We start from the raw sequence: 57,671 nt of genomic DNA on the forward strand, positions 1-57,671 counted from the left end.
TCTGGTAGTTAGAAATTATTTGGGATGCATTAATCACACCTTACTTTCTATTATGGCGCTTCAACAGAAAAAAATAAAAGTGGAATACCTGATTTTCAACGGACTTTTTCCTCCTGATACAGAACGGGTGATTTCCGGATTCATTCAAAAGGAAACAAGGATCATCAGGATTCCTGAAATCAATCAGCCTACAAAAGACAGCATTAAAGCTATTGCAGAACAATTAACAAAAACAAATTTATGATAATGGATAAAAAAACTGAAATCAGAAACAACTGGACCAAAAAAGAAATAGAAGATATCTACCATCTGCCTTTATTGGAACTTATCTACAAAGCGGCAACCGTACACAGGGAATGGCACAACCCTGCGGAAGTACAGGTTTCAACCTTATTATCGATTAAAACTGGGGGATGCCCGGAAGACTGCTCTTATTGCGGACAGGCAGCCCGCTATCACACCAATATCAAAGTACAGGCACTATTGCCGACTGAAACTGTAATCGCCCACGCTCAGAAAGCAAAAGACAGCGGATCTTCCCGTTTCTGCATGGCAGCAGCATGGCGTGAAGTACGAAATAATAGGGATTTCGACAGGGTTATAGATATGGTAAAAGGAGTGAATGAGCTCGGAATGGAGGTGTGCTGTACGCTGGGTATGCTTACTGAGGAACAGGCCATACGTCTTCAGGAAGCGGGATTATATGCCTATAATCATAATCTTGATACTTCAGAACAGTATTATGAAGAGATTATTTCCACCAGAACTTTTGATAACAGGATCAATACCATCAATAATGTAAGAAAAGCAGGTATTACTGTGTGTTCAGGAGGAATTATCGGACTGGGAGAAACCCACGGAGACAGAATCTCAATGCTGCTTACTTTAGCCACAATGCCTAAGCATCCGGAATCTGTTCCCATCAATGCACTGGCTAGGGTAGAAGGGACGCCTCTTGAAAATAATCAAAAAGTGGATTCCTGGGAAATGGTAAGAATGATTGCCACCGCAAGAATTGTAATGCCTTCTTCCATGGTAAGATTAAGTGCCGGAAGAATTGAAATGACCGAAACCGAGCAGGCATGGTGCTTTATGGCCGGTGCTAATTCTATTTTTACCGGGGAAAGAGAAACCCTTTTGGTAACTCCTAATCCGGGGGTGTCGGAAGATATGCAGATGCTGGAAACACTTGGGCTAAAGCCCATGAAATCTAATAAAAAGCCGGAAACCTGCTGCTAAACGAGTAAAAATATAAGCTATGAATTTCTGGATCCTGATTATAATTCTGCTGGCATTGGTTGTAAAATTACTATCTGCTATACTGTGATATACATCAACCAGCAGTACCGGATACAGAATAAAAGAGCAGCCGAAACTATTTATAGTACACAGTCTGCTTTCGTTAAAAAAATTATAAATATACATTTGAAATGAATACATCAATACAAAATCTCGGGGAAAGAGACCAAGCTGTCAACTGGCATCCGTATACCCAGATGAAAACGGCCGGGGAGGCCATTCCTATTGTGAGCGGAAAAGGAGTTTATCTCTATGATGAGGAAGGGAAGCAATATATTGATGCTGTTTCATCATGGTGGGTCACTTTACATGGCCATGCCCATCCTTATATTGCTGAACGGGTATTTCAGCAGCTCAATACACTGGAGCAGGTTATTTTTGCAGGTTTTACCCATGAGCCGGCAGTCAGGCTTTCTGAAAATCTGTTGCAACTGCTTCCTGATAATCAGAAAAAGATCTTCTATTCTGACAATGGTTCTACAGCGGTGGAAGCAGCCCTCAAGATGTGTGTTCAGTATGCTTATAATAACGGACAGGAAAAGACAAAAATTCTGGCATTTAGAAATGCATATCATGGCGATACTTTCGGAGCGATGTCTGTGAGTGGAAGAAGTGTGTGGACAAAACCTTTCGGGAGCATGCTTTTTGAAGTGATCTTTATTGATACCCCCACCCGGGAAAACCTGGAGGACCTGAAAATCCAGATTAAAGATAGGGCTTCTGAAACGGCCTGCTTCATCTACGAACCTTTGGTACAGGGAGCTGCAGGAATGTTAATGTATAATGCTGAAGATCTTAGCGAACTGATGAAATGTTGCAGAGAATCAGGGGTTTTAATGATTCAGGATGAAGTATTTACAGGTTTCGGAAGAACAGGAAAGCTTTTTGCAGCAGACCATTTATCAGAAATGCCGGATATTATGTGCTTTTCAAAGGGATTAACGGGTGGAACCATGCCTATGGGAATCACTTCATGCTCTCAGGATATTTTCAATGCATTTTTGTCTGATGATAAATACAAAACCCTGTTTCACGGGCATTCTTTTACGGCTAATCCTTTAGCTTGTACCGCGGCATTAGCGAGTATGGAACTTCTTCTGAACGAAGAGACGCAGGCTGCCATCAACCGTATTGGAGAACAGCATTCAGAGTTTGGTGCAATTCTTTCAAAACACTGCAACGTTGAAAATGTACGTCAGACCGGAACCATTTTCGCTTTTGAGTTGAAAACCAATGAAAATACTTCTTATTTTAATGAAATAGGGAGAATCCTGTATGACAAATTCCTGCAGCGAGGGATTATTATGAGACCATTAGGAAATAGTATGTATTTAGTTCCCCCATACTGCATTACTTCGGAAGAACTGAGGTTGATTTATCAGAACATTCTTGATGTTTTAGAAGAGGTTAATGCAGATCATTTCTCTACCTGTTAAAAAATACTGACTTTGAAAGCTGTCCCGTAAATTGATTATTAATTCTGGAGAATAATCGAAGGAATCCGTCTGCGGAATGCCTGGATTATTCTCCAGTTTTTTATCATTCAAAAAAATAAGCGAAGAGGAGTAAGAGCTGTAAGAAAACGATAGGGTATATTTTACTTTAAAACAATGGTTTTCAGGTATTTTCATTCAATCTCATGCCATTTTGTAAAAATATAACTACGAATTGTAAATTCTGACTGATTTCTTACTTTACAATCATTATTTTTACCGTGCTAAAAAATGTAAAAATGATAAGCATTGCGATCATAGAAGATGAGCCGGCAGTACGTAAAGAAATAAGTTTCCTGATTCAGCAGGAAGCCGATACGGAACTTATCGGATGGAGTGACAGTGTACAAACCGCTGTACAACTGATTCAGGAAAAGCAGCCCGATGTCATCCTTATGGATATTCAGCTTCGGGACGGGACGGCTTTTGACCTTCTGAAATTACTTAATCCAATCCCTCAGAATATTATATTTATTACAGCCTATAACCATTTTGCGATCAAAGCTATAAAATATGGAGCGCTGGATTATCTTCTGAAACCTGTTGATCAGAGTGAACTGAGAGAGAGTTTGGGAAGGTACCGCCGGAGAAGTGAAAACAACCCACAGTGGATGCAGCAGTTAATGTTGACCCAAGAGTCTATGACAGCTTCAGATCTTCCTGAAAGCATTGCCCTTAATACCGTTCACAGTACTCATATTATTAAAGTTCAGGATATTGTTTATTGTAAAGGGGATGGACCTTATACTTTTTTCTTTCTGAATAATGGAACTAAAGAACTGATCTCCAAACCGCTTAAATATTACGAAGAATTATTACCCGCACCGCATTTTCTGCGCACTCATCAGTCCTATCTGGTCAACCGTCAGTATATATCAGGGCTTAACCGTTCAGAATATATTGTTCTTAAAAATAAGGAAGAGATTCCTATTTCCCTGAGACGCAAAAATGCTATATTAACTCAGCTTTTGAATAAATAAATGAAACATATACTTCGGATCATCTACTTTGGAACAGCAGTTTTGCTGGCTTCAGGATGTAGTAAAAAACAGACTTCTGCTACGAAGGAGAATGCTCTCCTAAAACAGATCAATACATTAGAAAATGCACCTGTAAATCCTAAAAATGCGGATTCTATGGTCGTTGTCTGGCGTAAATATGAAAAAAATCCATTGGTGATAAAAGACACTACGATGTCTGCAATTGTTAAATATCAAATGGCCCGTATGTATGGGATGCGCGGTCAGGATTCTGCCCGTTATTATATAGAACAGGCTCTGGAGCTTATAGAACCAACTTCAGGCAATCTTTTGTATAAGACATTGATATACAATGGAATTGGAAACATTCGGAGCATGGAGGCCAAACAACGGGAAGCAGGCTATTATTACAATAAGGCTGCAGCTATTGTTTCAGATACTGCTGTACATCTTTCTGATGAAGCGCGTTCAGCAATTCTTCTTTCAGCTGCACAAAGCAATCTGAATGCTTATCAGTACAATCTTGCTGAAAAAATGAACCGGGCTGCTCTGCCCTGGACTGTTCCCCTGCCTGAGGGGCATATCAATAAACAACGGGTACTGGTACAGATGATATTCACTCTTAGTACCCTCAATAAGCCTGCAGACAGTATAAAACCCTATCTCCATAAGCTGGAAGTTCTTCATGCACGAAATCCTGATCAATATGACATAGGTTATCTATATGATGCCAAAATGAAATATTTTGATTCCCAGGACCAGCGGGACTCCCTGCTTCATTATCAGCTCCTGAAAGCAAAGAATGACGAAAGTATAAACAATAAACAAACAGCTGCAGTTGAGATCAATAATCTTTTTGTTGATTACACTGATATTGCAGGAACTTATGTCGTACTTAAACAAGTGGAGAAAGCTCAGGAATTTATTCAAAAAACTGAAGCCCTGAAGAAAAGTCATCCCAAGCTGATCTATAGCTACAACGAGGCCACATATCTGAACAACCTTGCCGGTTTATACCAATTAAAGGGAAAGCCTAATGAAGCTATTGAGCTTATGAAACAGGCCGCAAAACTTCAAAAAGAAGTATACGAAACGGAAAATACCCAGGCCGTTGCAGAAATGAATGCTCTTTATCAGCTTCAGGCTAAAGACCGTTCCATCCGGACTTTGAATGAAAACATCAAGATTAACCAGTTGGAGCTGGAACAGAACCACTTATGGCTTGTTATCTCTGTCCTGGGATCTGTTCTTTTGGGGATTGTACTATTGTTTTTATATTATAGTTTCCGCCAGCGCCGTACAAGACAGGAAAAAGAAAAGTTGTTGCTTCAGCAGCAATTACTCCGGACACAGATGGAACCTCATTTTATCTTTAATACATTATCTGCGGTACAGAGCTTTGTGAGATTGGATAAAAAGGAAAGTGCTATTAAATATCTTAACCGTTTCAGCCGTCTTCTCCGAAGCAGTCTCGAGCTGAGCAGGGAAAATCTGGTTCCATTGAATGAAGAGATTGAAACACTGGAAAACTATCTCTGTCTTCAGCAGATGCGCTATGAAAATGCTTTTACCTATCACATCTCCCAGCCGGATGAACAGGATTTAGGAGCGGCATTACTTCCTCCGATGCTGATACAGCCTTATGTGGAAAATGCAATCCTGCACGGCATTAATCTGGATTCTCATACCGGAAATATTGAGGTATGTTTTAAACTGGATGACGATGTTTTACAGGTTACCGTTACCGATACCGGACGAAGCCAGGCACATCAGGCAGATACTTCACACCGTTCATTATCCGGAACAATCAGCAGGGAAAGAATGCAGCTGCTAGGCAAAAAAGCAAGTGTAAATATTTCCAAAAATGCAGGCAGTGGCACTGTGGTAACCCTATTAATCCCAGTGGTAAACCCTTAGTTTCAAAGAATGTAATTCAGGTCTGTTCCTCATCAATACTTTTTTCCCGGAAATGTAAAATTCCGGAAATAACGATAAAGAAGTATTGATGAGGAACAAATGATCTGATTAAGATAAAATTACAGTCAATCACAAAATATATTTTTATTCTTTTACTGTGGCGAATCTTCCGCGGCAGGGGAAAGCCAATAAAACCCCTCATTATTCCAATATTTCAGCAAGTCATTACTTTGGTAGAATAAACTCAATAAATGCTTTATATTATCATTGAAAAAGAACTTTAAACATATCGTTAATCGGATCTTTGAATCGCTGGCAGCTGTTATCATGGCAGCAATGATTCTGGCCTTTATATTTATAGTCAACAGTTATCATTATTTTATTTATGCGCTAATTATTTCTGCTCTTGTTTTTATATTGAGAAAGACTCAAAGGAAAGTCTGGAAGAAGAAAGGAGAATATTTTTTGATGCTGCTTGGATTTATTTATGTTTTTATGCTGATTCTTTTTTCTGTCTCTCCGTTTTTGAGATTTAAAGAATTTCAGGTAACTCATTTACGTTGGAATACGGCAGAATCTAAAGTAGTATTTTATCAGTCAGGCTGGGATAAACCTTACAGAAAATCCAGTGGGTATGCTTATTCAGATATTACCTACACCTATAAAATAGGACAGCGTAGTTTCACCCGTACAGAACATAAGGCAGAAAAATTATATTACCCGGTATGGGAAAGCAAAAACCGGATTCATAAACTGAAATCTGAAATTCTGCAAAGAACAGAACAGCAGATAGCTGAAAGGAAATTTATTCTTTTGTATAATCCCGGCAACCTGTCAGAAAGTAAATTATTTATTTCTACACAGCCTTTATATCTGCAAGGTTCAGGTTTGTATGCATTCGCTGTTATGATTGGGATAATTCTGCTTTTAGCCACTTTTTGTATAATTTTCACCCAGAAAAAATGACATTCATGATATTACCTATTATTTTAAATCATATATAGGTGAAAAATGTAGCGAATTGTAAACCACTTCCGGCGAATTGTAAACGAATCTTTTACTTCAGAAATATACTTTCTACCTTTGAACTCAACAGCCAGACCAAGCAAAAGAGTATAAAATGTGCTGCACAAATGACGAATACAAACTATATAAGCCATTTTATAAGACAGCTTCGCTTAAGAAAAAGAATCCTGATTCTTTTGCTGGTTTTGGCGGTTTTTATAATACCCTTTATATTTCTTGTTGTAGCCTATAAAGAAACCAATGACCTGGGAAAAGATCTGTTAGGAAAAACAAGATATAATGAAAGGATAGAAGATGCTGTAAAATATACTTTAGCAATGATGGGGCTTCTTACTGTAATGATAGTACCGCTGGCTTTTCTGCTCAACAGGTTTTTTGAAAGCTATGTTCCGGTGCTGAAATCATTGGAAGATGATGATATTAAGAAACTGAAAAAGTACAACGAAAGCCAGGCTCTGATACATAAATATCATGTTTCATTTATTTTCCAGAAAGATACACTGCATATTTTCAAACTGGGAAGGGTAAACAGCATCAAAGGAAACAGTATTATCAGTTATAATCTTGAAAAGACATACGGCCGGGGAGGTCATTACCGTCTCAGGATAAAGACTGCTGACAAAGATTATTTTTATATAATCAATAATAACGACAGACAGGCACTGATGCTGGAACAGGATCTGGCCGTCATTATGAACCAGACAAACAACTATAAAGAATCCGGAATACATTTTCTCCAGAAGAATTTAATACCCTCCGGAAAAAAGATATAGGAACATATTATTCAGGGAAAATAATAACCGATCAGAGAGACGACGATGGAAAAAAAACTTGCTTGTATACGTATTGTCAAGCATTATTTCGGAAAAAAAAATGCCACTGTTTCTCTGATCTTTGTTTCTATTCTTTCTCTTACAGGAATAGTCTCTGTTTTTGCCAACTGGAAAAGCGGACTTTGTGCAGCAGGTGTTGTAGCATTCATTTATTTCTTTCAAAAAATATTCGGATACAAGTATCTTTTACTGGGTATTGCTTCTATACTGGCTGCAATATATTGGCTAGGGCAGGTATTGAACGTAGAGTTTGTATTTTTTGCTCTTACATTAGTATTTCTTCCTTTTATTTTCTTTATAAAACCGTGTTATGACGAATATAAAAAGTCATCTTATTTTGAGGTTTTTTATTTGGATAAAAGAAAGATCAAATGCATGGTAACAATGGAGAACTCCGATTATAAAGGGTATATGCTTGATCCGAAAAGCTATGTGAAAGAATTTCCTTCAGCAAAGATCAAAGCCTTTTCTTTTGCTGAAAAAAGCATGATGATTGCGGTAGGTGACCTTTTGATCCGGCCGAAAGAGCTTTCTCATGAAGATCTTTATCTCATTCAGGAGTATGTATATCAATATTTTCCTGACCTTTTACAGAATGAGGAGGTAATCCGCGAAAATAGCGGAAAAGAAAACCTGTTTTATCTCCACAAACTCATGATCTTTTCTCCTATACTTATTTTGGGAATTGGTATTTATTTTTTAGCAGATAACGGAAAAGACCAGCTGTTAACCTGTATTTTTCTAATATTAATGGTGGTTTTACCTGTAATAATCTATAGTATTTTAAGAAAATTTAAAAAGTAACGGTTACTATATGTACATTTGAATAACCTATGAAAATCATTAAACATCTTCTGATAAGACTGCTGATCACCGCTGTTCCTCTGATCGGGCTGTATTTCTGGGCAGAAATGGCATTCAAAGCAAACAAACAAAAAGAACATCCTACCGATGTAGGAATGGGAGTTGCGTTGATGCTGATCTTTATATTAAGTGCTTTATTCTTTGGATTTATAACAGATTTGATTATCAGGCTGATAAAAAAAGATTACAAAGCAGCACTTACAGATATTCCGTTTCTTCTGGCTTTTATTGTCCCGATTCTTTACTTAAGCTGTTTATGGTCGGGTGGAGACGGTTTTTGTGAATGGCTAACCAATACTATTAACAAAATATGATATTAATTGCGGCAATAGTAATTTGTATAGTAATAGGTGGGCTTACTTACTTTAAACGTTCACCTAAAGCAATACTCATCACCATACTCCTGCTGTTGGGGGCAATGATCTGCTTTTTTTATTGGGCAGCTTCCAAAGAGAAAAAATATGGGATCTGCATTCCTGCTTATTTTAACAATGAAAAAAAAGACAGCCTTGTAATGTCTGATGGCGGAGAAAAACCTTCTGATGCAGAACGCGTTGTCCAGTGGAAAACAAAAGTATCTGTACAATCAGAAAGTTATGACTGGATACAAAAAGAAGAGACCTGGCAGATGTCACTGTGAATGTGAATACCCGTTTTGTGTTTTTTCAGTTCATCTGGTCTGTTTGAGATGCTCAGATGAAGAAGGAGAACCAGTTCTTTCATAACGACTATTATAAAACCCGTTCAGGAAAAATGAAAAAAATAGTATTGTTTGCCATAATTACCGCAGGAATATTCATTTCGAAGGCACAAACATTGACGCCATCCGGCATCTGGTATGATGTAATTCCGGCAAAGATGAATACAGATAGTCTTTTAACAAAAAAAGGATTTACATTGAAATATGGAGGTCCTAAAAAGCAGGGCGGAACTTTATATTGTTATGTCAACAAAAAAGCGGATGAATGGCTGTTTATCCATACCGATAAGAAGGAAGCCACCAGCCAGGTATCTTATCTGCTGCCTTCGTTAAAGAAATACCGGAAAAATCTGACCAGTAAAAAGCTGTTACTGCCAGGAGAAGAAGTAAGCGGAATGGGAAAAACTTTTCAGGAAAACAAAATATACTATCATCTTATCTATACTTTTCAAAAACCAGAAATACCTATTACAAGAGAATAAAACATGAAAATATTTAAATTGATATTGATTTTTGTTATGGTGGCCTTTGTACTTCTGTGCACAGGCACTTATTTCTATCCTGTACAATATGACAGCAATTGTCGTGACGGAAATATATACCGGTACAAAGCGGGAATTTACCAAATGATTACAGGAGTTTCTGGCAAAAAAGAATATAAAAAAATAGGCGGATTATCTATGTTTTTTGGAATTAAACCTATCATCTGTCCTGAAGAAATTGAAAAACAGCATTTTGAAGCAGTTGTAAAATCCATTGATAGCACCAATCAGATTTTAGACTGGAAACTTCAGAATAACGGACTGTGGATCAGTAAAAAAGGGGATTGGGCTATAAAGGAAATTATAGCGATAGGGCCGGAAGGAATGAAGCAGGCTGATCATTATATTAGTCAGATGGGATTTAATGATAATGAACCTCTGAAGGAGATCATTGATTCTGCTACTTTTCAAAAATTAAATACCAGCTTTTATAAAGATAAAAATCATGTTTACAGGTACTATGGAATGGTTTATGGAGGAAGTTTTTCTATTTTTCCGGAAGCGGATCCTGCTACATTTGAAGTATTAAACGAATGCTATGCGAAGGACAAAAGCCACATTTATGAATCACGCCAGGGAATACTGGACAATGTAGATTATAAAACGTTTAGAACTAAAAATACCCTGACAGGTTGTTTCGCAAAAGACCACAACGGATATTTGCAATGGGGAGACCGAATCTCTGAAGAAAATATGAAAGAGGAATATGTACAGAAAGCCATTAAAGAATTGAAATAATTTATTCCTGCAATTTCTAAGTCATGAAAAGAACACTATTTTCAGTTTTATTGTTTACGTTCAGCCAGATGAATGCCCAGACTGTTTATACAGGATCTATCGGCGATTATCCCATTGAAATGGTTATTTATGCAGGAGATGCTGTTTATTCTTATACTGATTTTGATGAACCGATTTCGCTGAATAATGGAACGATCAGCAATGGGAAACTTACTTTTTATGAAAAAGAAACAACTGGGAAAAAGCAGACCAGAGCAATTCTTACATTGGATCGTTTTTCTGAAGGGCAAAATACATTATCAGGGATCTGGAAAAATATCAAAACAAAAAATGAGCTGAAAATTAATTTAACGAAAAAATATGCTATTGAAAACGGTGAAAATATTCAGTGGAAAGGCAGAGAATTGTTACAGCCCGTTTCGGCAGGTAATACCTATTTCAAAGTGGTTGCTACCAAAGAAAAGGACCATTATTATCCCATGATTACATCCGTAAAGATATTTGAAAAGCGCACAGACAAGCTGCTGCAGGAGCTTGATGTTAGCTGTCAGCTCTGGGGATTAAATAATATAAGCATTGATGATTTTAACTTTGACGGGATTGATGATTTTTCTGTCTTTGAATCCAGTTATGCAGGCCCCAATACCTCCAGTATTTACTTTCTGTATAACAAAAAAACTCAGAAATATTACGAAAGCAGCTTCAGTGGAATTTCTTTGGAGTTTGATCCCGTTAAGAAAAGAGTTTATGAAAGAAATCAATGCTGTGCCGGAACTGTAGTCACAACGGTTGAGTATAAAGTTGCCAATAATAGTTTAATTCCGCTTGCTCAACACTGCTACCGCTGGAATGATAAAAAACAGAAGCTTGTGGAAAAGCCAATGAAAGAATGTCAGTAATTATTTTTCAATGAAAACGATTGAAAATCATCGGAATTTAATTCTTTTTTAATCATCAAAAGGCATACCCGGTCCAGCCCAGACTCATTCAGTACATAACAGAATAACTTAATCACTGAAAGTAGAATATAGTAAGAAAAAATAATAAGATTCACTTCTTAAGGAATTTTGAGGTACCTTTTATCCATTCATATAAGGCTTTTTTTGCGAATTGTAAACGGCATCAAGCGGATTGTAAATGAAAGAGGGAAGGGATGAAAATATTATCTACTTTTGAAATAAGAAACAACAGAAGTTCATCAGGAACCGGAATTATTTCTCGGTAACCGTTTAATGAAACACCTGTTTTTGACTGGTTTAAAAAACCAATGATTAAGTTCTTTGAAATAAATATAAAACGGAAAAAACAAAAAATGCTATTGCCCTATGAAGGCCATTGAAGTTTTACGGAACATTCTGATTGTATTTTGGATTTTGTTGCTGGCAGTGAATATTCTGCTGGTACTTCCAGAATACTGTGCATGCAGAAATATTTCTGAAAACGGAAAAGGAAAAACCATCTGGGGATATACAATAGACTGTATTGGGGATAATGAAGAATTTTCTCTGATTTTCTTTCAATGGATTGGCTGTTGGCTGATCGGAATAATGACCATAATCATTATACTGCATATAATTTATAAAAGGAAGAAAGGACATCTGAAGTTGGAAGAATAATAACCATGAAAACTTTTAGTTTTAAACAGAGCAATAAAGAAAGCGGTACTGTCAATTGCCGCAGTAAACCTGATGTAACAGGCGTGCCGCTTTTTACTTCCCGAAACCCTGATACATTATAAAAAATTAAAAACTATAACCATGAAAACTCATCATTAACAGCCCAATAAAAAAGCTGTTCTGAGTGAATTACCATTTATAAAAAAGAAGAAAGGAATAGACAAGCCTAAAGAATTAGTAACCATGACAACTTTTGTTTTAAACAGCACAAAAACTGCTCTGCCTTTTTACAACAGGACACCTGTTCGTAATTTCCTGCTGTTTTTCTTCTATTTTTATAACTGTTGACGGTAGGGCAGAAAAAACAAACAGCATCGGTACAAAGGGGAAATGCCGGTGTTGTTTTTACTACAGTTAATCTGTTTACAGTATTATATTGTAAACAATAGATAAAGGAAGTGTAGAGTTAAAAACTAATAACCATGAAAACTCTAAATTTTAACAAATTCATAAAAAGAGCAGCATGGCGCTGAATGTAATATGCTGCTTTTACTTCCTTCTATACTCCCTTTAATTAAAACAATAGGAAAAATACTGTATCTGAAACAATGAGACAGTTTTTCATAGATTACAAGTATTTAATAATGCTTATAATCCCTTTTTATATGATTTTTCTCTCGCAGACCCAGCAGATTGCACTGATGGTTGTGGTTTGTCAGAAATCTGCTCGTCTGTGGGAGAAAGATTAAGAAGTAAAGATCTTTTATGTTAATATTTTTTATTCTTCACGCAGATTTGGCAAAAAAGCGAATATGGTTGTGGTTTCATCAGTAATATGCCGGTCTGCGGAAGAATAAATTTAATCCGATTTTAAATCAAACTATGATACTGCTAATTTTAAATGTTTTCATAGAGAGTCTTAGATTCTTTATGATATAATTTTGTATTCTTTCCGCAGGTCAGACACCCTGTTGTATTATCTGCTGCCCTGCGGAAGAATCTAGCATTATTTCCTGTATTTATATGATCATTTCAAATATTTTCAAAGACTTTACTTATTTACTCCAGAAAATTTCATTCTTTAAAGATATCACACATTTTAATGGATCAGGTCCAAAACGTGGGGTAATTATTTCTCCCTACTTTTCAGACCAATCCACTTTAATCCTCAACATATTTATGTCTTGCAGCCTTCATTCCAAAATAAAACATGAGAACAACTGCAAAGCTTAAAAAATAGAAAGAACTTTTCCACGAAACATCCCAGTCATGTAGTTTTCCGAAAACCGGAGGTCCAAATGCAGCAATCAGGTAGCCTACAGACTGAGCCATTCCGGATATTTTCACCGCATTGGCGCTGCTTTTTGTTCTTGTTGAAAAAAACAGGATAGACAAACTGAAAGATAAACCATTAGAAATGCCGATAATTACCGCATTCACATAGATCCATTGTGATTGAAGCCATGCAAACATCATTGTGCTGATCAGCATCAGAACACAGATTAATACAATCAATATTCTCTGATCTTTCATCTTATTGGCAATGATAGGACTGCAGAACGTAATAGGAATCATGGTGATCTGGATTACAAAAAGTACCCAGCCTGTACTGTCTCCCTGCATATGATAATCGCTAAGGAATGAAGGAAGCCACGCCACCATACAATAATAAAATAATGACTGTAATCCCATGAATATACTGATATTCCATGCCTGAGCAGATTTGAACATATTAAAATCTGAATTGCTTAATGCTGCTTTTGTCTGATCCGGATTTTTTTTATTAAAAATAAGCTCCAGGATAAGTACAAATAGTCCCAAACCGGCAATAACCAGCCATATTCCCAGAGAACCACGCCATCCGAATCCCGTCCATTCACCAATTTTCACACTGAACCCTGAAGCCAGGGCCGCCGTAAGATTCATTGCTACAGCAAAAATACCGGTCATTAAACCAATTTGCTTTGGAAAATTATTCTTAACATACCCCGGTGTTACCACATTTCCGATACAAATTCCCAGTCCGATAAACACAGAGCCCAGAAATAACATCCAGACAGATCCTGTAATGCGCAGAAACAGCCCGAAACTCAAAATAATCAGTGAATACATCAAAAAACGGCTGATACTGAATTGGTGCGAAAAACGGCTCACCAATACAGAACACGTAGCAAACATAAATAAGGGAATAGAAGTAAGAAGGCTTACCTGGAAATTATCCAGCTTCATTGCATCCCGTATATCACCCAGTACCGGAGCTACCGAAATGATAGGAGACCTGAGGTTGCTGGAAACCAATATGACAACAAGTACATTAATGATCAGCAGGGCGTAAGACGCATTCTTTCTTGTTTCACTTTTCATGATGGAAATATTTAATGCAAAATTACTTCAGTATTTTTGTTTAATTTTGCCAAAGTTTTAACCTGAAACGACATGAATTCTCATAACAGTATAGACATTGATGAATTGAAAAAAACGTATTTTGTGTGGTTTGAAGAAGACTGGAAACATGATGATATTCTTCATTCTCATCAGAAAGGGCAGCTCGTCTATGTAGAAAGCGGTTTCCAATATATTACGATTGAAGGGAAAATATATTTGCTTCCACAGAATCACGCGGTATGGATTCCTCCCGGTGCTGTTCACAAGACCAATTCGCATTCTGAGAAAATAAAACTGATGATTATGTTTGCCAATGCTGAACCGGGAAGAACTTTTGATCAGGAAATCAATGTTTTCTCCGTTCCTCCGGTTTTAAAGGGAATGATTAAGTATGCTGAAAAATGGTCAAAAAATCAATCAATTGATCCTAATGAACAGATTTTTCTCAAAGCACTTTTCAATGAACTTCCTCATTTTGTAGAACATGCTATAAAGCTTCATATTGGCCTTCCGCAGGATAAGCGTCTCACAAAAGCCATCAATTATCTCCACAGCCATTACCGGGAAGATATAAGAATAGAAGATCTTAGTGAGATTTCCCTGTTTTCTCTGCGTACTCTGGAACGCATCTTTAAAAAAGAAACAGGCAGTACTCTGAACAAATACCAACAAATCCTCCGGATTATTAAAAGTATGGAGCTGTTGAGCTCAGGAAGCCTTACCATTTCTGAAATTGCTTACGAAACAGGATATAAAAGCGTACAGTCTTTTACAAGAAGCTTTTTGTCTGTAATGCAGTTCCGGCCTTCTGATTTTATAAAAAATATGAAATAAGACCTTTTTTAAAACAAAAAAAAATCTCCGGAGATTTTCGGAGATTTTATAATTATAATTAATTTTTTTAGAACTTAAATAAGCATTCACAAACGCTCATTTTTCCTTCAACTACAGTGCTCCAGGCGCCTGTCCAGGTTCCGCCGTAGGAAGCACATATCGCAGGACAAACTTCTTTAGCATCTTCATTGCTCCAGATAGGTCCTGCAAGAACATTCATTTTATACTCAGTGCTTCCGGATGGCTCTGTATCGTATTCAACTTCGATAACACTCATCGCACCTTCAACAATAGTGCTCCATTGTCCGGTAAATTTTCCTAAATGAGCCGCAGCAATACGGCCTCCTAGTTTCTGGGCTTCGTCGTTGCTCCAAAGCGGACCTGCAACGATGTTGATTTTAAATTTTGACATGATGTAAAGTTTTTGGGTTATTTAACATTACAAAGTTGTCACTTTAAAGAGAGATATACTACCGTAGAAAACACCAAATAATAGACTAGGTATTTTCACCTAAAGGAGAAAAAATAAGAAATCAGCTCCGAAAATAGAATTTCAGAATCCTAAAAAGGCATTTTCATTTAAATATTGAATAAATGATTATAGTTAAATAAACAAAAAAGGTCCCCGTAAAAGGGAGACCTTAAAAAAACACAAATGATGAAAAAAAATTATTTCGATCCACAAATATAAGCAAAAATTACATTATGCAAAACATTGTTTTGATATAATATTTTAAAAAATATTCATTCTAGATAAAAATAATGATTCACTAATCAATTCCTGTTATCATTTGCTTATTTACAAAATATTGGTGCCAGCAGAAAATCCTAAAGAAATAACCAAATTATGCAGATAGCTGAACAGAAAATGAAGGTATTGTGATTCTGCTCATAAAAAGCTACCCTTTATTTTCGTTAATTTATTCTGCCAAACCACAAAAATATGAAACCAAAATTAATTAAAGGAGTCCCGCAACAACATTCAGGTGGATTTCATGATACAGAAAGCCGGAAGCAGTATGAAGAAGCTCTTCTACCATTAAAGTTTGAAATGCTGAAAAAGAGATTTTTTTCAGTAAACAGATGGAAAAGCTATTGCGGTGAAGGCTTTGCTGATTTTAGGCTCCATGAATCGTCAGGAAAAGAAGTTGACCGAGATCCACAGAAAGGAGATTATATGAGGATTAACATTCCAGGACCTGGAGAAAGGGAGGCCAAAGGGTATGATTGGGTAGAAGTTACAGAGATCTGCTATTACCAGGATAATACATCAGAAAGAATACAGATAACCTGCCGGCCCTCCGGAGATCCCCAAATAAAAAATAAAGGCCACATTGCTCATTTTTACAGTGCCGGAGCGACCTCTACATTTATGATATCCAGAACTCCAGGCCATTTGAAAGCTGCAGTATATGGAAGAAATGAAACCCCTAATTTTAAAGCTAAGTTTATCGATGTGATCCGCAATCTAATGGTCGCAGCAGGAGGTATAATGGGAGTTTCAAAAATCCAGTGGAAACAGCTTGCTGATGGCTTTTTGGATTTTGACTGATATCGGAATATCTTTTTTTGACTTAAATCAAAGTTCCGGAACCGCCTTCTGCTTATTTTCGCCGCTTAAAAAATAAGCTATGGCAGAACTAGAAAAAATTATATGGATATCCATTATCTTAATCGTCATTATTTCGGTAAAAAACAGAATTAAACTGACGCTTCCTGTTCTGCTTGTATTGGCAGGACTTATACTCAGTCTTACAGGGCTGGTTCCCTCCATTGAAATGAGCCCGGAAATGATCTTTTATGTGGTATTGCCCCCAATTCTGTTTGATGCGGCCTGGAATACCTCAGTTCCGGATTTTAAAAAAGAATTTTCAAAAATATCTGTTCTGGCTGTAGGATTGGTATTTCTTACCACCACAATAATTGCTTTTGCCGTGCACAGCATGATTCCGGGATTTAGCTGGCCGCTCGCATTTATTCTCGGTGCTGTTGTTTCTCCTCCTGATGCAGTTGCCGCTACCAGTATCACAAAAAATCTTCCCATCCCTCAGAAACTGGTCACCATCCTTGAAGGAGAAAGCCTGCTGAATGATGCTTCAGCACTTATTGCCTATAAATGTGCCGTTGCAGCGGTTACCAGTGGAGTTTTCTCTTTCTGGGATGCAGGAACTCAGTTTATAACAGCAAGTCTGGGAGGGATCATAGCCGGACTGCTTCCCGGTTTCCTCTTTCTGAAACTTCACAGATATTTTAACGACCAGAGTAATGCGGAAACATTTGCTGTTCTGCTGTTGCCTTTTGCCGTATATAGCATGGCAGAACATTTACACTGCTCAGGAGTGCTGGCTGTTGTCACCCTTGGAATGTTTCTTTCTTGGAATTCATTTTTCATCTTCAGTGCAGGCAGCAGGATACAGATGGGGAATTTCTGGGAGGTGATCATTTTTGTATTGAATGGGCTGGTATTTCTTATCCTTGGAATGCAGCTGCCTGAGATAATAGCAGATATTCCGGTTTCCGGGCTGCCGGTTCTCATAGTATATGGATTTCTGATATTCATTATCCTCGTCGTCATCAGACTCTTTATTCTAGCTGTATTTCCCGTTTTTTCCGATAAGATTCCGGAAAATCGACACCGTTTTATGAACCAGACCAAAAAAGAATATCTTATTTTATCATGGTCGGGAATGAGGGGCGTGGTTTCGTTGGCAGCTGCATTAGCCCTGCCTTTTCATCATAGCATCACAATTGAACAGAGAAGTACACTCCTGTTCATCACTTTTGTTGTGATTCTTTTTACACTTTTGATACAGGGGCTTACCCTTCCGAAGCTCATCAGAATGATAAAACCTGTAGCACAGAACGTACAGAATGAAGAAATACTGAACAGACAGCTTCTCGAAAAATCAATCTTATTTCTGAGGAATTTTAAAAGCGAAAGTGCTGCTACACAGCATGCCCTGACAAAAATGACAGAAAAGCTGGAAAAAGAAGAAAAAGACATCCTTAACACTGAAAAAGATTCGGCCTCTACCGGAGATCAGGCTTTCCTTAAAAAAGTGTATTATGATCTGGAACTTCAGCTTGTCGGCCACCAGAGAAAAGAATTGATCAAAAGCTATCATACCGGCGAATTTTCCCTTGAAGTGATCCGTAAAAAAGAATGGGAACTGGATTTCTGGACGGCTACAATCCACCATGAAATGGAAACTCTGAGCAATAGTAGCATTTCTTCCGTTCAATGATTTTTTCTTTTTTGACTTAAGTCAAAGTTTTGCATTACCGCTTACAAGACATTTGCATCCGAATATTTTTATATACAAATTTATGAGTACAACATTAGAAAAAGGACAGACCCTCAGCTTCTATCAGGCCGCCGCACCCATCATTATATCGGTGTTCGGGGTTTACCTTACCATTGGAACAGCATTAGGTGTGCTGCCGGAGTTTGTTCAGAAGAATCTGGGCTTTGACAGTATTATGATAGGTCTTGTTATCGGGCTGCAGTCATTGTCAACTCTTTTAACACGGGCTTATTCCGGAAAGATCACAGATACAAAAGGAGCCAAGAACAGCAAAATGACAGGGGTAATCCTGGCTGTTATCGCTGGAATCGCTTATGTGCTGGCTGTATCATTTCAGAAAAATCCGGCATTGGCACTTTCGTTTCTGCTGCTGGCAAGAATTATTCATGGGGTAGGTGAAAGCTTTCTGGTTACTGGCGCTTTAACTTGGGGAATAGGTTTGGCAGGACCCTCCAATTCAGGAAAAGTAATGACATGGAACGGAATTGCCATGTACGCCGGGATTGCTATCGGGGCTCCGTTGGGTATCTGGATCAGTAAAGGATATGGCGATTTCCCAGCATTTATGCTTATTATTCTGCTACCTTTTGTAAGCTGGATCGCGACCATGAAATTACCTTCAATCCCAGTGGATAAAGATCACGTGAGAACCCCTTTCTATAAAGTTATCGGAGCTATTTCCGGGCAGGGGATCAGTCTGGCGTTTTCTTCCATGGCATTTGGATGTATCGCTTCTTTTATTGCTTTATTCTTCACAGAAAGGAACTGGGGTGATGCTTCTCTGGTTTTCATGACTTTTGGAGCCTGTTATGTTCTTACCCGGATCTTTTTTGCTTCTTTTCCAGATAAATACGGGGGCTTTAGAATTGCATTCATTTCTCTTATCATCGAGGTAATCGGACAGCTTCTGATCTGGACATCCGCTTCCAGAACAGGTGCAGTTATCGGATGTGGATTAACGGGAGTAGGATTTTCACTGGTTTTTCCGGCATTGGGAGTATTGGCCATTCAAAAAGTAAAACCACAGATGAGAGGAACAGCTTTGGGTGCTTATGTAGCTTTTGTAGATCTTTCACTGGGGCTTGCCGGTCCCGTTGCAGGGATTGTTGCCACTGGATTTAGTTATCAGACCGTGTATTTGTTTGGGGGAGTCAGCTGTGTTCTTTCTTTAATCATCCTCATGTTGAATAAAAAATAAAACAGATATGACCCCAAATTCTATAAAAACAGAAAAAATACGTTCTAAGTTTACTGTTAAAGGTAAAAAATTCCTGACCCCTCATTTTATCCGCGTGGCTTTTGAAATTGATGATCAGCAGGAAGAATTGCTGACTTATGTAAAATCGGGCTCCAATAATAAACTTTTTATTCCCGCAAAATCATTAATATCATCAGACGAAAAGCGAATCAAAGCTGATTGGGAGTTTATCACAAGAACTTATACCAATCGTAAAATTGATCTGGAAAACAGAGAGCTGTTGATTGATTTTGTCGCTCACGGAGACAACGGACCGGCCTCAGCATGGGCTTTAACAGCTGTTCCCGGTGAAACACTTGAAGTAGGAATGAAGCAAAGTTCCAGGCCGTTGGTTCCAGATGCCGATTTCTATCTGTTCATAGGTGATGCAACAGCCCTTCCGGTGATCTGTGCCATTGTAGAAGAACTTCCGTCTTACGTTACGGCAAAAGTACTGTTGGAAGTATACGGAAAAGAAGATGAAATGATCCTGTGTTCTGCCGCGGATGTATCTGTACACTGGCTGCATAATGCAGAACCTGAAAAAGGGAGCATACTTGCAGATACAGCCAGAAATATTGACCTTCCCGGAGGAATACTGAAAAAATACATCTACGCCGCCGCAGAATATTCCACAATAAAAGCGATTAAAGACTATTTCAAAACAGAATTGAACTGGGATCCTTATGGATTATACACCTGTTCATATTGGAAATCCGGACAGTCTGAAGAGGAAGGGAAACCTTAAGAAAACGAGGAAATACAGCCATTTATTGCTACATTTGCTGATAACTGATTCACATCAATGGAAGAACTGTTAAGCTCATATATTAAAAACAAAATATCGGTGACGGATGAAGAAATGAATACCATTCTTTCTTATTTTAAACCTATCAGACTGAAAAAGAATGAACTTCTTCTTACCAACGGGCAGACCAGCCAGCGGACTTTTTTCGTAGTAAAAGGCTGTCTCAGGATATTTTTCATCAATGAAGAAGGGCAGGACTCTACCCGGTATTTTGCTTTTGAAAATCAGTTTGCCACTGCGCTCGTCAGTTTTATTACTTCAGAACCTTCGGAGGAGTTTATTCAGGCCGTAGAAGAGTCGGAAGTGTATTACATAACTCACCAGAGTTTTTATCATTTACTTGATATTATTCCGCAATGGGAGAAATTCTACAGGATCTATCTTGAAATTGCCTATGTTACCAATACCAGACGACTGATGTCTTTTCTGGTTCAGGATGCGCTTGAAAAATACCGCCAGCTGCTGGATGAGAATCCGGTTATTGTACGCAGGTTATCCAATAAAATGGTGGCTTCCTATCTCAATATTTCCCAGGAGACCTTAAGCAGGCTGAAATCCAAGCTTTAAGTTTCTTTTGGCCAGAATCCATGTTTTAGAACAACACGGTTTTCCGATTTTGTAATTCTTAAATATTCAGATCATGAACAAATTAGATATTTTCATGGGAATTGTCCTGCTGAAAACTAAAATTGCAGCCCATACCTATCATTTAAAAATACAAAGTTCAGACTTTTTACAGCAGGGAAATACGGCTGAATTTTTCTTTTCCAATCCTTATTATGATCCGCAAAGTAAAGTTCATCAATATCCTTTCTGGAATTACGAACCCGTTTACCACACCGCTGATTTTGCTGTCCACACCTTCTCAGAAGAAACCTCCCAATGGATAAAAGCCGTTCAGGAAGGAGATACTGTATTTTTCAGACAAATATCAGACGCATCTGAAGCTGACGAAACAGGGGAACATTATTTCCTGATTGGCGATGTGACTTCATTATCCCGGTTATATGAGATCAACAGGACGTTATCCGTAAGTAAAACGGTCAGCAGCCTGATCTATGCGGAACAGGATGAAGAGCTCTTCCCCGACCTGGATCACAGTTTTCCCTTGAATTTTTTCATTTCAAAGCCTGTTAAACCAGAAAAGGTTATTGAGCATATCCGGTATCATTTCCCGGAAAATGCAAAAAATACCATCGCTTATATTTTAGGGAATGCATCAGTTACAGAAGTTGTTTCCAGGTACATCAGAAAAGATCCCTCGTTCAGAATTTTGAAAATATATTGATTACGGTTCAGGATAATAACTTTAGATATAGACAGGTTTTGAAATTAGAAAATAGAAGTTAGGAATCTGTTTGAATTCACTGTTGTTGGGTTTGCGCAAGGACGCTATTTTTTACCAGCTTTATGAGTATAAAAGGCGCAAAGATTTTATCTCCGATAAAATTTAATACTGCACGACTTGCCGAAAATCTTGGATTTTCTTTCGCCTTAAAAACGTTAGCATAATCAAAAACTTTGCACCCTTGCGTTTTCCAACCCAGAGACTGCCATCCTTTCAGCTTTCTTAGTCCGAACCTAATTTATTCTGGACTGAATCATAAAGAGAAAATTCTCAAAAAATTAATGTTAGACATTCTTTCCGGAAAAATTTAAGCCTTATATTTGCAGAACAATGTTAAAATGGTTTTCCATAGTATGCTCAATGATGTATGTGTTTGCTACCACTAATGCGGCGGAAGTACTCAAAGTACCTGTCTTCGTAGAGCACCTTATGGAATATGAAGGAAATTTTGCTGAATTTGTCATGGAGCACTATGACAATCACAAAAAAGATTCCGACTGGGATACAGACCAGAAACTGCCATTTATTAACCCTCCGGTTGTATTAATGGTACAAGCCCAGCTTCCGGAACTCAACTTTCAGATCGAAAAACCTAAGGAAATCATTATTTCCCAGAAAAAAACATCTTATCAGGAAAAAGACTTTCCCAGTCTTTATCTTTCCAGAATTTTCCAGCCTCCGCGGCAGTCTTAATGGTCCTTTATATTAAAAATTAATGCTTAAGCTTTAAGCAGTCAATTCTTATTATCCATTAATTAATCCGTTGTACATAAAAGTACTTTTTCCGCTTTAAACACTGAAAATGGTGTGGAATAACTTGTCCTTGTAAAGGAATATTACATACCATGTTTGTTCTTCAAAACTAAAGCATTTACAATTTTAGCTGAAACAAAAGTCTGAAAAGGGCTTTATAAAGTACACCGGATAATCAATCCAAATTTTTCATGTTAAATAAAATTATTGAGTTTTCTGTAAAGAATAAACTCATCATTGCTCTTTTTACCATCGGGCTTATCCTTTTTGGGGTTTATGAAACTACGAAGCTTCCTATCGATGCTCAGCCGGATATCACCAACAACCAGGTACAGGTCATTACCACAGCCCCGTCTTACGGAGCTGCAGATATTGAAAGGCTGGTAACATTTCCTATCGAACAGGCTACAAGCAATATCAGCGGAATTACCGAGCTGCGAAGTTTTTCACGTTTCGGACTGTCTCTGGTAACTGTAGTTTTTGATGATAATACAGATGTTTACTGGGCACGCCAGCAGGTACAGGAACGTCTTCAGCTTGTTCAGGAAAATATTCCGGAAGGGATTGGAAAACCGGAACTGGGACCTATCTCAACAGGTCTTGGTGAAATTTTCCAGTATGTTGTACGGGCTAAAAAAGGTTACGAACATGTATATGATGAAACAGAGCTCAGAACCATCCAGGACTGGGTAATCAGACGTCAGCTTTTAGGAACAAAAGGAGTGGCAGATGTCAGCAGCTTTGGAGGAAAACTGAAACAGTATGAGATTGCTATCAATCCTAATAAACTTCAGGCCTTCAATATTAATATTAATGATGTATTTGCAGCGCTGGAAAAGAATAACCAGAATACGGGTGGCGCTTATATTGAGAAAAAAGAAACTGTACTTTTTATCCGTAGTGAAGGACTTTTAGGGAGTACGGAAGATATCGGAAATATTCAGGTGGCAGATACGAAAGAAGGAATTCCGGTACACATTAAAGACGTAGCATCCGTAAAAATCGGATTTGCAACCCGTTATGGTGCGATGACCTACAATGACACAGGAGAAGTTTCCGGAGCAATTGTCCTGATGCTGAAAGGTGAAAATGCCAATGAAGTGATCGGGAATATTAAGCAGAGGCTTGAAAAGATTCAGGAGTCACTTCCCGAAGGAGTAGTAATAGAACCTTTCCTTGACCGTGCAAAAATGGTAAACAATACCATCAGTACTGTAAAAACAAACTTAATGGAAGGGGCCTTGATCGTTGTTTTCATTCTCGTTCTGTTTTTAGGAAACTTCAGGGCAGGACTGTTGGTAGCGTCGGTGATCCCTTTATCCATGCTTTTTGCCATTATTATGATGAATATTTTCGGAGTAGGAGGCAACCTGATGAGCCTCGGTGCTCTTGACTTCGGACTCATCGTGGACGGGGCCGTCATCATTGTGGAATCTGTACTTCACCAGCTCGCGCATAAAAAACATTTCGGAAAAGATAATATTCTCAGCAAAAAAGAAATGGATGCCCAGGTTTCCGGTTCTGCTGCGAAAATGGTGAACAGTGCTGTTTTCGGACAGATTATCATCCTGATTGTATATCTTCCGATCTTTACATTACAGGGAATTGAAGGCAAAATGTTCAAACCTATGGCACAGACTGTTGCATTTGCCCTGGTTGGTGCGTTTCTTCTTTCATTAACGTATATTCCGATGATGAGCTCCTTGGTACTGAGCAGAAAGAAAAAAGTAAAAGATAATATTTCAGATAAGGTAATGGCCAAAGCAGAGGCTGGTCATCAGAAACTCCTGATCAAAGCCCTTAAATATAAAAAATCAATCATTTTTGGGGTATTGGTTCTTTTTGCGGGTGCTGTTGTTACACTTTCCAGGATGGGAGGAGAATTTATTCCGTCATTAGAAGAAGGTGATTTTGCCGTTGAAATGAGGATTCTTCAGGGCAGTAATATCAATGAAACCAAAAAAATAACTACGCAGGCCGCCGGAATTTTATTAAAGGAATTTCCCGAAATAGAAAAAGTAGTTACCAAGATCGGAAGTGCCGAGATTCCTACAGAACCAATGCCAATGGACGCCGGAGATATGATCATTGTTTTAAAGCCTAAAAAAGACTGGACCTCTGCAAAATCTTTCCCAGAGCTTTCTGAAAAAATGAGTAAATCCCTTCAGGTTATTCCGGGGCTTACTACAGGATTTCAATTCCCCGTACAGATGCGTTTTAATGAGCTGATGACCGGAGCACGCCAGGATGTGGTATGCAAAATCTACGGTGAAGACCTGGACAGTCTTGCGGTTTATGCGAAAAAGCTGGGAAGTATTATCAATACGGTAAAAGGAGCTCAGGATCTTTATCTGGAACCTGTTGTAGGAGCCCCACAGGTCGTTATTGATTATAACCGGGCAGAACTTTCCCGTTACAATATTTCTGTGGCAGAAATCAACAGGGTGATCAATATGGCTTTTGCAGGGCAGACAGCCGGAGCCTTGTATGAAGGAGAAAGGAAGTTTGATATCGTCGTGCGTATGGATAATGAGCATAAGAAAGATATTTCAAGCATTCAGAATCTTTTGGTTCCTACGCCTTCCGGTGAACAGATTCCTTTGTCTCAACTGGCCAGAGTGGAACTGAAAAACAGCCCTAATCAGATCCAGAGAGAAGATACCAAGAGAAGAATTGTGGTAGGATTCAATGTACGCGGAAGAGATGTTCAGAGCATTGTGGAAGAGCTTCAGCAGAAAGCAGATAAAAGTCTTAAACTCTCATCAGGATACACGATCTCTTATGGTGGTGCTTTTGAAAATCTGAATGAGGCCAAAGCAAGACTGGGAATTGCTGTTCCGATTTCCCTGGTTATGATTTTCCTGCTGCTGTTCTTTGCGTTCGGTTCGGTAAAACACAGTCTTCTGATTTATACAGCTATTCCATTATCGGCGATTGGCGGAGTTTATTTTCTTGCTTTAAGAGGAATGCCGTTCAGCATCAGTGCCGGAGTTGGATTTATCGCACTTTTCGGGGTTGCTGTACTTAACGGAATCGTTTTAATATCAGAATTCAACCGCTTAAAAAACAATGGAATACAGAATACAAGCAGAATTGTACTGATGGGAACGAGAATTAGGTTGCGTCCGGTTCTGATGACCGCTTTTGTAGCTTCCCTGGGGTTTCTTCCGATGGCATTAAGCAATGGGGCAGGTGCAGAAGTACAACGGCCATTGGCAACCGTAGTGATCGGTGGTCTTATGCTGGCGACACTCCTTACCTTATTTGTCCTGCCTATTCTTTACGTCCTGTTTGAACATATTAATAAAAGTAAAATGAAATTTTCAAAAAAAGTAAACTATAAAAAGCTGTCTGTATTCGCCTTACTTCTTTCATTTGGGGGAGTCAGTGCTCAGGAGACCATTACTTTTGAGCAGGCTCTGGAAAAGGCCTATCAGCAGAACGGAACTTTAAAGAGTTCAAAATTAATATCTGATTATCAGGAAAAGCTGAAAGCCAGTTACCTTGATATTCCACAGCTTGAACTTTCCGGAGCTGTAGGACAGATTCAGGGGCAGGAAACTGATAACTCGTTTACCATATCACAGAGGTTCAGCTTTCCGACCGTGTATTCAAAAAGAAAACAGCTTTTGAATGCGGAATGGAATGCCAGTATAATTAATCAGAAACTTACAAAAAATCAGCTTACAAAAGAAGTTTCTGATGTATTTTACAGGATTTTAACTCTTCAGGAAAAAAAGAAAGTCCTGGAATACATCAGCGGTCTGTATAATCAATTTTCAGAAAAAGCAAGTCTGAGACTGAAGAAGGGAGAAGCCAATATCCTGGAAGAATCAACAGCTGTCTTACAGAAAGAACAGGCCGGAATACAGCTGAATTCCCTTGAAAACGATCTGAATATCGCCAAACTACAGCTTCAGTTACTCCTTCAGTCCGAAATACCTTATCAGCCGGTAGCAGATAAAGTGCTGATGGGTGTAAATCTTCAGCTTTCCGATGACCAGGTAAAGCAGCATCCTGAACTGCAATATCTTCAACAACAGATTAAAGCCGGTGAAGCTGAAGTTCAGCTGGAAAAGAGCAGACTTTTGCCCGAACTTATGATTGGATATACCAACCAAAGCATGAAAAACATCAATAACAGCCGTTTTAATTCTGTTCAGGTGGGTGTGGGAATTCCTGTATTTACTAAAGGTCAGCGGGCCCTGACTAAGGCTGCCGAAGCTAAAATCGTTGTTACCGAAAATCAGTATCAGCGTAAAGAAATTGAGCTTAAAAACAGGCTTTCACAGCAGATCAGTAATTATATGAACCTGGAAAAGATCATTGAAAACTATGAACAGAAACAGCTTCCTAAATCCGAAACGATTCTGAATGCTGCGCGGAAGCAGATGGAGGTCGGGGAAATCGATTATCTGGATTGGGTAATTTTAGTCAACCAGGCTGTTAAAATCAAAGCAGATTATATCGACCAGCTGGAAAAGCTGAACCAAACCGGAGCGGAACTTAATTTCTTAATTTCAAAATAACAACGGAATGCATTTCAAAAAAATATCAATATATAGTCTTTGTCTAACCTTAGTTTTATCTTCATGCTCCGGGAAAAAGGAAGAAGAAAAAACTGTTTACGAGAACAAAAAATTTGCCCAAGGCAATGAAAATACGGTTCATCTTTCGGAAAAACAGCTTCAGTCCGTAGGATTGACTACCACTTCCATCCATAACAGAAATATGGAAAAATTGGTAAGGCTGAATGGAAAGGCAGAAATTGCTCCGTCACATATCAGCTCGGTTTCCAGCATTATGGGCGGACATATCAAATCGATTAATGTGATCAGTGGAAGCCGTTTCAGTAAAGGACAGGTTCTTGCGGTAGTGGAAGACCCTCAGTTTATACAGCTTCAACAGGACTATCTGGTCACCAGAGCCCAGCTGGAATCGGCAAGACTGAATTTAAATCGCCAGAAGGATCTTAATACAAGCAAAGCCAGCAGCGATAAAACCTTACAGACGGCTCAGGCAGATTATTCCACGCTTAATGCAACCTTAAAAGGGCTGGAGGAAAAGCTTAGAATTATCGGGATCAGTGCCAAAGGACTGAATTCCGGAAATATCAGAAGCAGAATTAATGTGTATGCCCCTTTCAGTGGTTTTGTAAGCAAAATCCTGGTGAATAACGGACAATATGTAAATCCTTCCGATACTTTATTTGAACTGATTAATCCAGCGGGACTATTACTGGAATTAAAGGTATTTGAAAATGATGTGAATGATATCAAAACAGGGCAGGAGATCCTGGTATACAGCAACCAGAATCCTGAATTGAAATCCAATGCCAAAATCATAAGCGTTGTTCCGAATATCGAAAACGGAGGCTCTGCTACGGCTATAGCTCAATTATCGACCGCCAATTCCGAGTTTGTAAAAGGAATGTACATTAATGCTGAAGTGGTGATCAGCAGCCGTTATACGGAAGGATTACCCAATGAATCTGTGGTGTCTTTTGAGAATAAAAACTATGTTTTCGAAGACCTTGGTAAGTCACAGTATAAAATGATTCCTGTAACTGTCGGAATTTCAGATGATCAGTTTACAGAAATCTTAAAAGCGGAACATCTGAAGAATAAAAAAATAGTACAGAAAGGAGCCTACGGCCTGCTGATGATGCTTAAAAACAAAGCAGAGTAAAGGTACTTCATCTATTTCTTATACTTATAAAGCAAAAGAGAAACAGTTTCAGGCTGTCTTTTTTGCTTTTTTTGTTTATACTTTTATGATGCTCATTTATTTCTTGTTATCATTTTTTTACTGATGCTCCTTTTAAAAGAAATTCCAGTACTTTTTCTGTATAGTCAAACCTTTTTTGAAGATAAAAGATATTGTTGTCTTTGTTCTGGACTGTACTCAGCCCATTCTTTTCAGCAACTATGGTGATCGCGTTATGGATCTGGTCTTCAAAGGGAATGATCAGGTTTTTTCTGAGGGTCGTAATTTCTCCGTTAGATCCAAACCTTAAGCTGGTTGTATTTTTAATGCTTTTTTCAAGTTCCTCTATTTCTTTTTCTCTTATCTTCAGCTGATTACCGACCAATAAAACCTTTTCGCTATCAAAGTTTGATTTTTTTATTTCGTACTCAGACTGTAAACGCTGAAGCTCCAGCTCCCATGTCTTAATCTGAGCATTTAATCTTGCTTCTGCTTCTTTATATTGAGGCATTTTCTCCAAAATGTACTGAATATCTACATAACCGGTTTTTTGTGCACTGCTGAAACTAAAAAATAAGAATACTAAAAATGTGAGGAGTGTTTTCAGGTTTTTCATGGTATAATGAGTATTAAAGGTTATTAATGATCTAAAGAACGACAGATGGGGTTAATTATTATCTCATTATGTCCTTTGTTCCTTATAGCCCATAGGATTGAAAACCAGCAAATCTGCTAACTTCTCGACTTTCATATGAGAAATAAAGAGTGTTCCCGATACATTTATCCGGGATCCGTTGGCAAAACAATGATATTTCGCAGGTTTTTAATTTTAAAAATAGTATTCTATGCATAACTCATGTTAAAGCATTATATTTAAGGAGTGAATTAGTTTAAAAAGGATTTTAGTGTATTATTAATGAAGAACTTTTATTAAAAAATATGACAAAAAAACCTTTACACAATTTCCATATTCCGGTAATGGGGCTTGCCTATACGATAGACAGCCCGATTCGTGTTGCGCAATATGGAATTTCTTCCGTGATCTCTATTATTGATGATGAGATCCTGGAAAAAATGAAAGATTTTTATAACAAAAAATTTAATCTCAATTATCTGGGAATCTCCACGAAAATGGAAGATTACAGAGCCAAGAGAATTACGGACTATCTGGATATGGTAGATGATATCGTGAATGAAAAATTTGAATCATTCAAACAGGAAATCAGCAGAAATAGAGAAGCATTAAAAAACTTCATCTCAATTCTTCCCAATAGTTCAGATTTGAAAGCCGGGCTTCAGAATCTTATCAGCCAGAAAGATCATTTTGGTTGTGGGATCAGAAATTTTATTGAAACCAATTTAATGCCCGGAAGTATAGATGTCAATATCATGACGAAAGTGGATAAGGACAATTATAAAAATGGCGAACAGCTTCCGGTGATCTACAATGACGCCCATGCTTCATTGCGGGGATTTGCCAACAGTAAGCTGTCTTCTTCCGTAGTTTTATCTGCCGGGATGAATCCTCGCCTTTACAGTTATCTTGAAGAATTTGAAGACTTCTTTCCTGATCAGAACGGAGTGATAAAAAAGAAAATAATCCTTAAAGTCAGTGATTTCCGTTCAGCCATGATTCAGGGTAATTTTCTGGCCAAAAAAGGGCTCTGGGTTTCAGAGTACAGAATAGAGTCGGGGCTGAATTGCGGAGGACACGCATTTGCCACGGATGGACTTCTGCTTGGACCTATTATGGAAGAATTTAAGCAGAAAAAGAACGACCTGATCCAGTCTGCTCATTCTTTAATGACTGCGGCACTGGAACAGAAAGGAAAATATGCCGTTTCTCAGCCGTTAGAAATGAAAATTACCGTTCAGGGCGGAGTGGGTACCTCAGAAGAACATGACTTTCTTCTTGAAAACTATCATGTGGACAGCGTAGGATGGGGCTCACCATTCCTACTGGTTCCGGAAGCAACTTCTGTAGATCCTGAAACCAGAAAACTTCTTTTAGAAGCTAAAGAACAGGATTATTACACGAGCAATATGTCTCCTTTAGGAGTTCCTTTCAATACCATACGGGGAACATCCAATGAAGCAGTAAAACATCAGAAAGAAAAAGCTGGAAGATACGGAAGCTCATGTCCCAAAAAGCTGCTGGCATTAAGCAAAGAGTTCTCATCAGAAGGGATCTGTACTGCTTCAAAAAAGTATCAGGATATCAAATTACAAGAACTACAGACTGAACAGGAAACACTATCTGCTGAAGATTTTAACAAAAGAAAAGCACAGATTACCGATAAAGCCTGCCTGTGTGTAGGGCTGGTAAATTCAGCTTATATGGAACAGAATATCCGGATAAAAGGAGAAAAACAGGGTGTGGTAATATGCCCCGGACCGAACCTTGCTTTCTTTGATAAGGAAGTTTCCCTGTCAGAAATGGTACAGCATATCTATGGAAATGCCAATATCCTTCCTGATAAACAACGTCCCAATATGTTTATCAACGAACTTAAAATGTATGTGGCCTATTTAAAGAAAGAAATCGAAAATTCTTCTGTAACGATGACCAATGCACAGACTAAAAAATGGAATGCATTCAAAAAGAATATGCTGGAGGGGATAGAGTATTATAGCGATCTTTTTAAAAAAACGTCTTTCTTTAAAAACACATTGGATACTATAAATCTGCAATTGCAGCAACATAAACTGGAACTTACAGCCATTGAGATTCCTCAGGTTGAAAAGTAACAGGTCTTTTTAATTGATAGATAAAAACAGCTTTCGGAAGAAGGCTGTTTTTCATTAGAACTATGAATATTGTAATCTGCAAAATCTGAGATTTTTTTTATGCTCACAGATTTTTGTTGGAGTTACGCAAAGTCGCTATTTTTTAATCAGCTTCATGGTATAAGACGCAAGGATTTTATCTCCGATAAAACAATCTATAACTTACTGAAAATCTTCGATGTTCCAGCACTTTAAAGCAGCGTAATGGTTAAAACCCTTGTGTCATTGCATTTTCCAACTAATCAGAATATTCTTTCAAAAGCTGTCTGTAGCTCATCAGGATAGACGATTTTGAAATAAACCCTATAAATCCGTTGTCTTCACTTACCACGGGAAGATTCCACATCCCTGTATCATCAAATATTTGAAGGATTTCCAGAGGCTTATCCTCTCGATGCAGTACGGCTGGCGGAGTTTTCATGATCTGGGCTACGGTCAGAGAATGGTCTGCTTCAAAGTTAAAAAGATACGGCCGGATATCATCAAGGGTAAGAATGCCCTTTAGTTTTCCTTCCTGATCTACCGCTGCAAAGATATTTTTATTCCCGTTTTTCACCCGTTCAAAGAGTTCGGAAACAGAAGCTGTTTCCTGGATGGTTTCGGGATATTTATCGATAAAATCTTCTGTTCTTAGTGCAAAAAGTATATTTTTATCATGTTTATTGGTGAAAATTTTCCCTTGGTCAGCTAGTGATTTCAATTCCGGAGAAATAGGAGAGAACCATTTTGCAATCAGGTAAGACATCACCGAAACAATCATCAGCGGGATAAAGAGATCATATCCGAAACTGGATTCTGCAATCAGGAAAATAGCGGTAAGAGGAGCATAAAGGACTCCGCTCATGGCACCAGCCATCCCCACAAGAACAAGATTTGTAACCGGGACTTCCGTGAAACCGAGATGCTGGCATATCAATGCAAATAAATAACCAACTGTTCCTCCGGCAAAAAGAGAAGGTGCAAAATTACCTCCGTTTCCTCCGCTGAATATAGTAAAAGAAGTAGCAAAAGCCTTTAATAGGCATACCAGAACAAGAAAAATAATCACAGTCCAGTCTCCGATTTCAAAATATCTGAAAAAACTGTTTCTAATTACAGCCTGAATTTCACCTCCTGTAAAAGCTTTTACAGTTTCATATCCCTCTCCGAATAATGGAGGAAAAAGAACACAAAGAAGGGAGAGTACGGCCCCTCCAAACATAGCCTTACGTATTCTTGAAAGCTTAAGCCTGCTGATAAAATGCTCTACTTTTTGAGAAATAAAAACAAAATAACGGGCATAAAGTCCTGTTACCACTCCCAAGATGAGATAGTAGGGAACATTTTTATAGTTAAAGGCTTCTCTGGTATAAAACCTGAAAAGCACATCTTCCTGTAGCAATATTCTGGATAAAAGACTTCCGCAGACCGCAGCAACCACTAAAGGAATAAAATCTGTGAAAACCACTCCTGTAAGAAGAATTTCAAAAGCAAACATGATTCCGGCAATTGGTGCATTAAAGGCAGAAGCAATACCGGCAGTGGCTCCGGCAGCCAGCAAAAGGGTACGTTCTTTATAGCTCAGTCTGTAGGTCTGGGCATAATTGGACCCAATAGCTGCCCCGGTTACCGCAATCGGACTTTCTAACCCCGCAGATCCTCCAAGCCCTACCGTTACGGCACTCTGAATTACCTGGGAATACATTTTTACAGAAGCTACAATGCTTGAATTCTGTGCTATCTCATACAAAATAGCTCCGATTCCTTTCCGGTCCTGACCTTTAAACAAAGTAAGAACAATCAATGTAGTGAGAACAATTCCCAAAAAAGGAAAAACAATATAAAATAAAATCTGATATTCGAAATGAACCTTATGGGTAATAAAATAATGGATATTGTGCACCAGCGTCTTCAGGATTACCCCCGCAAGACCGGCAGTACAGCCTACAAGGATCCCGGAAAGCACCAGAAACTGATTCCTGCTGAGTCTGTTGTTCAGCCAATGGAGAATAAGTTCATAACTACGGGCTTTTTCCAGTCCGTAATTCTGAAAATCTCTTTTAAATTTTAGAAAGCTTAGGTATTTTTTTTTGTTGTGAATCTTCACCTGAGAATAGTTTTAACCTCAAAAGGTAATGTAAAGGTAAGCATATCTTTATAAACAGATAAACCTAATTTCAAGCAAACGGCTGTAATGTGCTGCCAGTCAATCGAAAATAATTTCACATAAAAAGACTGAGTAACAGGCTTCAGCTGGATTCAGAATGATCTTTCTTCAGATTGCTGATAAAGTAGGAGGGGCTCACCCCGGTTTCTTTTTTAAAGATAACGGCAAAAACTTCCCGGGAAGAAAAACCACAGGCTTCAGCCAGATAACTGATCTTATATTCCCTGTAAATGGGATTTTCATACAGCTTTTTGGTAATATAATCAATGCGGAGGCTGTTGATATAATTATTGTAATTTTTCTCCTTATGCTGTTTGATGATCTCTGAAAGATATCTGGTATTGGTATTCAGTTCATTCGCAAGAGAAGTAAGGCTGAGATCTTTTTTAATAAATTTTTGGGATTTTTCAAATTTATCCAGCTTAAGCAGAATCATATTCATGGTATCATCGGTAATATAGATACTTTTTTCCGAGTTTCCCGCTTCTTCACGATCTGTAGGAGTAGCAGGAATATTTTCTAGGTTTTTGATGGCAAGATCATATTTATCGTGAAGCTTTTTTCTGCTTACTCTCCATAAAACCCAGCCTGCCGCAGTAATAAAAATAATGAGAGCCAATGCAGACAGCAGAATTTTCCGGATATTACCGGTGTGGGCCTGGCCCTGTTTATCCATTATTTGTTTTACAGGAATATTGATGGCTTTCTTTTCTGCATTCACTAAACTGTCATTAAGCTTTGTATAGAGATTCATATATTTTTTTGAAGCCGTTTTTTCTCCAAGTTCTACATAGGATTTGAAGTATACTTCGTATATATCTCTTCGGATATAAGGCATGCTGATTATTTTCTCAAACTGCTCGGCACGGGATGCATAATAGACGGACTTGTCATATTCTTTCTGATCATAGTAAAGCCAGGCATATTCATTCAGAACAGTTATTTCCAGGTTTTTAGAAACATTATATTGTTTGTTCTGGCATATTTCTAAAGCTTTGCCAAAATAAGTTTCTGCATCATTTATCCTTCCGGAAGCAACACTTGTCATTCCCAGATTAATATTAACCAGTGCCAGCATATGATATTTTTTCGATACAAAATCCTTATCGTTTCCAATCTTCACTGTGCTTTCAAGGCATTTCTTCTGATAATAAATAACACTATCCAACGGTGCATTCACATGGGCCGAATAACTTGCGAAACCAATGTATGTTAAAGCATTTAAATAGTTTTTTTTATCACTGGATGTTATTTTCTCAGATATTTTTAATGCTTTTCTTAATTCTTTGATACATTCATCATTGAAACCGAGTTCTGTATAGGATGAAGCCCTCAGTCTGTAAACATTGGCCAGAATAGAGGCGTCTTTTAGTTCCAGTGCCAGTTTTTCAGCTTCTCCACTTAAATCGATTACTTTTTTATGGTTCCCCAGATCAAAGTATCTGGCCATAAGCATAACACTGCTCTCCAGAACTCCTTTTTTATATCCTTTCTTTTTTGAAATGGTATAGATTTCATGTGAAAGTTCTATGGATTGGGAAGGTTTATCTTTAGCAAGCTCTTCAGCTTTTTTAATTTTTGATTCAATCTGTGTAATAAATCCTATATCAACTTGTGCGTAATAAAATCCGAAAATAAAACAGAGGACAAATAGAGCTGATTTTTTCATGTAGTTGTGTTTTTGCGTTCGCAAATTAAGTGTAAAATTAACTATAATCTCGTAAAAACGGTGTTAGTTTTTCCGAATTTATCATACTGTGTTATAAATTTAACACGCTGATAATAAGTTCTTTAATTTACAAATTTTATTGAAGACCAAATGTGTCTTCGGTTTTTTAAAAAATTGATCTTTTTACACAAACTATTACACTTTCTGTTTCTATAGTTAAAGGAAAATGATAGAAAGGCAATCAATTTTTTACAAATATTCAAAGTGTATTATCCGGTTTAAAGGATGTAATATATTCAGAAATTACAACAGGGTTCATTTTCCCGTCTCTTCATAAACTGCTAATGTTGCAAAAGATTAAGCTTATTAAAAACACAGAATTTCAGGCTTGAATTCTAAAACACGGATTATGAAAAGCAATGTTACTATCAAAATTTCCTGTTCCCTCAATCCGAAATTTTGTTCCATTGCTTTTCTCCTGTTTTATTAAACACTGAAAATAAGCATACAAAAAAACACACATATGGATTTAAAAAAATTAAATATCGGGCCGCTCATTAAGGAATGTGTAGAAAAAAGCGGACTGGAAATACAGCGTATCTCCCGGTTTTTAAATGCTTCAGAAGATGAAATCACTCAAATGTATCAGTCTGCTGAATTAAGTACAGATTTATTGCTTCGATGGTGTAAACTTCTGGAATATGATTTTTTCAGACTGTATTCACAGCATCTGATTTTATATGCTCCACAGTCTTCCGTTGACTATGTCCAGAAGAAAAAGTTACTGTCTTCACTTCCTGCCTTCAGAAAAAACCTTTATACAAAAGAAATCATAGAATTTGTTCTGGATAAGATCAGGAAAGGGGAGATGACAAAATCGGCTGTTGTTACTGAGTACAAAATTCCCAAAAGTACACTCTACAAGTGGATGAATAAGTATAATATCCCTGAAAAATAAGCTTTAAACCCTAAAACATGATGAAAAACAGCCCTGATTACAGAAAAATCTACACAGATATGATTAATGAAAAGTATCCTGATAAAAAAGGAGAAATCAAAGGTATATTATCCAAAGAAAATCTTTCGATGCTGGATGTGATTACCTGCAACAGTATTATTTCTGGTAGAGAAGATGAAAAGACCTTTTCTTTTAACCAGAAACATCGTTTTTTTGACCAGCAGTCCATCCTTCAGATCTTAGATTTTCAGAAAAAAAACGGCTACAATAATACCCAGGTTTCACGTCATTTCAAATTGAGCAGGAATACAATCACCAAATGGAAAAAGAAATATCTGTAAAAAAATGCTTTTGTTGTAATTATTTAACCTGTTGATTTTAAATATCATTACAAACGATACCTAAAGTCATTTTACCCATCGGTTATTTTCTTACTAACCTTTCAATTCTAATTTAAACAGTATACAATGAAAAAAAATCTACTGCCCATGGCCCTCCTGATCTCGATGTCTGCCGCCGCGCAGATAGGAGTCCATACAAAAGAACCTCTGGGGGTTCTGCATATAGATGGGGCAAAAGACAACGGAAATCCAGTTACCCAACAGCAAATAAGCAATGATCTCATTATTACAAAATCTGGTTTTATTGGCGCAGGAGTAGAACTTCCTGCTGTAAAACTGGATATGAGAACATCCGGAACACAAAATGCTTTTGGATTGGGCTCTACAACAATGACGGCCAACGCTGTCGGAGCAGGAGCTGTGAGATATGAATCTTCATCTTCAAAGATCCAGGTTTCTGATGGCAATACCTGGGAAGCTGCCATTATTCTTCCCGTTAAGGCTGTCGTTGTCGCAAGAATGACCAATGCATTTTCTGTTGCTTATAATGTGGATGTAAACATTACCGGATGGAATGAAGTAAGGGATCTTACTAACAGCTTCGATCCGGGGACAGGAATTTTTACTGCGCCCAGAGCTGGAATATACACCTTTTTGATGACTTATAACTTCGTTTCAGGCCCGGTAATCAATTCTTCTGAAGTAACCAGCCAGTTCTTCAGTCCAAGCAGCACATCTATTCTTGCACGTTCCTTCAAAACATTTGCGCGGGCTAATGAAGATGCCCAGATTGGCGGTTCTGCAGCAATTACTGTAAATCTGGCGGCTAATCAGACGGTGCGGCCTCAGCTTCGCCAGAATATTACCACCTCTTCCAGAGCTTTAAGAGTAAATTCAGACCTTCTGCATCCCGATGCCGGTTTTAACAATCTGACCATTATAGAACATTAAATAACACTAAAATGAATATTAACAGTATATACGGCATGCTTTTCTTTATTATTTTCTCTTTATCTCTGCATGCACAAACCGGTGTATTCACAAAAGATCCCTTACAGTCTTTTCATATTGATGCTGCTAAGGATAATACAGGAATACCACCTTCTACAACACAAATATTAAATGATGTAGTAGTAACTTCTGAAGGAAAAATAGGAGTCGGGCTTTTGGACCCAAAAACCAGAGTAGATATCCGGTCTGCCGATCAGAAAGGTATTATTGGATTGGGAACCAGTTCTCAGACCGCTACCGAGGCCAAAGCAGGTGCCATACGATACAGTACCGGAAATATCATCCAATATTCTGACGGAGCAGCCTGGCATAATCTTCCCATGACTCTTCCCCCTAAAGCATTGGTATTGGCCAATAAAGGAACTGCACGGACTTTTGGAAACAATGCGATTACAATCGTAGACGGATGGTCCGTCATTACAGACCCGCAATCAAATTTTAATGGAAGCTCAGGGACTTTTATAGCACCCAGAGCAGGGTTTTATATCGTTTCGTTTAATATCAGCCTGGCAGATGCCAATATTGCCCAGAATTCCAGAATAGAGACGATTATTGAAAGCAGTACTTCCACAAATAATATTCAGATTTACAGAAGCGTAAATTCTTACCCGGCCTGGGACGTCAATACGGTAAGCAATATCGTGGGAGGCAACTGTACTGCCATATTCAACTTATCTGCAGGAAATACCGTTCAGTTTAAAGTCTATCATAATTTCGGCGGGATCAGAAATATTGATACAAGCAATGGTGGAACCAATAACAGCATTAGTATTTATGAATTATAAAAATCTAAACACATGAAACTGAATAAAAATATAGTATTCTTAAGTCTTGGAGTTTTTCCGGGCATTCTTTCAGCCCAGATTGGTATTGGCATTTCTAATCCCAATCAGGATAATGCTGTGGAAATAAATACTACTGAAAAAGTGCTCATTGACAAAACCGGAAAAATAGGAGCCGGAGTAGCTCTTCCAAAAACAGCAATCGACCTGAGAGGCGGGACAAATGGAGCTATGGCTGTAGGAATGACTGACCAGACGGCAGCAGAGGCCGGAGCCGGAGCCATCAGATACAATCCCAGCCCGGCTATCGGTGTCCAGGGATATATAGAATATTCTGACGGAGCTGTATGGGTTCCAATTCTTCCATACGGGAAACCCAGAATTATAGTTATGGCAGAGAAAACAGACAGCAATTGTACCGTTTTTGAACCGGGTTTATGGCCCGTGGGAGATTATACAGACGGAATTCCCGGAAGATCTTCTGCTTACCTTACTTCATGGACTGAGAAGCTGGATTCGGATTCCGGGCAGCCCAGAACTAATTTTAACCATGTAACAGGGGAATTTACAGCCCCTAGAGCAGGGGTTTATTTTGCCACTTTTACTTTTGCACTCGCTCCAAGCCAGATCAATACCAGCTTTGGGCAAAATCAGACAGAAGCCATCTGGGAGGTAAGAGACTCTTCCAATAAGGTAACGCAAAGGGTAAAAACCAATAATGGCTATCCCCAGGATACCGGAAATCCCCCGAATACGGTGATTGCAGGATCTGCATGTACGGTAAGCGTATATCTGAATGCCGGAGATAAGCTCAGACCTTTTGTATGGATTAATGTAGCATGGGATCCGGATAAACGGTCTTTACTTAATACAGGAGGATATAACGTCCTTACCATTGTAGAACAATAATATCCATGAAACACAAATGTCTTTATATAGCTGGGATGGATATTCTGTCCCGGCCCTCTTCGAGGGAATAAAATTCCGGAATTCATATAGAAAAATATATTGGGTTATCTTACATTCCTGAAAACAGAATTACATCTTTTGTGCTGAAAAACAGATATCTAAAATTCACTATAGAATGTCTGCACGATGTTTGCATTAGATTTAAAATAAACACAAATATATTGATATGAAATCTTACATTCTGACAGGAAAATACACCTCTATAAGCCTGCGGGCATTTATAAAAAAAACAGCAGCCTTTATCATTTTTATAGTCCTTTTTTCATGTGAAAATAAAAAAGCAGTTAAGCTAAGACAGATCATTGACAGGCAGGAAAAGCAGAGTTTCCGTATGCTTGTAGGAGAGAAAGGCTTAGAGGAAAAAAAACTGAACTATCTGATCGCCCATGAATATGATAGTGCTCTGGCTGTTGTTGATCAGCAGGAAGCAGAGTTTAACAAAATAATCGGAGACATTCAGAAAGCCAATACAGACGGTGTTTCTCAGGGAAAAGAGCTGCAGCATACTTCTGTTAATTACTATACAGCAATCAAGAATCTTTATCTTTTTTCAAAACAGGAAATAGAATCGGAAAAACTAATCCGAAATGGAAAAAGAGCAGAAGCGGATTCTGCAATGAAAAGAATTGAGTTTCTTTATCGTGAAAAAAAACAGTTATATGACAAAGTCTTCCAGTCAGAGAATGATTTTTATAAAACCCGGCAGACATTTCTAAAGGAAAATAAATTAAAATAATCTGTCATTACACCACTTTTGCTTTTCTGACTATTTTCGCCAGCAGGGCAGGGAAGAACCTTTTCAGGTAAACACCTGTTACTTCGCGTCCTCCTATAGATTTTTGATTTTTCTTTTGCTGAATCGCGGTCAGCATTTTTTTTGCAAATACATCTGCGGGCATTCCTTTCATAGTGGCATCATCCATTGTTCCCTGCAGAGAACCGTCACCCGTTACGGCATTCACAGAGATATTAGTGTGCACAAACCCGGGACAGATAATGGTAATCAGAATTTTCTTCTCATACAGTTCAGCTCTGAGCGAATCAAAAAAGCCATGGAGGGCATGTTTCGCAGCAGCATAACCGCTTCTCATCGGAGCCCCGAAAATACCCATCAGACTGGACACTACAACAATCTGTCCACCACCGTTTCTGATCATATAAGGAATTACAGCTTTGGTGATTGCAGCGGTTCCCAGAAAATTAATATCCATTAAACGTTTATCCACTTCAATATCCGTCTCTATTGCCAGAGAACGTTGTGACAAGCCTGCGTTATTTATCAGTATATCAATTTTATCTAATTTCTCTACAGCTTCTGCAGCGTTGTCATTCATATTTTGGTAGTCAGCAAGATCCAGAGGTACTACTGCAAAACGTTCTACAGGAAGTCCGGCTTTTTCAGCAGCAGCATATAACTGGGCTTCGTGCCTGGATGACAATATGATTTTTGCAGTGCTTTTCTCCGCGAGTTCCCTGGTTAAAGCTTCTCCGATTCCTGAAGATGCTCCGGTAATCCAGATTACTTTATCGTTAAAATAAGTGTTCATTCTGTTATTCTATGTATTGGAATTATCTGTTTTAAGTTCTGCAATATACTTTCCGGCCTTCATTCCGGAGAAAATACAACCTCCGAGAAAAGTTCCTTCCAAAGCACGGTAGCCATGCATTCCGCCACCGCCAAATCCGGCGGCTTCACCAACGGCATACAGCCCTTCCAGTACACTTTCATCTTCCTTCAGAACCTGACCGCTTAGATTGGTTTTAATTCCACCCAGTGTTTTCCGGGTAAGTATATTTAGGCGAACAGCAATCAGGGGGCCGTTTTTAGGATCAAGTATCTTGTGCGGTGCGGCTACACGTCCCAGTTTATCTCCTAAATAATTCCGCGTACTGCGTATATAATTAACCTGGGTATCTTTTGAAAACTTATTATCCAGTTCCCGGTCCCGGGCTTCTATCTGTGATTTTATCTTTTCATAATCCAGAAGATGGTCCCCGGACAGCTCATTCATCTTTTTTACCAGATCTTCAAGATGGTCTGAAACAATAAAGTCTTTTCCGTGTTCTTTAAAAGCTTCTACAGGGCCTGGCGCCTTTTTCCCGAATATCCTTTTAAGAAATAATGGATAATCTTTATTGGTAATATCCGGGTTCTGTTCTGAGCCGGACAGGGCAAATTCTTTTTTAATGATCTTTTGGGTCAGGATAAACCAGGAATAAGAAAATCCGGTGTTTTGGATGTATTTTAATGTTCCCAGCGTATCAAATCCGGGAAGAAATGGAGCAGGAAGGCGGTTGCCTTTTGCATCAAACCATAGAGAAGACGGCCCCGGAAGTATCCGGATACCGTGTTTGGGCCATATTGGATCCCAGTTCTGGATTCCTTCTGTATAATGCCACATTCTGTCACGGTTGATAATATGTGCTCCTGCATTTTCTGCAATACCAATCATTTTTCCGTCCACATACGCAGGAACTCCGCACACCATATTTTCCGGGGCTGTCCCCAGTCTTTCCGGCCAGTTTTTCCTTACCAGTTCGTGGTTGGCACCAATACCTCCTGATGCAATAATAATATGAGGCGCCGTATATTCAAACTGGGAAATTACATTTCTGTTAGTTTCCACACCTCTTGCTTTATCATCATCTTCAAGAATATCTCCTTTCACTCCTTTGAGTTTTCCATTTTCAACAATTAATTCAGTAACCCTGTGTCTGAATTTCATCTGCAGCAGGCCTTTTTTTTGAGCCTGATACGCTTTTTCTACAAAAGGCTTTACAACTCCTGTACCGGTTCCCCAGCTGACATGAAAACGCGGTACTGAATTTCCATGGCCATTTGCTGAACCATCACCACGTTCAGCCCAGCCCACCATAAACATCAGTTTGATGCCGAGTCTGGAAATGTATTCATACTTTTCTTGGGATGCGAATTTAAGATAAGCTTCTGCCCATTTGCGGGGCCAGTAATCTTCTTTACGGTCAAATCCAGCAGTGCCTTTCCAATCCTGGAGAGCCAGTTCATAGGAGTCTTTGATTCCCATTCTGCGCTGTTGTGGTGAATTGATCAGAAACAGCCCTCCAAACGACCAGAATGCCTGTCCGCCAATATTCTGTTCTGTTTCCTGATCTATTAAAAGCACTTTCTTTCCGGCATTGGTAATTTCCATGGCAGCAGTAAGTCCTGCCAATCCGGATCCGATAATAATGGCATCGGGCTGGAATATTGTTTCCATTCGTAAAGAGATTTCCTGATTAATAATACGTTACTTAAATGTATAAAATATTTGCGCTTCAACATATAAATTATCGAGAGAATTTATGCCGGAAAGGGATCTCTACAGATTTATATCATCTATCTTTGTTCATAAAATTAAGCGAAAATGATGCCGTATAAAGCATTTGCTGTAGCTAAAGACGGTACAAAACATCCTATTGAGGCCGAGTCTATTATCATAAAGCTTGTAGAAGATATCGAAATTTCTCTTTTACCACTACATCCGGTTTTTGACGGCAAACTCAATAAAACATTCTATCTTTGTTAAAAATAAAAAGTATGAGATATTTGTTGATCATGATGTGCCTTGTATGCTCGGTTTTCAGCCAGGTTTCAGCACAACAGAAGCAGGATCCGTGGAATGAAAGCCAACTGATGGATCCTGCATTATTAGCCTCCAGAATTACCCAGCACAAGACAAAAGATCTGGTTATTATTTCAGTAGGTCCGGAAGCTATTATTAAAGGTTCCGTAGACATTGGTCCGACCCATGAACCGGAAAATCTGGAAAAATTAAAAAATTATCTTAAAAAAATTCCAAAAGGAAGAGAAGTTGTGATTTACTGTGGGTGCTGTCCTTTCGTAAAATGTCCTAATATCCGCCCGGCATTTCAACTGTTACAGGAAATGGGCTTTAAAAATGCAAAACTACTCAACCTTCCGAAAAATATCAAAACGGATTGGTTAGATAAAGATTATCCTACCAATGATTAGAATAAAAACATTTTTCAGCATTCTGTTTTTAATGATTTGTACAGGATACATTTCTGCGCAGAAAAATATTGAAACAGGAAAGAAAGCTCCGGAAATTATACTTGCAAGACCTGATGGAAATTCTTTTTCACTTTCTTCATTAAAAAACAGGATTGTTCTGATTGATTTCTGGGCCACCTGGTGTGCTCCCTGTATGGATGAACAGCCGGAACTGAAGGCTTTGTATGATCAATTCTCAGATCAGGTAAAAGATAAAAAATTTGAAATTGTAGGAGTTTCTCTGGACAGGAATAAAGAGAGCTGGGAAAAAGCAATTCATCGTTTCAATATCAATTGGATACAGGTAAGTGACCTTAAGTTCTGGAAAAGTCCGGTGGCCAAATCCTATGAAGTTGATGAGCTTCCCTTTAATGTTATTATTGATGGAGAAGGAACTATTTTAGCCATAAATCTTCATGGAAAAGAGTTAGAGGATTTTCTGAAACAGAATTTAAGTAAGAAGTAAGATTATCAACGATAATAATCTGTAAGGAGTGGTAATTTTACCGCTCTTTTTTATTTACTTTATACATTATTTTATTACAGTTTGAAAACAGAATATTTTCGAAACTATCAATTTCATATATAGCATGTTAACAGATATCATTACCCACGGCCTTGATGTTATTTTTTGCGGAATAAATCCAGGCTTAAAATCAGCTGATGACGGGCACCATTTTTCAGGAAGAAGCAACCGTTTCTGGAGAGTTCTTCATCAATCCGGCTTTACACCTTATGAGATTGAAGCAGTAAACGATACTTCTATTTTAGATTTTGGGTATGGCTTGACAACTGCCGTAGCAAGAGCAACTTCTCGTGCAGACGAGCTTTCAAAAGAAGAATTTGATGATTCTCTGGAAGTTTTTAAAGCCAAGATAACTGAATTTCAACCTAAGTATGTTGCTTTTCTTGGTAAAGCCGCTTACAAGGCATTTTCTAAAAAGAAAGAGATTGTCTGGGGGCAGCAATCTGAAGATTTCTGCGGAGCCAGGGTTTGGGTTTTGCCTAATACCAGCGGACTGAACCGAGGGTTTTCGCTTGACGATCTTGTTACCTCTTACCGTGAATTTCATCTTGCCATTCAGAAGTAATTAAAAATCACTCTTTTCAAGTTTATATTTTGTTCGGTTTGCTTACATATTTGTTATTCTTCACAAAAAAGCGCCATGGCAAGAGCGCATCTTCCTGAGCGTACGCAACTCCTATGCGGGGATCTGCTATGATTTCATCAGGATGATATATAATACCATGATCTTCAATCCAGATTTCATTTCCGTCCAGATCTTTTTTATTAAAGGATTTATCAATGCCTAAAGCCTTAGCTGCGGATCCCGGTCCCGAAGAAATAGCGGTTTTAGCAGCAGGTATATTCCGTCTGAATTCCATGATTTCCTTACCTATCAACGGCTCAACAGCCCTGATCAGAACTGCATGGGGATCATTTTCCACAGAGGTTACCACATTAAAAAGATGATGAATTCCATAACATAAATAGACATAAGAAACACCGCCAGGGCTGTATAAAGTTTCGGTACGGTCTGTTCTTCTGCCGCCATAAGCATGGGAAGCTTTATCCTTCGTGCCAAAATAGGCTTCAGTTTCTACAATAATTCCGGCTGTTATTTCACCATTAATTTCTGTAAAAAGAACTTTTCCCAATAGATTCTGAGCCAGAAAAAGCACATCTTGATTAGCATAATAGGAGAGTGGTAGTTTCAAATCAATGGTTTTATGAATGTACAGATCAAAATTAAAGATATAAAAACAATTTTTCACAATCAAACAGATTTGTTGCTACATTTGAATATTAGTTATTGATATTCTAAAATATGATAAAACCCTTTACGCTCATCCTGTTTCTATGTGTTTTTTGTTTGACGGCACTATCATTCAATATTCCTTATCAGCAATCTTATCAAAAAATGATTGTTGGAAAATGGCAGCCTGTACTTTCAAAAGCTGAAGGAATTGAAGCAAACGGAAAACGAACGGTTCAGAATAATTCCAAATACGGCAGTAAAGATATTATGCAGTTTAATGCGGATGGTTCTATTATTGATGGCGGACAACTTTATTTTTCGTATTCATTAGACCCTAATGATGATAAGCTTTTATCTTTATTTGATGGCGGCAATTATGAAAGAAAATTTGAAATCGCTCAATTAGACAAAACAACAATGAAAATTGTTATGCGGGATACAGATAAGTATAGGGGAGAACCTTTTCACGTAATCTGGACGATTGTATTTAAAAGAAAATAAGCAGGTTTAAATAACGTCAGTTCGGGATAAGAATGTGTGATTGATGGAGGTTTGAAGCTGGGAGCTGGAAAAGGGAAGTTATGGAAGCCATCAAGAATAACGGTTGATCTGTTTTATTCTTTTTGTGATATTAAAATTTTATGGTAACTATCAATAATATAACTAAAAATAACTTTCAGCCTTAAACTCCTTAATCCAAACTTAGGTTAAATAAAAAATCCCACAACAATGTGGGATTTTTCATGGGTTATCTTCCTCCCGGAGGACAATGTTCTTTCAGATATTTTGTAAACAGGGTTGCTAAGTGCAATGATGTTCCTTCTCCTTCATCAATAGAATGTGTACGGTTAGGGTAAGACATCAGCTGGAACTGTTTATTATATTTTACCAGTTCATTAATGTATACTTCCGTATTTTGGTAATGCACATTGTCATCGCCTGTTCCGTGAACCAATAAAAGATTTCCTTTTAGATTTTTAGCATAAGCCAATGGGGAACCATTAACAAAATCTTCCCTGTTTTCCTGTGGAAGTCCCATATACCGTTCCTGATAGATATTGTCATAGAACAGTTGATTGGCTACCGGAGCAATCGCGATTCCCGTCTGATAAATATCGGGATACTGTCCCAAAAGGTTTAATGTGGAAGAACCTCCGCCGCTCCAGCCCCAAACAGCAACCCTTGAAGTATCTGTATATGGCCATTTTGCAAATAGGGCTTTTGCACCCATTGCCTGATCACGGATATTAAGCTGTCCTATTTTACGATAAACAGATTTTCTCCATTCACGTCCTTTTGGAGCGGGGGTACCGCGGTTTTCAAGGGAAACATACAGGTAGCCGTCTTCAGCCATATCGCCTGTATATAAATAATTCCAGCCGGTGTAGAAATTATCGGTTACGGTTTGTGATCCCGGTTCTCCATAGACAGTAAAAACAATAGGGTATTTTTTATTAGGATCAAAGTTTTTAGGTTTTACCACCCATCCGTCCATAGTAACCCCATCCTGTGTGGTAATCTGGAAAAATTCTGCTCTGGGTTTTGCAGGATCTGCTTTTGCTGATCTTTTGGGAGCAACAAGCTCTTTATGATCCGGTAATGATACAACAGCACCTGCTGAACGGGCATTAACACTGGTATTATTAAACACCGCGATTTTCCCGTTAGGTGATATTGTATATTGATTAGAGCCTGAATAGGTTCCCGGGGTAATTCTTTCTGCTTTTCCACCTTTCATGCTTACTTTATACAAATATTTCTGCGTTGCATTATCGGGAGAAGCTAAGAAGTAGATCAATTTGTTCGGGACATCAAAAAACTCAGGCTTTATCACATCGAAATTATCTTTGGTAATCAGTGTTTCCTTACCGTTCATGTCTATTTTATAAATATGTCTCCAGCCGTCCTTTTCAGAAAGCCATAGAAATTCTTTTCCGTTATCAATCCAGTCCCAGCCACTCGGATCGTTGTCGTTCCACCGGGATTTGATGTCAATCCAGGCAGGATCTGTTTCTGTGTGAATGGTTCTGCTTGTTCCGGAATTGGCATCTGCCACGATAATCTTGCTTTGATTCTGCTTTCTGTTCAATTGCTGCAAAATAACAGATTTTGAGTCCAGAACCCATTCCATTCTCGGGATATAGTTTTGAATTTCATCGCCTGCTATATCTGCTTTCTTTGAAGATTTTGAAGCCAGATCATAGAACCAGATGCTGCATCCGGAAGGGTTTTCGCCTACTTTCGGATATTCTACAGGAACGGTAAAAGAATACAGGCTGTCTGTATTATTGATCATCAGGAAATTCTTAGTATCTCTTGCATCCAGTTTCCAGTAAGCAATTTTGCTTCCGTCCGGAGACCATCTGAAACCATCCTGCGTACCAAATTCCTCTTCATAGGCCCAGTCAAAAGTACCGTTGATCATTCTGTCTGTACCATCAGTGGTAATCTTCGTAATCTGGTTGTTTGAAAGGTCTTCAATATAAATATTATGCTTAGATACATAAGCTGCTTTTTTACCATCCGGAGAAAACTTGGCAAACATCAATGATGAAGCGGGCAGGCTTTTCCCCAGTTGGGTAAGTTTTTTATTATTCTTGTCGAAGATCCAGTAGTCACCTCTCGTATTATCTCTCCATACTTTCTTAGTATTGGTAAAGAGCAGTAAACTTTTACCATCGGGAGATACCTGAAAACTTTGTACTTCTAACGCGGCAGAGCTTCCCGAAGGAATTAACTCCGTATTGCTTAAAAAAGTCTGGTCTTTTCCTGAATTCAGGACATCAACGATTTCAACGCCATTTTTAGTAAATGAATAATAAGCATTGCCATCAGGAGTCCATTGGGGCTTTTGTGCAGCCAACGGAGACAGACACAGGAAATAGAATGCAATGACGGTTAGTTTTTTTATGTTTTTCATAGATGATATTTGAATTACGCTAAATGTTCTGTTCTGTAATTTTCAATTTCTTCAACGGTTTTAATCAGTCCGTTCCCCAAAAGTTTGTATCCGTCATCAGTAATCAGGAAATCGTCTTCTACACGGATTCCTCCGAAATTTCGGTATTCATTCACTTTATCATAATTGATAAAAGCGGCATTTTTATTTTCGGACTGCCAGATATCAATCAGTTCAGGAATCATATAAATACCAGGTTCAACCGTTACTACAAATCCAGAATCTAATTCTTTACCCAAGCGTAAGGATTTAAGTCCGAATGTTTTGGTATCCTTTGGCTCTTCCTCAGTATAGCCGATATATTGTTCACCAAGATCTTCCATATCATGCACATCAAGCCCCATCATATGCCCCAATCCACATTGGAAAAATAGGGTATGGGCATGATTTTTCACAGCTTCTTCAGGATCCCCTTTCATTAATCCTAAGTCAATAAGTCCTTCTACCAGATGCTGGGAAGCTTTCAGATGAATGTCCTTGAATCTGACACCCGGTTTCAGAAGATGCTGAGCGTTATTAAAAGCATTCAAAACCACTTCATACATTTCCTTTTGTTTTGTAGTAAAAGTATTGCTTACAGGGAATGTTCTTGTAAGATCACCGGCATATCCCATCGCGGTTTCAGCACCGGAATCATTCAGGAAAAGATCTCCTTCTTTCAGGGTATTAAGACGGTAATGATTATGAAGTATGCCTCCGTTTATGGTGACAATAGGAGGATAAGACATCTGGCATTCCTTATTGGCTGCAAGATATTGAATGGCATTGGCTATTTCATATTCTTTAACACCCGGTCTGGCAATACGCATGGCTAACAGATGCATTTCATTGGATACATTTACTGCCTGTTCTATCTGTACTATTTCCTGAGGCTCTTTTACAGAACGCTGCTTTACAATTGCCTTAATCATCTCTACAGAAGGCCGCAGTTCTCCTATTTTAATGTCAAGAAGATCCACTAACAAAATTTTGTTGGAAGACTGATAGGGAGGCAGATAGTGTACTTTTCTGCCGGAGTTTTGTGCTTTTAGAAGATATTGAGAAAGCTGGGCGTAAGGTAAAGTTTCCTGTACTCCTGATTTCAGGCTTTTTTCTTTCAGGGTTTCCTGTCTGCCCATCCATACAATATCATCAATACTTAATTCATCTCCGAAAACGATAGTCTTATTTTCATCAATATCAATAATAGCCGCAATCCTGGGTTCCTGAATCCCGAAATAATATAAGAAAGTGCTGTCCTGACGGAAATAATATGGATTGTGTTCAAAGTTTACGGGATTCTCTATATTTCCCAGGAATAATAAAATTCCGTTGGCAACACTGCTTTGTAATACAGCTCTTCTATCTTGATAAGTTTGTACTGAAAACATATGATAATTACTTTTTTATTTAAAGCTTTAAAGTTACGACTTTGTACTATTTGCATCTCTTTATTCGGTAAAATAAAGGATATGTAAAGTTTGGATTTTAATATGATATTCAATGTTCATATTTTGCTTAAATTCGGCAATATTTTAACCTGCTCATATAAAGTGCTGATCTTATGAAAAGTCTCCAGTTTTCTGTACCTGCCGATACCAATAAAAGCATTCGCATCCAGGAAGATATGATGCCTAATTTCTACCCTTATTTCCATCGTCATACGGAAACTCAGATCATGTGGATCCTTAAAGGACATGGAACACTGGCTATAGAACAAAACCTTTTCAATTTTGAAGCCGGTGATATTTTCTATCTGGGTGCCAATCAATCGCATGTTTTCCGAGGTGATTTTGATAAAAATGAAAAACAAAAGGTTCATTCCATTTCTATTTTTTTTGACCCTCATAAAAAGATATCCGGATTTTTCGACTTACCAGAATTTGGAGAACTTAAAAGCTTTATAGATCATTCAAAAGTAGGCTTCCAGGTAGCTTCCAAACTAAAAATAAGTATTGGGGAAAGCATTGCGGCATTACAAAAAGCAAAAGGAGTAGATCAGATTATAGATTTCATCAGGATTTTAAACCACCTTATGCAAAACAGGTATTTGCATATTCCTTTATCTTCAGAGAAAAAATTACCTGATCATATTTCCGATACCGACAAAAGGATTATTGATGCCCAGACCTTTATCAAGAAAAATTTTGCCCAAACTAAACTCACTCTTGACAGTATCGCCAAAGAAGCCTGTATGACCCCTCAGGCGTTTTGCAGGTCCTTTAAAAAAAGAACCGGAATAACTTATATTGAGTATCTTAATGAACTCCGTGTACAGCGGGCCTGCAGACTATTGACAGCCAGCAATATGTACAGTATTTCTTCTGTTGCCTTTAACAGCGGGTTCAATAGCCTTACCAATTTTAACCGGGTCTTCAAGTCCATTATGAAATATTCACCTAAAGAATATCTGAAACATTACAAAGAGGCTACAATAGAGCAATAAAAAACCACCTGTTAAAATATGGTTAGAATCTATTAAAATATTAACATTTACCGTTTTGAAATTCTACTAGTTTTGGATAAATATTATTTGATATGAGTACAAAACTAAACTGGGAAGGTATTTATCCTGCTGTATTAACTCCTTTTACAAAAGAAGGGGAGATAGACTTTGAAATGTTTGCCCTTAATACAGAAGCCCAGATTAAATCTGGCGTTCACGGAATTATTCTTGCAGGAACACTGGGAGAAGCCAGCGTTTTAGAAACGGAAGAAAAATTTGAGCTGCTGAAATACGCAAAAAAGATTACCCAAGGAAGAATTCCTGTCATTCTTAATCTTTCTGAAAATACAACCAAAAATGCAATATATTTCGCTCAAAAAGCAAAAGAATTAGGTGCAGATGGCCTCATGCTGCTCCCACCGATGCGCTATAAAGCAGACAGCCGTGAAGTAGTAGAATATTTTAAAGCTGTGGCTACTGCTACAGATCTTCCTATCCTCATTTACAATAATCCTGTAGATTACGGAATATATGTTACTATTGAAATGTTTGAGGAGCTTATTGAATACCCAACCATTCAGGCTGTTAAAGAATCTACAAGAGATCTTGCGAATGTAACCAGAATGATTAACCGTTTTGGCAAAAGGATCAAAATCCTCGGAGGTGTGGATACGATTTGTCTGGAAACATTGATGCTTGGAGCAGATGGCCTAGTAGCAGGGCTTGTAGATGCTTTTCCTAATGAAACAATGGCTATGTACAATTATGTTAAAGCAGGGGAATATGAAAAAGCTGTAGCCATCTACAGATGGTTTATGCCTTTGCTGGAGCTGGATATTCATCCCAAACTTATTCAGTATATTAAACTGGCCGCCACTTCAGAAGGAATAAGCAGTCCTTATGTACGGGCACCGCGCTTGGAACTACAAGGAGAAGAGGCTGTAAGAATTAAAGAGATCATTGAGCAAGGCAGAGCCAACCGCCCAATATTAGACTAACACCAAAAATAAAGCGATGATGGAAGAAACATCAAAAGAAAATATGGATAGGAGAATTCAGATGGCTGCCGAGGCATATCAGTTTCTGAAAAATACAAATATAAAAGAACGATCTGAATTTATGAATGCTGTTGCCGATCAGATTGAAGCTTTAGGAGAAGAACTTCTGACAACAGCACATGCTGAAACATCATTACCTTTAGCAAGACTTACCGGTGAAAAAGCCAGAACAACAGGACAATGGAGAAGTTATGCAAAAGCTGTAGCCACAGGAATATACACTGAACCAAGAATTGACCTTGCACAACCCGACAAACAAAAAGGAGACCTCAGAAAATATAATGTAGGTATAGGACCTGTGGTTGTTTTTGGTGCCAGTAACTTTCCTTTTGCATTTTCTACGGCGGGAGGTGATACAGCGAGTGCTATTGGAGCAGGATGTCCTGTGATTATAAAAGCCCACCCGGCACATGCTAAGACTTCACAAATGATGGCTGATGCTATTACGGCTGTTGTAGCAGCATTCGGATGGCCGGAGGGGATCTTTAGCCATATTATCGGAGTTTCCAATGATGTAGGAGCTTATCTGGTTCAGCATAAAGACATCCATGCTGTAGCATTTACCGGCTCATTCAATGGAGGAAAAGCTTTATTTGATTTGGCTAGCCGTCGTGAAAACCCTATTCCGGTATTTGCAGAAATGGGAAGCATCAACCCCATATTTGCGATGTCGCATCTACTTGAAAACAAAGCTGAAGCACTGGCAAAAGAATATATTGCTTCTTTAACACTAGGAGTAGGACAATTCTGTACCAACCCGGGAGTGTTTATTGCGCTTAAAGGAAAATCCCTTGACCGCTTTATCACTGCATTGAAAAATGAAATTAAAGAAATTATTCCTTCCAATATGCTTCACAAAGGAATATTTGAAACTTTTGAAAAGCATAAAACCCTTGCAGTGGAACAACCTGAAGTAAATATTATTGCATCAGTAGATACAGAAATTGATGAATGGAAGGGACGTGCTATTGTTATAGAAACCAATGCTAAAAACTTTATTCATAATAAGATATTAAGCGAAGAAATCTTCGGACCTTTTGGAATCATTGTGACTTGTGAAACACGGGAAGAAATGACAGAGATTGCTCAACAGCTGAAAGGACAATTAACCATTACCATAGCAGCCACTCATGAAGATCTCCATGAAAATATGAATCTGATCAACCTTTTAAAAGACAAATGTGGCAGATTATTATTCAACGGGATGCCTACAGGAGTAGAAGTAGTATATGCCATGCAGCATGGAGGGCCTTTTCCGTCTACAACAGATGTTCGTTTTACCTCTGTAGGACCAGATGCAGTCAAACGCTTCGTTCGTCCCATCACCTTCCAGAACTGGCCGGGTGAATTTCTGCCGGAAGAACTGAAGAATGAGAATCCATTGCAGATCAGCAGAATAGTGGATGGTGAAATTCATTCAGGATCATTAAAATTGCAAACAACATGAACAGAACATTTTTTTGTATAGATTCTCATACTTGTGGCTGCCCTGTACGTCTTGTGGCGGGAGGCGGGCCTATTTTAAAAGGAAATTCCATGATGGAGCGCCGGCTTCATTTTATGAAGGAATACGACTGGATCCGCAAAGGACTCATGTTTGAACCCCGTGGTCATGATATGATGAGTGGAAGTATTTTGTATCCGCCTATTGACGAAGAAAATGATATCGGAGTTTTATATATTGAAACCAGTGGATGTCTTCCCATGTGCGGACACGGAACCATCGGAACAGTTACTATTGCCATAGAAGAAGGCCTGGTTGTACCCAAAATTCCCGGGAAGCTGCGCCTTGAGACACCGGCAGGAATTATTCTTATAGATTATGTGCAGGAAGGAAAAAAAGTAAAATCTGTAAAACTGACCAATGTAAAATCCTTTCTGTATGCTGAAAACCTTGAAGTTGAGTGTCCGGATCTGGGATTAATAAAAGCGGATGTAGCTTATGGCGGAAACTTTTATGCCATTATAGATCCTCAGGAAAATTTCAGAGATATTTCTGATTTTACAGCCAGCCAGCTGATTCACTATGGGAAGCTCATCAGAAAATTACTCAATGATCAATATCAATTTATTCATCCTGAAAACGAACATATTACCGGATTAAGCCATATTCAATGGACTGGTAATCCAAAAGATCCTGAAGCCAGTGGTCGAAATGCCGTGTTAGTAGGTGAGAATGCTCTGGATCGTTCACCATGTGGAACAGGAACTTCCGCAAGAATGGCTCAATGGTATACTAAAGGAAAATTAAAAGAAGGGGAAACATTCATTCATGAAAGCTATATCGGTTCGCAGTTTATCGGAAGAATTGAAGGAACAGCCAGTGTTGGCGGAAAACCTGCCATTATTCCTTCAGTAGAAGGCTGGGCAAGAATTACCGGTTATAATCAGATTATTATTGACGATGAAGATCCTTACTGGCAGGGATTTCAGGTTATGTAAACAAACGTATGACACAGAATAAAGGAAAAGCACTTATCATTGGTGCAGGAATAGCAGGATTAAGCTCAGCATATTATCTTTTGCAGAAAGGCTGGGAAGTAGAAATTCTGGAGCAGAATGATCTTACCAACAATTGTTCCTATGGCAATGCCGGGATGATCGTACCCAGTCATTTTACGCCATTGGCCGCTCCGGGAGTGGTAGCTCAGGGAATACGCTGGATGTTTGACAGTAAAAGTCCGTTTTATGTAAAACCTTCACTTAATTCGAGACTCATCTCCTGGGGATTGAAATTTTTAAAACATTCCAATCAAAGCCATGTAGATCGTTCAGCATCCGCAATCAGGGATCTCAACCTGGCAAGCAGCATACTTTATAATGAAATTGCCCAAAAGGATGGGTTTGATTTTGAACTGAATCAAAACGGTATTCTGATGCTCTATAAAACGGAGAAAGTAGCACAGGAAGAAACAGAGCTTGCCCATAAAGCCATCAGTATGGGCTTACGTGTTGATATTCTGGATAAAGCAGGAATTCAAGCGCTGGAACCCAATACCCAACTCGATGTCATTGGGGGCATCAACTATAAATGCGACGGGCATATGAACCCCATGAAACTGATGCAACAAATGATCGCTTATCTTAAAAATAATGGAGTCATCTTCCATACTCATCATCAGGTAAAAGGGTTTGAGACTTCCGGAAACTATATTAAGGCGGTCATCGCCAATGATCAAAAATTTACAGCAGATCGGTTTGTTATGACAGGAGGTTCATTTTTACCCGAACTCGCCCAAAAAGCAGGTATTAAAATTCAATTGATGCCAGGAAAGGGCTATTCATTGATGCACCGTCCTGAAAATCCGCTCAGCCAAATAGAGCATGCTGCATTATTATTGGAAGCAAGAGTAGCTGTTACGCCCATGGATGGACAAATTCGTTTTGGCGGGACTATGGAGCTGGCTTCCCATCATGATAAAATAAATATGAAAAGGGTAGAAGGGATCATTCAGTCTATTCCAAAATATTTACCTGATTTTCAAGTAAAAATGCCCAAAGAATCTGAAATATGGTTTGGCTACAGACCTTGCGCACCGGATGGGCTTCCATACTTGGGAGAATCTTCCCGATTGAAAAATCTAATCATTGCTGGCGGTGGCGGAATGATGGGATTGAGCCTTGGACCCGTTTTTGGAAAAACAGTTTCTGAAATTGCCAACGAACAAAAACCAACAGCAGACATTCATATTTTTAATCCTGAACGTTTCAATTAATATAAATTAACCACAGTTCGGGATAAGAATTTTTGATTTATAGAGCTTGGAAGCAGGGAGATGGAGGTTCTGAAGGTCATCAATAATAGATTGCCATCTTTTTTAGCTAATTTGATTTTACAGAGATTTTCAGTATCTATAACTAAAAGTAACTTCCAGCCTCCTTCTTCCATCTTCCAACCTTTTATATTTAAGAATTCAGGTTAATTAAATCCAGTTTTTATTTTGAATATTATCTCATGAAGTGAACCTTTCTTAGTTTATTTACGTACTTTTATTTAATCATTAACCAGTACGAGATTCTATTCTTATGTATTATAAAAACGAGACGATTATCATCCGTGAATTTACCCCTCAGGAGTTTATTTTGTTCAGTAAACTCTTCGAAAATGAAAATGTGACCCGCTATCTTCCCTATAAAACCCCGGAAGAATATAAAGAAATGTTTGATAAGGCATTATCAGATTACCAGAACAGTCCTTTCAGCAGATGGGGAATATTTCATGCAGAAAATAATGATTTTGTCGGAATGTGCCTGGCCAGAACTTTTTTCCATAATCCGGATCAGGTAGAAATAGGGTACACACTGGGTGAAAACTATTGGGGGAAAGGTCTTGGAACTCAGGTATGCCAGGCATTGGTTGACTATTGCCGCTCATTGAACGATACTAAAGAAATTGTTGCTGTTACCGATCTGGAAAATGCCGGATCACAAAAAGTACTTCTGAAAAACGGATTCAAAAGAATAGAAAATCTGGTCCGGGAGGAGGAAGAACTGGCTTATTTTCTATTGCAGAATCATTAAATTGGAGAACATCAACCTAATAGGTTTAGAAATAAAGCAATAACCTCATTCCAGGTTCTATATTTCATTTATCAGATAATTTGTTATAACTTGCAGGAATTATGATGTCGAAACGCTGCAAATACGCACTAAAAGCAATGGTCAGATTAGCAAGAAATTACAATCAAGGCTTTCTGCCCACTTCCGTTATTGCACAGGACGAAAACATTCCCAAAAAATTTTTAGAACAAATCCTTCTGGAACTTAAAAGAGCTAAACTGGTCAATAGTAAACAAGGTAAAGTAGGGGGGTATTATCTCTTAAAATCTCCCGATGAAGTCTCATTAGCAGATATTTACCGCATTTTTGACGGACCGATTGCCCTTACACCCTGCGTTTCTTTAAATTTTTATGAAGCCTGTGATGATTGTGTAGATGAAGCAGTCTGCTACCTTAGAAAGGAGTTGATTATCGTTCGGGAAAAGACCAGAAAAAGCATGATGGAAGCCACTCTGACTAAGTTTATCAACAAAGATTAAATTTTTTTTACCTAAACTCTACTAATTTGATAGGAGTTGTAGAATTTTATATATATTTGCAGGACTTAATTTTAATTGGATATGGAAAACAATCTGAAAAATAAATTTGATCAACTACAGGAAGAGGCTTCTGGAGGCTTACTTCAGGATAAAGGATTACAGATATTGGCAGATAGATTTCAGGGTAAGATCATCTTTTCTACAAGCTTTAGTTATGAAGATCAGGTCATCACTCATCTGATAAAGGATCTGAATATTGAAATATTTACGTTGGATACAGGAAGACTTTTTGAACAAACCTATGAAACCTGGACGAACACAAGAGCCTTTTTCAAAAAAAATATTAAAGCGTATTATCCGGATACCGAAGAATTAAAACAATTCATATCAGAAAACGGACCAGATTCATTTTATCAATCTGTAGAAAAGAGGAAAGCCTGTTGTACCATTCGTAAAGTACATCCTTTGAAAAAAGCATTGGCCGGATATGAAATCTGGATCACAGGTCTTAGGTCGGAACATTCTGCCAACCGTCAAAATATGCCACAACTGGAATGGGATCCTGATAATAAGATCATCAAGTTTCATCCCCTTCTTCACTGGACTTCTGAGCAGGTAGCAGATTATGTTAAAGCCCATCATTTACCCTACAACCAGTTACACAAAAAAGGATTTGTAAGTATCGGATGTGAGCCCTGTACCAGAGCTATTAAAGAAGGAGAAGATTTCAGAGCGGGCCGCTGGTGGTGGGAAGACGCCAATAAAAAAGAATGCGGGCTGCATATTCATCAATAAAAAAATAAAGAAATGTCAATACATCAATTAAACTATTTAGATCAGCTGGAGTCCGAATCTATCTATATATTAAGAGAGGTTGCGGGGCAGTTTGAACGTCCGGCGCTGTTATTCAGTGGAGGAAAAGACAGTATTGTACTGGCTCACCTGGCAAGAAAAGCATTCATTCACGGGAAAATACCGTTTCTCTTCGTTCATGTAGATACCGGACATAATTTTCCGGAGGTTTTGAAATTTCGGGATCAACTCGTTCGTCAGTTGAATGTCGACCTAGTCGCAAGAAAGGTTGAAGATACCATAAAAAGTAAAAAGCTGACTGAAGCTAAGGGCAAATTTCCAAGCAGAAACTGGCTGCAAACCTATACTTTACTGGATACGATAGAGGAATTTGAATTGGATGCCTGCATCGGAGGAGCAAGAAGAGATGAAGAAAAAGCCCGTGCCAAGGAAAGAATATTTTCTGTTCGTGATGAATTCGGACAATGGGATCCCAAACTTCAGCGTCCTGAATTGTGGAATATTTTTAACGGAAAAATTCACAAAGGAGAAAATGTAAGA

The 57,671-nt window shown here is 38.3% G+C and carries 56 protein-coding genes (2 of these 56 running past the window's edge); 45 read left to right on the forward strand and 11 right to left on the reverse strand.

Annotated features, from left to right (window positions below; genetic code table 11):
* The 14 genes from bioD to J2Y40_RS17080 form a co-directional block, all read left to right on the forward strand.
* A protein-coding gene (gene bioD, locus J2Y40_RS17015) for a dethiobiotin synthase (RefSeq protein ID WP_153392252.1) crosses the window boundary here: on the forward strand, positions 1 to 244 show its 3' end. 368 nt of this gene lie to the left of the window's left edge; only the last 244 of its 612 coding nucleotides appear in the window; its start codon lies beyond the left edge, outside the window; the stop codon is at positions 242 to 244.
* Positions 245 to 246: 2 nt separating this feature from the next.
* Positions 247 to 1,239 (forward strand): biotin synthase BioB, encoded by a 993-nt coding sequence (gene bioB, locus J2Y40_RS17020; RefSeq protein WP_153392254.1) that lies wholly within the window; start codon positions 247 to 249, stop codon positions 1,237 to 1,239.
* Positions 1,240 to 1,430: 191 nt separating this feature from the next.
* Positions 1,431 to 2,735, forward strand: coding sequence for an adenosylmethionine--8-amino-7-oxononanoate transaminase (gene bioA, locus J2Y40_RS17025; RefSeq protein WP_153392256.1), 1,305 nt, complete (start codon positions 1,431 to 1,433; stop codon positions 2,733 to 2,735).
* Between the two features lie 296 nt (positions 2,736 to 3,031).
* Entirely contained in the window at positions 3,032 to 3,772 is a 741-nt protein-coding gene (locus J2Y40_RS17030; protein ID WP_153392258.1) for a LytTR family DNA-binding domain-containing protein, read from the forward strand.
* Positions 3,773 to 5,689 carry a histidine kinase gene (locus J2Y40_RS17035; protein WP_153392260.1) on the forward strand — a complete coding sequence of 639 codons (1,917 nt, stop codon included), beginning with the start codon at positions 3,773 to 3,775 and terminating at the stop codon, positions 5,687 to 5,689.
* Positions 5,690 to 5,956: 267 nt separating this feature from the next.
* Positions 5,957 to 6,655 (forward strand): hypothetical protein, encoded by a 699-nt coding sequence (locus J2Y40_RS17040; RefSeq protein ID WP_153392262.1) that lies wholly within the window; start codon positions 5,957 to 5,959, stop codon positions 6,653 to 6,655.
* A 167-nt stretch (positions 6,656 to 6,822) separates the two neighbouring features.
* Positions 6,823 to 7,488, forward strand: a complete 666-nt coding sequence (locus tag J2Y40_RS17045; RefSeq protein WP_185151927.1) for a hypothetical protein — start codon at positions 6,823 to 6,825, stop codon at positions 7,486 to 7,488.
* Between the two features lie 45 nt (positions 7,489 to 7,533).
* Positions 7,534 to 8,352: a hypothetical protein gene (locus J2Y40_RS17050; protein ID WP_153392264.1), complete on the forward strand. Its 819-nt coding sequence runs from the start codon at positions 7,534 to 7,536 to the stop codon at positions 8,350 to 8,352.
* Positions 8,353 to 8,381: 29 nt separating this feature from the next.
* On the forward strand, positions 8,382 to 8,726 hold the full coding sequence (locus J2Y40_RS17055; RefSeq protein WP_153392266.1) for a hypothetical protein: 345 nt from the start codon (positions 8,382 to 8,384) through the stop codon (positions 8,724 to 8,726).
* Positions 8,723 to 9,052, forward strand: coding sequence for a hypothetical protein (locus tag J2Y40_RS17060; protein WP_153392268.1), 330 nt, complete (start codon positions 8,723 to 8,725; stop codon positions 9,050 to 9,052). The genes J2Y40_RS17055 and J2Y40_RS17060 overlap by 4 nt, the downstream gene beginning before the upstream one ends.
* A 56-nt stretch (positions 9,053 to 9,108) precedes the next feature.
* Positions 9,109 to 9,594, forward strand: coding sequence for a hypothetical protein (locus J2Y40_RS17065; RefSeq protein WP_310000302.1), 486 nt, complete (start codon positions 9,109 to 9,111; stop codon positions 9,592 to 9,594).
* A 3-nt stretch (positions 9,595 to 9,597) separates the two neighbouring features.
* Positions 9,598 to 10,392, forward strand: a complete 795-nt coding sequence (locus tag J2Y40_RS17070; RefSeq protein WP_310000304.1) for a DKNYY domain-containing protein — start codon at positions 9,598 to 9,600, stop codon at positions 10,390 to 10,392.
* 23 nt (positions 10,393 to 10,415) lie between these two features.
* Positions 10,416 to 11,291, forward strand: coding sequence for an XAC2610-related protein (locus J2Y40_RS17075; protein ID WP_153392274.1), 876 nt, complete (start codon positions 10,416 to 10,418; stop codon positions 11,289 to 11,291).
* A gap of 426 nt (positions 11,292 to 11,717) precedes the next feature.
* A complete protein-coding gene (locus J2Y40_RS17080; RefSeq protein ID WP_310000307.1) occupies positions 11,718 to 12,008 on the forward strand; it encodes a hypothetical protein in 291 nt (96 codons plus the stop codon).
* A 1,161-nt stretch (positions 12,009 to 13,169) separates the two neighbouring features.
* On the opposite strand, the gene J2Y40_RS17085 is transcribed toward J2Y40_RS17080, so the two are convergent.
* The gene (locus tag J2Y40_RS17085; RefSeq protein ID WP_310000309.1) at positions 13,170 to 14,372 is read right to left on the reverse strand and encodes an MFS transporter; all 1,203 of its coding nucleotides are present in this window, start codon (positions 14,370 to 14,372) and stop codon (positions 13,170 to 13,172) included.
* A 72-nt stretch (positions 14,373 to 14,444) separates the two neighbouring features.
* Here J2Y40_RS17085 and J2Y40_RS17090 point away from each other — a divergent pair, with 72 nt between their 5' ends.
* Positions 14,445 to 15,227: an AraC family transcriptional regulator gene (locus tag J2Y40_RS17090; RefSeq protein WP_310000311.1), complete on the forward strand. Its 783-nt coding sequence runs from the start codon at positions 14,445 to 14,447 to the stop codon at positions 15,225 to 15,227.
* A 67-nt stretch (positions 15,228 to 15,294) separates the two neighbouring features.
* On the opposite strand, the gene J2Y40_RS17095 is transcribed toward J2Y40_RS17090, so the two are convergent.
* Positions 15,295 to 15,639 carry a mannan-binding lectin gene (locus J2Y40_RS17095; RefSeq protein WP_153392281.1) on the reverse strand — a complete coding sequence of 115 codons (345 nt, stop codon included), beginning with the start codon at positions 15,637 to 15,639 and terminating at the stop codon, positions 15,295 to 15,297.
* Between the two features lie 531 nt (positions 15,640 to 16,170).
* On the opposite strand from J2Y40_RS17095, the gene J2Y40_RS17100 reads away from it, so the two are divergent.
* From J2Y40_RS17100 to J2Y40_RS17140, 9 genes are all read left to right on the forward strand, one after another.
* Positions 16,171 to 16,779: a hypothetical protein gene (locus tag J2Y40_RS17100; protein ID WP_310000313.1), complete on the forward strand. Its 609-nt coding sequence runs from the start codon at positions 16,171 to 16,173 to the stop codon at positions 16,777 to 16,779.
* Between the two features lie 79 nt (positions 16,780 to 16,858).
* Entirely contained in the window at positions 16,859 to 18,472 is a 1,614-nt protein-coding gene (locus J2Y40_RS17105) for a Na+/H+ antiporter (RefSeq protein WP_310000315.1), read from the forward strand.
* Positions 18,473 to 18,554: 82 nt separating this feature from the next.
* Positions 18,555 to 19,730 carry an MFS transporter gene (locus J2Y40_RS17110; RefSeq protein WP_310000318.1) on the forward strand — a complete coding sequence of 392 codons (1,176 nt, stop codon included), beginning with the start codon at positions 18,555 to 18,557 and terminating at the stop codon, positions 19,728 to 19,730.
* A 7-nt stretch (positions 19,731 to 19,737) separates the two neighbouring features.
* Positions 19,738 to 20,517, forward strand: a complete 780-nt coding sequence (locus tag J2Y40_RS17115) for a siderophore-interacting protein (RefSeq protein WP_310000320.1) — start codon at positions 19,738 to 19,740, stop codon at positions 20,515 to 20,517.
* Positions 20,518 to 20,574: 57 nt separating this feature from the next.
* Positions 20,575 to 21,144 (forward strand): Crp/Fnr family transcriptional regulator, encoded by a 570-nt coding sequence (locus tag J2Y40_RS17120; protein WP_310000322.1) that lies wholly within the window; start codon positions 20,575 to 20,577, stop codon positions 21,142 to 21,144.
* 73 nt (positions 21,145 to 21,217) lie between these two features.
* A complete protein-coding gene (locus J2Y40_RS17125) occupies positions 21,218 to 21,865 on the forward strand; it encodes a hypothetical protein (protein WP_153392291.1) in 648 nt (215 codons plus the stop codon).
* A 390-nt stretch (positions 21,866 to 22,255) separates the two neighbouring features.
* Positions 22,256 to 22,618 (forward strand): hypothetical protein, encoded by a 363-nt coding sequence (locus tag J2Y40_RS17130; RefSeq protein ID WP_153392293.1) that lies wholly within the window; start codon positions 22,256 to 22,258, stop codon positions 22,616 to 22,618.
* Between the two features lie 251 nt (positions 22,619 to 22,869).
* The gene (locus J2Y40_RS17135) at positions 22,870 to 27,207 is read left to right on the forward strand and encodes a CusA/CzcA family heavy metal efflux RND transporter (RefSeq protein WP_310000326.1); all 4,338 of its coding nucleotides are present in this window, start codon (positions 22,870 to 22,872) and stop codon (positions 27,205 to 27,207) included.
* A 7-nt stretch (positions 27,208 to 27,214) separates the two neighbouring features.
* Complete coding sequence (locus J2Y40_RS17140; protein ID WP_310000328.1) at positions 27,215 to 28,366, forward strand: efflux RND transporter periplasmic adaptor subunit; 1,152 nt, start codon at positions 27,215 to 27,217, stop codon at positions 28,364 to 28,366.
* A 109-nt stretch (positions 28,367 to 28,475) separates the two neighbouring features.
* Here the strand turns inward: J2Y40_RS17140 and J2Y40_RS17145 are convergent, their stop codons facing one another.
* Positions 28,476 to 29,000, reverse strand: coding sequence for an OmpH family outer membrane protein (locus tag J2Y40_RS17145; protein ID WP_310000331.1), 525 nt, complete (start codon positions 28,998 to 29,000; stop codon positions 28,476 to 28,478).
* A gap of 323 nt (positions 29,001 to 29,323) precedes the next feature.
* Here J2Y40_RS17145 and J2Y40_RS17150 point away from each other — a divergent pair, with 323 nt between their 5' ends.
* Complete coding sequence (locus J2Y40_RS17150; protein WP_153392301.1) at positions 29,324 to 31,132, forward strand: hypothetical protein; 1,809 nt, start codon at positions 29,324 to 29,326, stop codon at positions 31,130 to 31,132.
* A gap of 277 nt (positions 31,133 to 31,409) precedes the next feature.
* Here the strand turns inward: J2Y40_RS17150 and J2Y40_RS17155 are convergent, their stop codons facing one another.
* Together J2Y40_RS17155 and J2Y40_RS17160 are read right to left on the reverse strand one after the other, a co-directional pair.
* Positions 31,410 to 33,257: a chloride channel protein gene (locus J2Y40_RS17155; RefSeq protein ID WP_153392303.1), complete on the reverse strand. Its 1,848-nt coding sequence runs from the start codon at positions 33,255 to 33,257 to the stop codon at positions 31,410 to 31,412.
* A 142-nt stretch (positions 33,258 to 33,399) separates the two neighbouring features.
* Positions 33,400 to 34,986 carry a tetratricopeptide repeat protein gene (locus J2Y40_RS17160; RefSeq protein ID WP_310000335.1) on the reverse strand — a complete coding sequence of 529 codons (1,587 nt, stop codon included), beginning with the start codon at positions 34,984 to 34,986 and terminating at the stop codon, positions 33,400 to 33,402.
* A gap of 523 nt (positions 34,987 to 35,509) precedes the next feature.
* On the opposite strand from J2Y40_RS17160, the gene J2Y40_RS17165 reads away from it, so the two are divergent.
* The 6 genes from J2Y40_RS17165 to J2Y40_RS17190 all read left to right on the forward strand — a co-directional run bounded on the left by J2Y40_RS17165 (position 35,510) and on the right by J2Y40_RS17190 (position 39,783).
* Positions 35,510 to 35,944, forward strand: coding sequence for a recombinase family protein (locus J2Y40_RS17165; protein ID WP_153392306.1), 435 nt, complete (start codon positions 35,510 to 35,512; stop codon positions 35,942 to 35,944).
* 17 nt (positions 35,945 to 35,961) lie between these two features.
* A complete protein-coding gene (locus tag J2Y40_RS17170) occupies positions 35,962 to 36,285 on the forward strand; it encodes a helix-turn-helix domain-containing protein (RefSeq protein ID WP_310000339.1) in 324 nt (107 codons plus the stop codon).
* 126 nt (positions 36,286 to 36,411) lie between these two features.
* A complete protein-coding gene (locus tag J2Y40_RS17175; RefSeq protein WP_153392308.1) occupies positions 36,412 to 37,236 on the forward strand; it encodes a hypothetical protein in 825 nt (274 codons plus the stop codon).
* An 11-nt stretch (positions 37,237 to 37,247) separates the two neighbouring features.
* Positions 37,248 to 38,081 carry a hypothetical protein gene (locus J2Y40_RS17180; protein ID WP_153392309.1) on the forward strand — a complete coding sequence of 278 codons (834 nt, stop codon included), beginning with the start codon at positions 37,248 to 37,250 and terminating at the stop codon, positions 38,079 to 38,081.
* Between the two features lie 12 nt (positions 38,082 to 38,093).
* Positions 38,094 to 38,987 carry a hypothetical protein gene (locus tag J2Y40_RS17185; protein WP_153392311.1) on the forward strand — a complete coding sequence of 298 codons (894 nt, stop codon included), beginning with the start codon at positions 38,094 to 38,096 and terminating at the stop codon, positions 38,985 to 38,987.
* A gap of 226 nt (positions 38,988 to 39,213) precedes the next feature.
* Positions 39,214 to 39,783, forward strand: a complete 570-nt coding sequence (locus J2Y40_RS17190) for a hypothetical protein (protein WP_310000342.1) — start codon at positions 39,214 to 39,216, stop codon at positions 39,781 to 39,783.
* Between the two features lie 7 nt (positions 39,784 to 39,790).
* Here J2Y40_RS17190 and J2Y40_RS17195 read toward each other — a convergent pair whose 3' ends face one another.
* Both J2Y40_RS17195 and J2Y40_RS17200 read right to left on the reverse strand, forming a co-directional pair.
* Complete coding sequence (locus J2Y40_RS17195) at positions 39,791 to 40,594, reverse strand: SDR family oxidoreductase (RefSeq protein ID WP_310000344.1); 804 nt, start codon at positions 40,592 to 40,594, stop codon at positions 39,791 to 39,793.
* A gap of 9 nt (positions 40,595 to 40,603) precedes the next feature.
* Positions 40,604 to 42,283, reverse strand: coding sequence for an FAD-binding dehydrogenase (locus J2Y40_RS17200; protein ID WP_153392317.1), 1,680 nt, complete (start codon positions 42,281 to 42,283; stop codon positions 40,604 to 40,606).
* Positions 42,284 to 42,430: 147 nt separating this feature from the next.
* On the opposite strand from J2Y40_RS17200, the gene J2Y40_RS17205 reads away from it, so the two are divergent.
* The 4 genes from J2Y40_RS17205 to mug all read left to right on the forward strand — a co-directional run bounded on the left by J2Y40_RS17205 (position 42,431) and on the right by mug (position 44,168).
* Positions 42,431 to 42,592: a hypothetical protein gene (locus J2Y40_RS17205; RefSeq protein WP_153392327.1), complete on the forward strand. Its 162-nt coding sequence runs from the start codon at positions 42,431 to 42,433 to the stop codon at positions 42,590 to 42,592.
* Positions 42,593 to 42,603: 11 nt separating this feature from the next.
* Positions 42,604 to 43,038, forward strand: coding sequence for a rhodanese-like domain-containing protein (locus tag J2Y40_RS17210; RefSeq protein WP_153392329.1), 435 nt, complete (start codon positions 42,604 to 42,606; stop codon positions 43,036 to 43,038).
* Positions 43,031 to 43,543: a TlpA disulfide reductase family protein gene (locus J2Y40_RS17215; RefSeq protein WP_153392331.1), complete on the forward strand. Its 513-nt coding sequence runs from the start codon at positions 43,031 to 43,033 to the stop codon at positions 43,541 to 43,543. The genes J2Y40_RS17210 and J2Y40_RS17215 overlap by 8 nt, the downstream gene beginning before the upstream one ends.
* A gap of 124 nt (positions 43,544 to 43,667) precedes the next feature.
* Complete coding sequence (gene mug, locus J2Y40_RS17220; protein WP_310000348.1) at positions 43,668 to 44,168, forward strand: G/U mismatch-specific DNA glycosylase; 501 nt, start codon at positions 43,668 to 43,670, stop codon at positions 44,166 to 44,168.
* A gap of 22 nt (positions 44,169 to 44,190) precedes the next feature.
* Here mug and J2Y40_RS17225 read toward each other — a convergent pair whose 3' ends face one another.
* Positions 44,191 to 44,796, reverse strand: coding sequence for a DNA-3-methyladenine glycosylase (locus J2Y40_RS17225; protein ID WP_310000349.1), 606 nt, complete (start codon positions 44,794 to 44,796; stop codon positions 44,191 to 44,193).
* A gap of 203 nt (positions 44,797 to 44,999) precedes the next feature.
* Between J2Y40_RS17225 and J2Y40_RS17230 the strand changes: the two genes are divergently transcribed.
* Complete coding sequence (locus J2Y40_RS17230) at positions 45,000 to 45,338, forward strand: hypothetical protein (protein WP_310000350.1); 339 nt, start codon at positions 45,000 to 45,002, stop codon at positions 45,336 to 45,338.
* Positions 45,339 to 45,585: 247 nt separating this feature from the next.
* Here the strand turns inward: J2Y40_RS17230 and J2Y40_RS17235 are convergent, their stop codons facing one another.
* Positions 45,586 to 47,757 (reverse strand): S9 family peptidase, encoded by a 2,172-nt coding sequence (locus J2Y40_RS17235; RefSeq protein ID WP_310000351.1) that lies wholly within the window; start codon positions 47,755 to 47,757, stop codon positions 45,586 to 45,588.
* A 14-nt stretch (positions 47,758 to 47,771) separates the two neighbouring features.
* Complete coding sequence (locus tag J2Y40_RS17240) at positions 47,772 to 49,166, reverse strand: aminopeptidase P family protein (protein ID WP_310000353.1); 1,395 nt, start codon at positions 49,164 to 49,166, stop codon at positions 47,772 to 47,774.
* Positions 49,167 to 49,339: 173 nt separating this feature from the next.
* Between J2Y40_RS17240 and J2Y40_RS17245 the strand changes: the two genes are divergently transcribed.
* The 5 genes from J2Y40_RS17245 to J2Y40_RS17265 all read left to right on the forward strand — a co-directional run bounded on the left by J2Y40_RS17245 (position 49,340) and on the right by J2Y40_RS17265 (position 54,995).
* Complete coding sequence (locus tag J2Y40_RS17245; protein ID WP_153392348.1) at positions 49,340 to 50,221, forward strand: AraC family transcriptional regulator; 882 nt, start codon at positions 49,340 to 49,342, stop codon at positions 50,219 to 50,221.
* 92 nt (positions 50,222 to 50,313) lie between these two features.
* Positions 50,314 to 51,219, forward strand: coding sequence for a dihydrodipicolinate synthase family protein (locus tag J2Y40_RS17250; RefSeq protein ID WP_153392350.1), 906 nt, complete (start codon positions 50,314 to 50,316; stop codon positions 51,217 to 51,219).
* A 16-nt stretch (positions 51,220 to 51,235) separates the two neighbouring features.
* Positions 51,236 to 52,726, forward strand: a complete 1,491-nt coding sequence (locus J2Y40_RS17255) for an aldehyde dehydrogenase (NADP(+)) (protein ID WP_153392353.1) — start codon at positions 51,236 to 51,238, stop codon at positions 52,724 to 52,726.
* Entirely contained in the window at positions 52,723 to 53,721 is a 999-nt protein-coding gene (locus J2Y40_RS17260) for a 4-hydroxyproline epimerase (protein ID WP_310000355.1), read from the forward strand. Before J2Y40_RS17255 ends, J2Y40_RS17260 begins: the two co-directional genes overlap by 4 nt.
* An 8-nt stretch (positions 53,722 to 53,729) precedes the next feature.
* Positions 53,730 to 54,995, forward strand: coding sequence for an FAD-dependent oxidoreductase (locus J2Y40_RS17265; RefSeq protein WP_310000357.1), 1,266 nt, complete (start codon positions 53,730 to 53,732; stop codon positions 54,993 to 54,995).
* Here J2Y40_RS17265 and J2Y40_RS17270 read toward each other — a convergent pair.
* A complete protein-coding gene (locus tag J2Y40_RS17270; protein WP_310000359.1) occupies positions 54,992 to 55,168 on the reverse strand; it encodes a hypothetical protein in 177 nt (58 codons plus the stop codon). The two genes, J2Y40_RS17265 and J2Y40_RS17270, sit on opposite strands and share 4 nt — an antisense overlap.
* Positions 55,169 to 55,305: 137 nt before the next feature.
* On the opposite strand from J2Y40_RS17270, the gene J2Y40_RS17275 reads away from it, so the two are divergent.
* The 4 genes from J2Y40_RS17275 to cysD form a co-directional block, all read left to right on the forward strand.
* Positions 55,306 to 55,800: a GNAT family N-acetyltransferase gene (locus tag J2Y40_RS17275; RefSeq protein WP_310000361.1), complete on the forward strand. Its 495-nt coding sequence runs from the start codon at positions 55,306 to 55,308 to the stop codon at positions 55,798 to 55,800.
* Between the two features lie 101 nt (positions 55,801 to 55,901).
* The gene (locus J2Y40_RS17280) at positions 55,902 to 56,318 is read left to right on the forward strand and encodes an Rrf2 family transcriptional regulator (protein WP_153392363.1); all 417 of its coding nucleotides are present in this window, start codon (positions 55,902 to 55,904) and stop codon (positions 56,316 to 56,318) included.
* Positions 56,319 to 56,399: 81 nt separating this feature from the next.
* Positions 56,400 to 57,113 carry a phosphoadenylyl-sulfate reductase gene (locus J2Y40_RS17285; protein WP_310000363.1) on the forward strand — a complete coding sequence of 238 codons (714 nt, stop codon included), beginning with the start codon at positions 56,400 to 56,402 and terminating at the stop codon, positions 57,111 to 57,113.
* Between the two features lie 12 nt (positions 57,114 to 57,125).
* A protein-coding gene (cysD, locus tag J2Y40_RS17290; protein ID WP_310000365.1) for a sulfate adenylyltransferase subunit CysD crosses the window boundary here: on the forward strand, positions 57,126 to 57,671 show its 5' portion. The gene runs 363 nt beyond the window's last position; the window shows 546 of its 909 coding nt (coding positions 1-546); it begins with the start codon at positions 57,126 to 57,128; its stop codon lies off the right edge, out of view.

It is taken from the genome of Chryseobacterium sp. 2987 (assembly GCF_031456375.1).
GTDB classification, from domain to species: Bacteria; Bacteroidota; Bacteroidia; order Flavobacteriales; family Weeksellaceae; genus Chryseobacterium; species Chryseobacterium vaccae.

Excerpts from the sequence above, each read along its gene's own strand:
- bioB (WP_153392254.1), top strand. The coding sequence starts at position 247 with ATGGATAAAAAAACTGAAATCAGAAACAACTGGACCAAAAAAGAAATA.
- bioA (WP_153392256.1), top strand. The coding sequence starts at position 1,431 with ATGAATACATCAATACAAAATCTCGGGGAAAGAGACCAAGCTGTCAAC.
- J2Y40_RS17030 (WP_153392258.1), top strand. The coding sequence starts at position 3,032 with ATGATAAGCATTGCGATCATAGAAGATGAGCCGGCAGTACGTAAAGAA.
- J2Y40_RS17035 (WP_153392260.1), top strand. The coding sequence starts at position 3,773 with ATGAAACATATACTTCGGATCATCTACTTTGGAACAGCAGTTTTGCTG.
- J2Y40_RS17045 (WP_185151927.1), top strand. The coding sequence starts at position 6,823 with ATGACGAATACAAACTATATAAGCCATTTTATAAGACAGCTTCGCTTA.
- J2Y40_RS17050 (WP_153392264.1), top strand. The coding sequence starts at position 7,534 with ATGGAAAAAAAACTTGCTTGTATACGTATTGTCAAGCATTATTTCGGA.
- J2Y40_RS17055 (WP_153392266.1), top strand. The coding sequence starts at position 8,382 with ATGAAAATCATTAAACATCTTCTGATAAGACTGCTGATCACCGCTGTT.
- J2Y40_RS17060 (WP_153392268.1), top strand. The coding sequence starts at position 8,723 with ATGATATTAATTGCGGCAATAGTAATTTGTATAGTAATAGGTGGGCTT.
- J2Y40_RS17065 (WP_310000302.1), top strand. The coding sequence starts at position 9,109 with ATGAAGAAGGAGAACCAGTTCTTTCATAACGACTATTATAAAACCCGT.
- J2Y40_RS17070 (WP_310000304.1), top strand. The coding sequence starts at position 9,598 with ATGAAAATATTTAAATTGATATTGATTTTTGTTATGGTGGCCTTTGTA.
- J2Y40_RS17075 (WP_153392274.1), top strand. The coding sequence starts at position 10,416 with ATGAAAAGAACACTATTTTCAGTTTTATTGTTTACGTTCAGCCAGATG.
- J2Y40_RS17080 (WP_310000307.1), top strand. The coding sequence starts at position 11,718 with ATGAAGGCCATTGAAGTTTTACGGAACATTCTGATTGTATTTTGGATT.
- J2Y40_RS17085 (WP_310000309.1), bottom strand. The coding sequence starts at position 14,372 with ATGAAAAGTGAAACAAGAAAGAATGCGTCTTACGCCCTGCTGATCATT.
- J2Y40_RS17090 (WP_310000311.1), top strand. The coding sequence starts at position 14,445 with ATGAATTCTCATAACAGTATAGACATTGATGAATTGAAAAAAACGTAT.
- J2Y40_RS17095 (WP_153392281.1), bottom strand. The coding sequence starts at position 15,639 with ATGTCAAAATTTAAAATCAACATCGTTGCAGGTCCGCTTTGGAGCAAC.
- J2Y40_RS17100 (WP_310000313.1), top strand. The coding sequence starts at position 16,171 with ATGAAACCAAAATTAATTAAAGGAGTCCCGCAACAACATTCAGGTGGA.
- J2Y40_RS17105 (WP_310000315.1), top strand. The coding sequence starts at position 16,859 with ATGGCAGAACTAGAAAAAATTATATGGATATCCATTATCTTAATCGTC.
- J2Y40_RS17110 (WP_310000318.1), top strand. The coding sequence starts at position 18,555 with ATGAGTACAACATTAGAAAAAGGACAGACCCTCAGCTTCTATCAGGCC.
- J2Y40_RS17115 (WP_310000320.1), top strand. The coding sequence starts at position 19,738 with ATGACCCCAAATTCTATAAAAACAGAAAAAATACGTTCTAAGTTTACT.
- J2Y40_RS17120 (WP_310000322.1), top strand. The coding sequence starts at position 20,575 with ATGGAAGAACTGTTAAGCTCATATATTAAAAACAAAATATCGGTGACG.
- J2Y40_RS17125 (WP_153392291.1), top strand. The coding sequence starts at position 21,218 with ATGAACAAATTAGATATTTTCATGGGAATTGTCCTGCTGAAAACTAAA.
- J2Y40_RS17130 (WP_153392293.1), top strand. The coding sequence starts at position 22,256 with ATGTTAAAATGGTTTTCCATAGTATGCTCAATGATGTATGTGTTTGCT.
- J2Y40_RS17135 (WP_310000326.1), top strand. The coding sequence starts at position 22,870 with ATGTTAAATAAAATTATTGAGTTTTCTGTAAAGAATAAACTCATCATT.
- J2Y40_RS17140 (WP_310000328.1), top strand. The coding sequence starts at position 27,215 with ATGCATTTCAAAAAAATATCAATATATAGTCTTTGTCTAACCTTAGTT.
- J2Y40_RS17145 (WP_310000331.1), bottom strand. The coding sequence starts at position 29,000 with ATGAAAAACCTGAAAACACTCCTCACATTTTTAGTATTCTTATTTTTT.
- J2Y40_RS17150 (WP_153392301.1), top strand. The coding sequence starts at position 29,324 with ATGACAAAAAAACCTTTACACAATTTCCATATTCCGGTAATGGGGCTT.
- J2Y40_RS17160 (WP_310000335.1), bottom strand. The coding sequence starts at position 34,986 with ATGAAAAAATCAGCTCTATTTGTCCTCTGTTTTATTTTCGGATTTTAT.
- J2Y40_RS17165 (WP_153392306.1), top strand. The coding sequence starts at position 35,510 with ATGGATTTAAAAAAATTAAATATCGGGCCGCTCATTAAGGAATGTGTA.
- J2Y40_RS17170 (WP_310000339.1), top strand. The coding sequence starts at position 35,962 with ATGATGAAAAACAGCCCTGATTACAGAAAAATCTACACAGATATGATT.
- J2Y40_RS17175 (WP_153392308.1), top strand. The coding sequence starts at position 36,412 with ATGAAAAAAAATCTACTGCCCATGGCCCTCCTGATCTCGATGTCTGCC.
- J2Y40_RS17180 (WP_153392309.1), top strand. The coding sequence starts at position 37,248 with ATGAATATTAACAGTATATACGGCATGCTTTTCTTTATTATTTTCTCT.
- J2Y40_RS17185 (WP_153392311.1), top strand. The coding sequence starts at position 38,094 with ATGAAACTGAATAAAAATATAGTATTCTTAAGTCTTGGAGTTTTTCCG.
- J2Y40_RS17190 (WP_310000342.1), top strand. The coding sequence starts at position 39,214 with ATGAAATCTTACATTCTGACAGGAAAATACACCTCTATAAGCCTGCGG.
- J2Y40_RS17195 (WP_310000344.1), bottom strand. The coding sequence starts at position 40,594 with ATGAACACTTATTTTAACGATAAAGTAATCTGGATTACCGGAGCATCT.
- J2Y40_RS17200 (WP_153392317.1), bottom strand. The coding sequence starts at position 42,283 with ATGGAAACAATATTCCAGCCCGATGCCATTATTATCGGATCCGGATTG.
- J2Y40_RS17205 (WP_153392327.1), top strand. The coding sequence starts at position 42,431 with ATGATGCCGTATAAAGCATTTGCTGTAGCTAAAGACGGTACAAAACAT.
- J2Y40_RS17210 (WP_153392329.1), top strand. The coding sequence starts at position 42,604 with ATGAGATATTTGTTGATCATGATGTGCCTTGTATGCTCGGTTTTCAGC.
- J2Y40_RS17215 (WP_153392331.1), top strand. The coding sequence starts at position 43,031 with ATGATTAGAATAAAAACATTTTTCAGCATTCTGTTTTTAATGATTTGT.
- mug (WP_310000348.1), top strand. The coding sequence starts at position 43,668 with ATGTTAACAGATATCATTACCCACGGCCTTGATGTTATTTTTTGCGGA.
- J2Y40_RS17230 (WP_310000350.1), top strand. The coding sequence starts at position 45,000 with ATGATTGTTGGAAAATGGCAGCCTGTACTTTCAAAAGCTGAAGGAATT.
- J2Y40_RS17235 (WP_310000351.1), bottom strand. The coding sequence starts at position 47,757 with ATGAAAAACATAAAAAAACTAACCGTCATTGCATTCTATTTCCTGTGT.
- J2Y40_RS17240 (WP_310000353.1), bottom strand. The coding sequence starts at position 49,166 with ATGTTTTCAGTACAAACTTATCAAGATAGAAGAGCTGTATTACAAAGC.
- J2Y40_RS17245 (WP_153392348.1), top strand. The coding sequence starts at position 49,340 with ATGAAAAGTCTCCAGTTTTCTGTACCTGCCGATACCAATAAAAGCATT.
- J2Y40_RS17250 (WP_153392350.1), top strand. The coding sequence starts at position 50,314 with ATGAGTACAAAACTAAACTGGGAAGGTATTTATCCTGCTGTATTAACT.
- J2Y40_RS17255 (WP_153392353.1), top strand. The coding sequence starts at position 51,236 with ATGATGGAAGAAACATCAAAAGAAAATATGGATAGGAGAATTCAGATG.
- J2Y40_RS17260 (WP_310000355.1), top strand. The coding sequence starts at position 52,723 with ATGAACAGAACATTTTTTTGTATAGATTCTCATACTTGTGGCTGCCCT.
- J2Y40_RS17265 (WP_310000357.1), top strand. The coding sequence starts at position 53,730 with ATGACACAGAATAAAGGAAAAGCACTTATCATTGGTGCAGGAATAGCA.
- J2Y40_RS17270 (WP_310000359.1), bottom strand. The coding sequence starts at position 55,168 with ATGGAAGAAGGAGGCTGGAAGTTACTTTTAGTTATAGATACTGAAAAT.
- J2Y40_RS17275 (WP_310000361.1), top strand. The coding sequence starts at position 55,306 with ATGTATTATAAAAACGAGACGATTATCATCCGTGAATTTACCCCTCAG.
- J2Y40_RS17280 (WP_153392363.1), top strand. The coding sequence starts at position 55,902 with ATGATGTCGAAACGCTGCAAATACGCACTAAAAGCAATGGTCAGATTA.
- J2Y40_RS17285 (WP_310000363.1), top strand. The coding sequence starts at position 56,400 with ATGGAAAACAATCTGAAAAATAAATTTGATCAACTACAGGAAGAGGCT.